The organism is Alkalihalobacillus bogoriensis ATCC BAA-922, assembly GCF_000621445.1.
Classification (GTDB): Bacteria; Bacillota; Bacilli; order Bacillales; family Bacillaceae_F; genus Bacillus_AO; species Bacillus_AO bogoriense.
In genome coordinates, this window is record NZ_JHYI01000026.1 from 1 (window position 1) to 57,671 (window position 57,671).

Genomic DNA, 57,671 nt, shown 5'->3' on the forward strand with positions numbered 1-57,671 from the left:
AGGTTTAGTGACGATAGCGATGAGGTCACACCCGTTCCCATGCCGAACACGGAAGTTAAGCTCATCAGCGCCGATGGTAGTTGGGGGCTTCCCCCTGTGAGAGTAGGACGTTGCTAAGCAAATGAAAAACACATGATGTCTATAGACGTCATGTGTTTTTTTTATCGGACACCTATTCCGCTATTTTATAAAAAACAAGCCTTTTCCCGTTCTTAACGGACATCAGTTCCGTTACATTAGGAAAATGATGACTTTTTGGTGTTGTTTTGGTGAAATAACAGAACTGATGTCCATTAGTATTTTAAAAACCCCTCTTTTTCTTAAGATAGCGGAACAGATGTCCGTTAGAACTGTTGCTCCCCTTAGAACGCACTTAATGAGTCACTTTTCCGCAAGCGTAAAAAAAGGCTCATCCTCCGTGGTCTTAATTCAATATCATTCCACATCAATTGTTCTAGGTATTTAATACCTGGGAAATAATTTTACATATATTTGTAATCGTAACGATATAAAGCATTGGCGTTTGATAAAAGTTTCGGAAGCCGTTACAATAAGTGCATACTTAGAAAAAGGTGGAGTCCAAATGTCGTTAGGATTTAATACGCGCTCGGTTCATTTTACACAAAAAGAAAACATGAAAAATATGAGTAAAACCCAACCAATCTATCAAACTTCTGCTTTTGCATTTTCTGATTTGGATGATATGGAGAAATTTTATGAAGGTGAAAAAGACTATTTATATTCTCGCTTTGGAAATCCAAATACTGATGATTTAGGGAGAGGTGTTGCCTCTTTGGAAGAAGCTGAAGCTGGAGTTGCTGCTTCATCAGGAATGGCAGCGATTTTAGCAGGAGTTTTAGCTGTTGTGAAACCGGGAGAACATATTATCGCTTCAGAAGACTTGTATGGCGGAACATATCAAATGTTTGCCGTAGAATTGGCCAACTTTGGGATTACGGTGAGTTTTGTTTCTTTTGAGAATGAATCAGAAATTTTAAATAGTATTAAAGAGAATACAGTATTACTTTATACGGAATCGGTTAGTAACCCATTACTACGAGTAGAAGATGTAAAGGGTGTTGTCTCCATTGCAAGAAAGTATAATTTGTATACAATGATTGATAATACGTTTGCTACCCCTCTTTTTATGCAACCGATTAAATTAGGTGCTGATTTAGTGATCCATAGTGCTACAAAATATATAGGGGGACATAGTGATGTTACAGCTGGCGTCCTTGTTGGATCAGAGGAGCTAATCAATAAAGCAAAGACGAAAATTGTCAGCTTAGGTTGTAACTTAAGTCCATTCGAAGCATGGTTAGCGTGTCGTGGATTAAAAACAATTAGTATACGAATGGAAAGACAAGCTCAAAATGCCAAAACACTAGCAGAGGCACTGCAATCATGTGAAGAGGTTTCTAAAGTATATTATCCAACTACCCTATCTGACAAAGGAAACGGTGCAATGGTGAGTATGGAACTTGCAGAAGGTGTAGATGTGGAAACTTATTTCAAATCGCTTTCTTGGATTCGAATTGTTCCAACATTAGCAGGAGTAGAAACAACAGTGACATACCCATTAAGAACGTCTCACCGAACAGTTCCTGATGAGTTACGACAAAAGCTTGGAATAACAAGTGGGCTTGTTCGTATATCTGTAGGGATTGAAGATGATCAGGATATTATCGATGAAATGGTTAAAGCTATAAAACAAGCAAAGAAGTAAATGTTTGTAGCTGAACGACGCCTGAATCTTTACCATTATTATACAGTGTAAAGATTCAGGCTCGTTATTTAAACGATAATCCTTTTAATAACGAAAGTAGTCTTGGAGGAAGTGAGAAATATTAATTCGTTTAATTTAAAGGTAAATGCACTTGTACAATGGTTCCTTTTGTAATTTCACTACTTACATCAATATTTCCGCCATGTGCAATAATAAGACTCTTTACTATTGACATACCAAGCCCCGAACTAAAATCAGATGAAGTAGGGGTTCCACGATAATACTTATTGAAAAGATTATTCAAAGTTTCTTGATCCATGCCTACACCGTTATCTCTTATTGTGATGGTAACAAATTGCTCTTGTTCAACTATGACAAAAACATCAATGCATGTTTCCTCTGGATTGTGAAGAATAGCATTCATAATAAGATTTTGAATCGCTCGATAAATTAAACGCTGATCGATTGAGATGTTAATGAACGGGTTAGTAGAATGAAAGCTTAGGTAAGAAAGCGCTCTAGGATCATTGCTTATATCCGCGATTAACGCTCTCAGAAATTCGACTAGATTTACCTCGCTTTTATTTAGTGGGATTGGAGCTTGGACGTTATTCATCTGAAACGATAGATTTAAATCATGGATCAGCGACTCAATATGATGAGCTTTTTGAGATATTTCCTCTATGAACGTATGTTTTTCTTCCTCGGTCCATGAGTATTCTTCATTTAACAATAACGCCGTATATCCTGTTATGTAGGTGAGGGGAGTTTTTACATCGTGAGATATTCCAGCAAGCCAATCTTTTTTCTCTTCCTCAAGCTTAAGACGTTCGCTTTCAGCCTTATTTAAATGTAAGGCTAGAGTTTGGATATTATTAATTACATTCTCATAAAGCTTATAATGTAATCGCAGTTTTCCTTTCTTGTTATAAATGTTACGTTTTGTAGAGGGAGGAGCGTATTCACCTCTAGTTAACTGTTTAATCCACGTCAGTATAAACCATAAAGGGTTTCCTAAAAACCATGCACAAAAAACACTACTTACTAAAATAATGAGTAAGAACACAAAAAAAACGATTAAATCATACCAAGTGTTCTCACTAGTTAGTCCAATGTTTGGGAAGATGAAATCGAGAGTTACCATAATGAATACGCCAAAACTAATAATCCAAATAAATAAGCCTACTATAAAGTATAAACTAAAACGAATTCTCATTTGCTCAGATTACCTTTCTTTTGGAGGTACAAACTTATATCCAATTCCTCGTAAGTTCACAATCACTTTTGGTTTTCTAGGGTCGTCTTTAAGTTTTTTTCTAATTTTAGAAATGTGAATAGTGACCGTTTTCTCTTCACCGTACCCATCTGCATTCCATACGAAGTCATATAACTGAGATGTTGTGAAAATTCTATTAGGATTTTTAAAAAAGAACGATAATAAATCTAGTTCTTTTGCTGTACATACGATTTCTTCTCCTTCAACAATAAGTATGGCTTTTTTTGGCATTAAGCAAAATGGTCCATACGTAAATTCACTTGGTTCATCCAAGTAATTATCGTTGCTGTGCCTAAGCTTAAACATAGTATTACGACGTAAAATAACGTTGATTCGAGCGACGACTTCAAGGGGATTAAAAGGCTTAGTTATATAATCATCTCCACCTATGCCTAGTCCAGTTAACTTATTATAATCACTCGAACAAGAAGTTATGAAGATAATCGGTGTATTTGTTGATTTGCGAATTTCTTTACATAATTCAAACCCATCGAAATCAGGTAGCATAACGTCTAGTAAAATTATGTCGTATGAATATTTCCTTAATAGATGTAACGTATCATTTCCAGTTGTAGCGCAGGTTATATCCTGGAATCTTTCTTTTTTCAAGGTGAGTTGGAGTATATCTAAAATGCCCTTCTCGTCGTCTATTAATAATATTTTTTCAGTTCTAAACAAAAAGGAAACCTCCCTAAAACCTTCTATTTATAGTCAATTAGTATATTAACACATAACAGTAAAATAAAGGGTGAAAAATATAAGGCGATAACAAAACTCAGTTGAAGTATAAAGGTTATTTCTACTTTTTGTAATTTTAATGAAAAAAGTTCCTAATTGTTACCTCCATTTAGTATTGAATTTACTTTGATTTTACTTTACTTGTTTAACATAAAAGTAAATAGCATTCATGGAGGTAAAACAATGGAACTATCGATTCAGCACGTTTCAAAAAAGTATGGGACGAAGAAAGCTCTGCAAGATATTAATCTAAAGCTAAAGCCGGGTGTTCTAGGTTTATTAGGTCCTAATGGTGCTGGTAAATCAACACTCATGCGCTTGTTAGCTACAATTGAAAATCCGTCAGAAGGAACGATTTTATGGAATGGAGTTCAAACGACAGAAGACCCAAATTATCTAAGAAAAGAATTGGGCTATTTACCACAAGACTTTGGTGTATACCCTAATATGAATCCTGTTGAGTTTCTTGAATATATGGCTGCTTTGAAAGGTTTAGAGAAGTCTTCAGCCAAAAAAAGAATTGATGAATTATTAGTGGCGCTAAATCTTGAGAATGAAAAAAGAAGGTTGTTAGGTAGATTCTCTGGTGGAATGAAACAACGTGTAGGTATTGCCCAAGCTCTATTGAATGACCCTTCGCTATTAATCATAGATGAGCCAACAGTGGGATTGGATCCGGAGGAAAGAATACGTTTCAGAAATTTACTTTCTACTTTATCCTCTAATCGAATCATTATCTTATCTACACATATTGTAACCGATATTGAGTCAATTGCTCCTTCCATCGCTGTTTTATCCAGAGGGCATTTAGTCATGTATACATCTCCGGAACAATTAATCAAAAGTATCGAAAATAAAGTGTGGAAATGTGTTGTTCCAACAACGAAATTCCAGGAGCTACAGGATCGATATACGATTAGTAGTGCCATACATCGAAGTGATGGGGTTCATGCAAGAGTTGTATCGGAAAGACGTCCACCTGAAAATTCAACTTTATTACCAGCCACTTTAGAAGATGCTTATCTCTACTATGTTACATCGTTAGGGGTGGAGTAAATGAATATAGCACTCAGCTACGTATATTTAATAAAAAGCCATGTAATAAAGCAAATGAGAAGTTATTCTTTCCTTATTGTTATTGGAATGAGTATTTTTATTGGTTATGCTAGTGTCCCATCAGTGAATGCAGGATATGAGGTTTTCTATATAGGTGGAATTAGAGGGATTTATAATTCGGCTTGGCTTGGTGGAATGGTAGCTATGTTTTCGACATTGTTATTATGGTTATTTGGTTTTTATTTATTAAGAAGCCAAATATCTGAAGACGACAGATTACAAGTAGGTCAGATTATTGCTGCAACCCCAATTTGTAATTTCCGTTATCTTTTTAGTAAAGGGCTGTCTAACTTTATAGTTCTACTAGTAATTGAACTAATCATGATTTTTGCTTTTATGACGATGCAATTGATTCGTGGTGAAAGCTATCAGCTACAAATAGCCGACTACTTCCTACCATTTTTGTTTATTGTTTTGCCATCTTTATTTGTACTTGCTTCGCTAACGATACTATTTGATGTCGTACCAGGTTTGAAGGGGGTTATTGGAAATATTGTATTTTTCGGTTTATGGATTTTTTTTAGCGTTATTTCAATTGCTAGTCCGAACAGTATAGTGGACTTATACGGTCTAGATGCTATTCGTTCTGATATGGTCGAAGAAGCAAAAGTGAAGTATAGCTTTCTAGAAATTAGTGAAGAGGGAGGAAGCTTTGGTTATTATCCAATTGAAGGGGAAATTTCAACCTTCATATGGGAAGGGGTTCATTGGCAACCAAACCTTCTTGGTCAACGCTTGGTATGGGTTCTTATAGCTTTGTGTATAGTGCTTATTTCGTCTATGATATTTAAGCGATTTCAGAATGATAGTGTTAAACGAAGTAGAGAAAGGGAAACGCATTTTCAAGCAGAAAGAAAGTTTAATTTTAGAACTGAGCTACAACAAGGATTTCAGTTCTCTCCAGTCGTAAATGAACCTAAGCTTAAGCTTTTTAGAGTAGTGTGGGCTGAATGTCGTCTAATGTTAAAAGGGTACTCGGTGTGGTGGTATTTGCTTTTAATCGGAAGTATATTAGTAAGTTTTTTTTGTTCATTAGAGAGTTTGCGAAAATGGCTACCATTTATTTTTGTTTTACCAATAGCAATTTGGTCGCAATTGGCAACTCGAGAAAGGCAATATTTCACAAGAGAATTGATACTCTCAAGTGGTTCGCCTGTATTAAGAGCAATTGCAGTTTGGATAGCAGGGGTTTCTATTACGTTTCTTGTATCTTCTGGAGTAATGGTTCGATTTTTGCTTGATGGTCAATTTCCGCTATTTTATTCTTGGCTCATAGGCGTGTTTTTTATTCCTACGCTAGGGTACTCGCTTGGTCTAGTAAGTGGTTCAAGAAAATTGTTTGAAGTTTTTTTTATGTTGTGGTGGTACTTAGGTCCAGTTAATGGGATTCCATATCTTGATTTTTTGGGCATTTCAAATTCATACAACAAATTATATTTATTCCTTACCGTGTCATTAATGGCAATGTCTATCCTTATTCATTTACTTCAAACTAATAAGGTTGGTTTTCGAAAAAAAATAATTAGCAAAAGAGGAATAATATGAAAAGTTTAAAATTAAATATTCTTTCCGTAATTTTTGCCATTATAATTATGCTTAATATGACAGCTTGCTCTGACTCAAGCAATATCGTTAACAGTGAAAGTATTCCTGGGGATGGAATTGAAGAATTAATCATTAAAACAATGGGGCAAAATATTCAATTGCAACCTTCCCATGATGACGACTTTAAAGTAGCGATGAAGAATGATAAGAACCTTTCTATCGAGACAAAAGGTAATGTTTTAACAATAGATGCCAGTCGCTCATCAAAGATTATTAACTTTAAGTCAGAGACTCTGATTATTGAGTTTCCTGAGCGTGTGTATAATACGATTGATGTTGTTACAGCTTCAGGAAATATTTCGGGAAAAGACATTCAAGCTGAAAACTTAATACTGACTGTCAGCTCGGGTGACATTTATCTTAATGGGTTTAAAGGCAATCGCATTCATGGAGATGTTGTCTCTGGCAATGTAACGTTAGAAAAAATAACAGGCAGCATGCAGATTGCGAATGAAACAGGAGTCACTTCGATTCAACATGATGGCAATTTTATAGATGACAGTAACATCTCAACCCTTTCAGGTAAGATTAACTTCACGTTTAAAAATGAACCTCAAAATGTTTTTATTGATGTTAGTACAGAAGCCGGAAACATACAAACGACTTTATTTTCTTCAAATATGATCCAGTCGCAAGGGGGAGGTAAAAAATTATTTGCTGAGCTAGGTTCGGGAGGGTCTACGTTAACGTTAAAATCATCATCAGGTCTTATCACCCTGAACTAATACAAGAGGAAGAAAAGAAAAATAACCTTTTGCGCTTTTCTTCCCCGCTTTTTATTAAGGTAATCATAATAAACAGATAAAAAAGACAGTGCTTGTTGAAAATTAAAGGGGGACTAGTGTATAAAACGCTAATAATCGAATATAATATAGACAACAGGTTATAAACAAAAAACTTAAGAAAAGAGTTGCATTCAAATATGTAATATGTTATTATATTTTTTGTGGCGTAAAACACATACACATCCGAAGCAAAAAGCAACATCCATTAACTTTAGAACGTCGCGGGGTGGAGCAACGAGCAAGAACATCGATGAAAAGTCATTGAGTAAACTCGACGCATCCACATCGTAGAGTAAGCGAGAAGAGGAAGAGTTCCCCTTCGAAGCAAAAAGCAACATCCATTAACTTTAGAACGTCGCGGGGTGGAGCAGTCTGGTAGCTCGTCGGGCTCATAACCCGAAGGTCATAGGTTCAAATCCTATCCCCGCAACCAAATTCCAATACATAGTATCACATATACCGTTAAAGCCTTAGGATCCCCATCCTAAGGTTTTTTTTATAAGATGAGGGAGTATAAAAATTTTGGTATAGCAGTGAAGCTTTTAAAGCTTATTCAAGGAGAGCGAAGGCTGCGCACCTGCGCGTTTCACCCCAAGAAAAGCACGTGGGCTTCACTGTCAAAAGCGGGCAAGGCTCCGCACTTCGCTTGAAAGAAAAGACGCTCCGCGTTTTTCTTTACACCAGAATGGTCTCTTGGCTTATGTGGATGTTTTCTATACAATAAGAAAATGGATGGATATTATAGAAATAGGTGTGGTTAGATGAAAGATGAATTTGAATTTATAAAGAGAATAACACCAGCAAAGAAAAATCAACAATCCATTACTGTTGGAATAGGTGATGATGCAGCAGTTTACGAAGCAAAGCAAGGTTTTGAACAAGTTGTTTGTGTAGATACGATGGTTGAAGGCATACATTTTCGCAAAGATACATTATTACCTAAGCATATTGGCTATAAAGCATTGGCGATAAATATTAGTGATTTAGCAGCAATGGGGGCAGTTCCACTTTATTATTTAGTGAGTATCGCGATTCCGCCTCATTGGTCAGATAATGAAATCGATGACATATATAGAGGTATGACCCAGTTAGCTGAAAACTATAAGATGGATTTACTTGGTGGCGATACCGTATCAACAGATGATAAACTAGTTATATCTGTCACAGCATTGGGTCACGTCGAAAAAGGATCAGCGCTTTTACGAAGCCATGCGAAGCCTGATGATATTGTTTTTGTAACAGGAGTTGTTGGGCATTCTGCTGCAGGATTAGACCTTTTATTCAAACATGGTGTTCATGCTAAGTTTACACCGAATGAAAAAGTTCTTGTAGGCAAACATCAAATGCCAATGCCGCAAATAGAAGCTGGGAGATGTTTTATTTCGAGTCAGTTAAGAATGGCACTTAATGATATTAGTGATGGTGTGGCGAGTGAAGCACATGAAATTGCAGAAGCGAGTGAGGTAACACTTCTCATAGAAGCAGATAAAATTCCAACAGGAATGGAGCTTGAATGCTATAGCAGAGAAAAGCAACTTGAATATGCTTTATTCGGAGGAGAAGATTTTCAGTTGATTGGGACTGTTCAGCAAAAAGAATGGCAACGCTTAAATGATACATGTGAAAAACATGGAATCATATTAACGGCTATTGGTTATGTCGAAGAAGGAGAAGCCGGTGTATTTTTAATGGACAACGGAAAAAAAAGAAAAGTAGATAAGAAAGGATACAATCATTTTAAAAAATGATTGTGAAAGGAAATGCAATGAATACTTTTACATATAAAAGTCATTCACCAGAAGAAACAATGGCAGTTGGACAAGCACTGGCTCATTTTTTTCACCCTGGTGATGTTATAACATTAGAAGGAGATTTAGGCGCTGGGAAAACGCATTTCACGAAAGGAATTGCGAAAGGCTTAGGCATTACCCGTGTCGTTAATAGCCCGACGTTTACGATTATTAAAGAATACAAAGGGTTGTTACCTCTGTATCATATGGATGCATACCGTTTAGAAAGTGAAGAAGAAGATTTAGGATTTGAAGAATATTTTACTGGTGAAGGAATTACTGTTGTGGAATGGCCTAGTAAAATCGAGTCGATATTACCTGATGAGAAACTAGTTGTCACGATTACGTTAGGAGAAGAAGCGGATACCCGCAGCATTCGTTTCACACCTGTGGGCAACCGTTACATCTCACTATGTAAGGAGTTTGAAAATCGATGAAAGTGCTAGCGATAGATACATCCACATATGTGATGGGTGTAGCAATTATAGAGAATAATAAAGTCCTTGGTGAATATATTACAAATATTAAAAAGAACCATTCAATCAGGTTGATGCCTGCGATTGAGCAAGTGATGCAAGAAGTGGGTGTATTACCAAAAGAATTGGATAAAATTGTTGTTGCCAAAGGTCCAGGTTCTTATACCGGAGTTAGAATTGCAGTAACGACAGCGAAAACATTAGCTTGGTCTTTATCCATCCCAGTAGTAGGTGTGTCCAGTCTCCGTGTATTAGCGCAAAATGGTCGTGGGTTTGCTGGATATATTTGTCCTTTATACGATGCAAGACGAGGGCAAATTTATACAGGGTTATATCAAACAACAGACACACTGGACGTCATCCAGGTAGAAGAAGACCGACTACTGTTAACAAGTGAATGGGCTTCGATACTAAAAGAAAAAGAGCAAGATATTTTATTTATTGGTAATGATGTATCACTACATAGAAGCACTTTAGTAGAACAACTACAACATCATGTGTTCGTAGCCCCGCCATCACTTTTTAATCCACGGCCAAGTGAATTGGCACTACTAGGAGCAAATGAAGATGGAGAATCAAATGTTCACCTGTTTTCTCCAACTTATTTGCAGTTAGCAGAAGCTGAATCAAAATGGTTACAAGCGCAACAAATGAAGGGGAATGAAAATGAGTGATCAACAACCAACCGTTCGTTTTATGACGGTTCAAGATATTGAGCAAGTGTTGATTGTTGAGCATGATGCTTTTACAGTCCCATGGAGCCAACAAGCTTTTTTTAATGAGTTAAAGAACAACCAGTTTGCTTATTATGTTGTTATGGAGTATGAAAACCAAATTATTGGTTATTGTGGTGTTTGGTTAGTACTAGACGAGGCGCATATTACGAACATTGCCATACATTCTAATTATCAAGGTAGGAAGTTTGGAGAAGCGCTTTTACTTTATATGATGGAATTAGCTAAAACTTACGGCTCAAAAAAGATGACATTGGAAGTGAGAGTTTCCAATAAGAAAGCACAAAAGCTTTATCGAAAGTTAGGATTTAAAATGGGAGGTATTCGTAAAAATTACTACACGGATAATCTCGAAGATGCCTTAATAATGTGGGTGGTATTAGATGAAGGATGAATTAATTTTAGCAATTGAAACAAGCTGTGACGAAACGGCAGTCGCTGTTATCAAAAATGGTCGAGAGATTCTAGCCAATGTTGTTTCTTCACAAATTGAAAGCCATAAACGTTTTGGCGGTGTTGTTCCAGAGATCGCATCAAGACATCATGTTGAGCAGATAACATATATCATTGAGCAAGCTATGAAAAAAGCAAATTGTCAATTTTCTGAGCTTGATGCAGTAGCCGTTACAGAAGGTCCAGGTTTAGTTGGAGCACTTCTCATTGGAGTCAATGCAGCGAAAGCCGTCGCGTTTGCCCATCAACTTCCTTTAATTGGTGTTCACCATATTGCGGGACATATTTATGCGAACCGGCTTGTAACAGAGTTGCAATTTCCACTTTTAACCCTTGTTGTGTCAGGTGGTCATACAGAACTTGTCTATATGCCTGAACATGGCGTGTTTGAAGTTATTGGGGAAACAAGAGATGATGCGGTTGGTGAAGCATATGATAAAGTGGCGCGTACATTAGGACTTCCTTATCCTGGTGGTCCTCATATTGACCGTCTTGCTCTCGAAGGTGAAGATACACTCGATTTGCCTCGCGCGTGGTTAGAGCAAGATTCTTATGATTTTAGTTTTAGCGGGTTAAAATCTGCTGTCATTAATCAACTTCACAATGCGAACCAACGTGGGATTGAATTAAAAAAAGAAAATGTAGCAGCTAGCTTCCAAGCGAGTGTGATTGATGTGCTTGTGACAAAATCAATCCGTGCTGTTGAGCAATATAATGTAAAACAATTTCTTCTAGCAGGTGGAGTAGCAGCAAACAGAGGATTACGAGAAAAGCTAGAACAATCTTTTGCTGATAAACCTGTTGAATTGGTAATTCCACCACTGTCGCTTTGTACCGATAATGCAGCAATGATCGGTGCTGCAGCAAGTATTTATGTAAAGAAAGGCAAGTTTGCCACCTATCAATTAAATGGACAACCTGGTTTAGAATTAAATCATTAGGTTTGTTTAAACCTCATCTTTTCAGTTAAAACTGAGAAGATGAGGTTTTTTTAAAGTAAGAAAAATTTTGGTGTAGTAGTGAAGCTTTGAAAGCTTATTCTAGAAGAGCGAAGGCTCCGCACTTCGCTTGAAATGAAAAGACGCTACGCGTTTTTCTTATCTAATGTGGAAAAGTTTATCCACAACGAGCGTGAATAAGTGGATAAGTGAAAAAAACCTTAATAAATCAAGGTTATTAATTGTTTATAAAAATATGTGGATAACTATGTGGATAATGTGAATAACTTTCAAAACACTAGTTGTAACAATACACAGTATGTGGACAAACTTGTGTATAATGTGGATAGTTTTAGAATAAAAACAAAAAAGGTAGGGTTATAGGTTGAAAAAAACGATAGTGACTTGTTCATTTCTTGCTTTTTTTCTTTTTTCTATAAATGTTACGGCACAATCGTCTGAGGAGGAAAGTGTTGTTCTCGTGCTTGTACCAGAGCTTTCATTTGCCGAAGCGACATGGTTATACACATGGGGACAACATCAGGACATATGGCAGCAGGCATCGTTTGCCGGGATGAATATCCGTCCAGATGGACCATACTCTTATTTAAATAATGCTGTTTCATTAAGTATGGGTGTTCGAGGAGTTGGTGTTCAAGGTTGGAATGCTTTTGAACCAAGAGAAAAAATAGAAACAGTGCTTGCAAAAGACGTGATGAAACAGTGGACAGGTGGCTATCCACAGGATAGTTTGCTCCACCCGTATTTTCATAAGCTAGTAGATAAAAATAAACAATCCACATATCAAGGTGAAGTTGCCATTCTTGGGGAAGCATTAAAACAACATGGAGTTTCAACATATGTGATGGGTCATAGTGATATTGAAGGGGAAAAGATACGATACGGCTCTCTTTTTACAATGGACCAACAAGGCGAAACAAAGGGTTCAGTAGTTAAAGGGGTCGTAAACAATCCACAGTTTCCTGCTAGTTATCAAATGGATGGGGATATCATTGTGGATAGCATTCAACAACGTGAAAAAAAACAGTCCTCATTGTTTACAGTTGTGGAATGGGGAGACTTCCAACGTTTGTTTTCGATAAAAGAGGAAATGACGGATGAACATTTTCAAAAACAGTATGAATCATCATTAAACCAATTAGAACAATTTATTGTTCAGTTAATAGGAGAGCGGACCGTCATCCTTCTTTCACCTATGATGCATCAAGAAGCATATAAAGAGAAAAAGCAACTTGCACCAATTTGGGTATGGCATAAAGAAAAGATGTTTCCGCAAGTCATGTATTCCGAAACGACCAACCAAGAAGCGATTATTTCCAATTTAGACATTGTCCCGACCATTTTGAGTTTATATAACATTGATAAACCAGCAATTTTAATGGGACAACCGTTACAACTTACGATGAGTGAAGGTTATGACCATACAACGGTTTTCGAGGAAGTTAATTTAGCGTTTACGATTTATCAATCAAGAGGCGTTATATTATCGAGCTATATCACATTATTAACTATATTGTTAGTGGCCATTAGTATATTACTATGGAGAAAAGCAGCGAACCGCTTGTGGATAAAGTTAGCGAAAGTGTTATTAGTTTCAGCTGTCAGTTCTCCTTTTTGGTTTTTAACGACACCACGATTACTAACGATTGTGGATGTGGGCTATTATTTTTGGTTACTATCGTTCTTTTCGATTGTAACAGGTTATTTGTTAACAACGTTTGTGAAAAAACCTTTACTTCTTGTTGGTGCTGCTCATGTGTTTGTATTAACTGTGGATTTATTGTTAGGAAACCCATTAATGCAACGTTCGTATTTAGGATATGACCCGATAATTGGAGCGAGATATTATGGAATCGGAAATGAATATGCTGGTGTGTATATTGTTTCCGTCCTTTTAGTGCTCACTCCATGCTTTCGAAAACAAACATGGTACACGTCAGCTTTAATCGGATTTATGTTAGCTGGACTTTTATTTATGCTAGGGGCGAGTCATCTAGGCACAAATGCAGGGGCAACATTAGCGGCAGGTGTAGCATGTGGATATTTACTTTTTCAATATGTACCAATCAAACGAAAACGAAATGTATGGGCTGGAGCAGTGATTCTAGCCATAGCGGCATTTGGTCTTTTATTTCTATTGCAATTGACCGGAAAAACAACACATATCGGTTATGCTTTTGAACGACTGTTAAGTGGGGATTTCAGCTATGCTTACGATGTTATTAAACGAAAACTAGCGATGAATTGGAAAATTTTTAAGTATTCTAATTGGACTCAATTATTCGTGACAAGTTACATATTAATCGGTTTTGTATTATGGCGCCAAAAACGAATTGTACGTGATAAAGCTGAAAAAACCGTGTTACAAACAGGGATTGTCGCTTCTGTTGCCTTACTAGTTTTAAATGACTCAGGGGTTGTTGCTGCTGCAACATCAATGTTTCTTTTAGTGGCACTCAGTTATTATTGGATGTTAGAAGAAAAAGAAAGAGTGGAACAGAAATAATTGTTCCACTCTCGTAACGGACAGCAAATCCGTTATATAGGATAATATCATGTGATTTTTCAACCGTTCGGACATTAGTTCCGTTATTGCAACAAAATTGAACAAAAAGGAGCGTACTAAGCGGGAATAACGGAACAGAAGTCCGTATCGGTTTCTAAATCGTCGTTTTTTTTTAAAATAGCGGAATAGATGTCCGAATGAGAATCTTACTCCGATTGTAGCTGTTCCCATTCTTCCATTAGTTGTTCAATTTGTGCTTGTGTTGTTTCAACCTGGTTTTGGAGGTTTTTTGCTTTTTCAACATCTTCAAATGTCTCAGGTAAACATAATAACTCCTCGGTTTCACTTACAAGCTGCTCAAGCTTATCAATTTCAGCTTCAATTTCTTCAATACGGCGTAGTCGTTGGCGTTCTTTTCGTTTTTGCTCTTTATCTTGTTGAAAAGCAGTTTTATCTGATTTTACGTTTTTTTCTGTTGCTGTTGTTGCTTTTTGTTGGTTCGCTAATTCTTTTCGTTCCGCCATCTCAGCTTTTTTTTCTACATAATAATCGTAATCTCCTAAATACGTTGTAACCTTTGTCGGAGAAAGCTCAATAATTTGTGTGGCTAATCGATTTAGGAAATATCGGTCATGAGAAACAAACAGAATTGTTCCTGGATAATCAAGCAAGGCCGATTCCAGCACTTCTTTACTATCTAAATCAAGGTGGTTTGTCGGCTCATCTAAAATCAGGAAATTTGCTTTTTGCATCATTAATTTTGCTAATGCTAGTCTTGCTTTTTCACCACCACTCAAATCGGATACGACTTTTAACACATCATCTCCACTAAAGAGGAAGTTTCCTAACACGGTTCGTATTTCTTTTTCAGGTGTGAGCGGATAGTCGTCCCATAACTCATATAGTACTTGCTTGTTTGAAGATAAGTTAGCTTGTTCTTGGTCATAATAACCGATTTTTACATTACTACCTAAGCGAAAATGCCCTTCTTTTGGTTCGAGTTGTTCCGTTAACACTTTTAATAATGTCGATTTACCGATTCCATTTGGACCGACTAAAGCAACACTTTCACCTCGAGTAATATCAAAGGTGATGTTTTGAAATAACGGTGTATCACCAAATTGCACAGAAAGGTCGGATACTTTAACAACTTCATTTCCTGTTTGTCGGTCAATTGTAAAGGAAAAGGATGTTGCCTTTTCCATTCCAGCGGGGCGATCCATGCGCTCCATACGTTCTAGCTGTTTACGGCGGCTTTGTGCTCGCTTTGTTGTTGACGCTCTAGCAATATTTCGTTGTACAAAGTCTTCGAGTTTTGCAATTTCATCTTGCTGTTTTTCATATTGCTTCACATCTTGTTCAAAGCGTCTTGCTTTTTCTTCTAAATAATCACTATAGTTTCCGCTAAACTTTGTTGCTTTTGTGCGGGAGAGCTCATACACTTGATTGACAATTTTATCTAAGAAATAGCGGTCATGCGACACGATGAAAACAGCACCATCATAATTCGATAAATATTGTTCAAGCCATGTTAAAGTTTCGATATCAAGATGGTTCGTCGGCTCGTCCAAAATAAGTAAATGGGGCTTTGTTAATAAAAGTTTACCAAGCGCTAATCTTGTTTTTTGGCCACCGCTTAAGGATGAAATTTTTGTAGAGTAGTCGAGATGATCAAAATGTAAGCCAGCTAACACAGACCTAATGTCGGCTTCGTATTGATACCCACCTTCATCTTTAAAATTGACTTGTAGTTGGTCATATTCTGCTAAGAGCTTTTCATATTTTGTCGCATTCGCTAAAACAGCAGGGTCAGCCATCGACCGTTCAAGCTGGCGAAGTTGCTTTTCCATTTTACGTAATGGTTCAAAAACAAGAAGCATTTCTTCCCAAATAGAAAGTTCAGATTCTAGTCCAGAATGTTGAGAGAGGTATCCAAATGTCACGTGTTTTGGTATGATAATTTCACCAGAGTCATAGGAGAGTTGCCCGGCTAATATTTTTAACAATGTTGATTTTCCAGCGCCGTTCCGCCCAACTAAAGCTATTCGTTCTCTTGACTGTATTTCTAGCTTTATATTCGATAAAATAGGTTCAGCACCAAACGATTTAGTTAATTGAACGCATTGTAACAAAATCATATTTCTTTCCTTCCTGACTAATAATAGTACGTGTATTTTTAAAATTAAGGATAAATTAAGTGTATCGCATTCCTAACTATTCAACAACTTCATGAACAGATGACGTAATCGATTGCAGTCGAGCAAAAATGGTGTACAATATGAGTAGGTATCTTGTACCCAAATTCACAATAGGAAGCGGAAGATGGAGGCGTCTTATATGGAGCAGACAAAAATTCCACAAGCGACAGCCAAACGGCTACCATTGTATTATCGATTTTTAGAAAATCTCCATGCTTCTGGAAAACAGCGGGTGTCCTCATCTGAGTTAAGTGAAGCGGTAAAAGTAGATTCCGCCACAATACGGAGAGATTTTTCTTATTTTGGTGCCCTTGGCAAAAAGGGTTACGGTTACAATGTCAATTATTTGCTTACGTTCTTTCGGAAAACATTAGATCAAGATGAAACGACAAAAGTATTTTTAATTGGAGTCGGAAATCTTGGCACAGCGTTTTTACATTATAATTTTTCTAAAAATAACAATACGAAAATTGTAATGGCGTTTGATGTTGATGAAGAAAAAGTTGGTTCACAAATTGGTAATGTGCCGATCTATCATTTAGATGAGTTTGAAGAGAGGATGGACCCAGAAGTGACCGTCGCTATCTTAACGGTTCCCTCACAAGTTGCACAAAAAATTGCAGACCGTCTCGTTTCGGTTGGGATAAAGGGAATCTTAAATTTTACTCCAGCTCGATTAACGGTACCTGACCATGTACGTGTTCATCATATTGATTTGTCCATTGAACTACAAGCATTAACGTATTTTTTAAAACATTATCCAACTGAATAAAAAAACTGAACTAAGAGGAGGTGTTTCGAATGGGACCACTAGGTGGAGGAAGTCTAGTATTAATCGCAATTGTTGCGTTGCTCATTTTCGGGCCGAAAAAGTTACCTGAATTAGGAAAAGCAGCAGGGAACACATTACGTGAATTTAAAAATGCAACAAAAGGGTTAGCTGATGATGAGGAAGCAAACAAGAAAAATAATGATGAGAAACAACAATAGTTAGGAATGAAGGAATCATGGAACAAAGGGAAATGTCATTATTTGACCATATTGGCGAGTTAAGAAAGCGGGTTATTATTATTCTGATTTTCTTCTTCGTCGCCATGATTGGTGGAATGTTTTTGGCCAAGCCACTTATTATGTATTTACAAAGTGCTCCTGAAGCTCAAGAACTACCAATGAATGCCTTTAAATTAACCGATCCAATTCGAATTTATATGACATTCGCCTTTGCAAGTGCTGTTCTCCTTGTTTTCCCTGTGATTTTGTATCAGCTTTGGGCATTTATTAGCCCTGGCTTACATGAAAAGGAACGAAGGGTGACATTGTCCTACATCCCGATTTCGTTCTTTTTGTTTCTGTTAGGGATTTCGTTTTCCTACTTTATCTTGTTTCCGTTTATCATTCAGTTTATGGGTCGGTTGGCGGAGCAATTAAACATTACAGAACAATATGGAATCAATGAGTACTTTTCATTTTTATTTCAAATTACATTACCTTTTGGATTTTTGTTTCAATTGCCTGTCGTTGTTATGTTTTTAACACGGTTAGGAATTGTTACACCGAAGTTTCTGTCTCAAGTTCGAAGGTATGCCTATTTTGTTTTGCTTGTCATCGCGGGTTTTATTACACCGCCAGAGTTAATCTCACATTTACTTGTAACCGTGCCGTTATTGCTGTTATATGAGTTTAGTATTTGGATTTCATACATTGCGTATCGGAAAGCGAAAAAAGCAGAAGAAGCGCTAGAAAAACAAGAAAATGATTCGTCGGTTCAATAATTAAAAAAGAAAAGGTTCAAATCCAATCGTGGGTTTGAACCTTTTCTTTTTTTAGAATATAAGGAAGCATAAAATTTGTCGGGTCAGCGATTTTGTTGTTTCTGGGAAGTAAGCGGCCATGAAAACCGTTATCTGTGAACATTGCTAGCGTTTTGAAACGTTGGTGGACACAGGAGCAGTTAATTATAATACATCGCTTGGAATAGAGTTGCTTTTGCGTGAATAAGCGCTCCTGTGGCCGCTAAAAAACGGAAAACCGTATCATGTTCACAAATAACGGCTGCTCTGACCGCAAAAATGAGACAAATTTGTGGAAGTGAAACGGAAAGCAAATAAGTACCTTTTTTTCATGAAAACATGATATGATAGTAATTATATATTTCGTGTTTCGAAGGATTGAATTTAAAAGAAAAGTAAGGTGAAAATATGAGCAAAATCCCACAAAAATGGATGGTTGTTCTTTCAGTATTAATCGGTTCGTTTACTATGATTTTAAATAACAGTATGTTAAATCCTGCTGTTCCCCAGTTAATGACCGTGTTTGAAGCAGATGCGGTGTCAACGGGATGGGTGATAACAATTTTTATGGTTACAATGGGGATGACGATGCCTCTGACAGGATTTATGGGTGATAAATGGGGGAAAAAGCGACTTTACCTCATTGGCTTATCCATTTTTGTTGTCGGTTCGATATTAGGATCGCTTTCTTGGAATTTATCTTCTCTTATCTTTTTCCGCGGCCTACAAGGAGTTGGGGGCGGAATTATGATGCCGTTATCGATGGCGCTTATTTTCGAAGTGTTCCCGAAAAAGGAACGTGGCCTAGCAACAGGGGTATGGGGAATTTCCGCCATGATGGCCCCAACGATAGGACCAACATTAGGAGGAGTATTAATCGAAACGGCCAGCTGGCATTATTTATTTCTATGTAATGTTCCCGTTGGTATTCTAGGCATTGTGTTTGCCGCTAAATATTTAAAAGAAACGAAGAAAAACGAAAAGATTGTGTTTGACCGGTTAGGATTTATTGCGGTTACGTTCGGTGTGGGCTTGATTTTACTAGCTTTAGCAAGAACATCGACATTTGAGCATTTAACAAATCCGATAAATATCGCTCTTTTTATTATTGGTTGCCTTAGTTTGTATTGGTTTGTTCGGATTGAAAATCGGACAGAGCAACCATTGCTCGATTTATCGATTTTTAAAGTTTCAACGTACACGATGAGCGTAATTATTTCAGGGATTACATCCATTGGGTTATTTGGGAGTATCTTTTTAATTCCGTTATTGCTTCAAAATGTCTATGGGTATAACGCCATTGTCACTGGTCTTGTCTTTTTACCGTCGGCGTTATTAACAGGTGTGTTTATGACAGTTGGTGGACGGATTCTTGACCGAAAAGGAGCAGCTGGTGTTGTGACAATCGGGCTTATCATTATTACGATTTCAACTTTTATGTTAGGTTTTCTAAGTCTTGAGACATCGGTTTGGTTTATTGTTCTTGTCATGCTGATTAGAGGAATTGGAATGGGACTATCGAGTATGCCTGCAACTACAGCGGGGATGAATTCGATTCCAGAAAATATTGTTTCGCGAGGATCGGCGATGAACAATGTATTACGGCAAATGAGCTCCTCCTTAGGAATTGTGTTTATTTCTATTTATTTTGAGGTGAGACGAACACAATTGTTCGCGACAACAGAAACGATGGAAGTCGCGAACTTACAAGCGATTAACGAAGGGTTTATCGTGTTAGGCGTATTAACCGCCATTACTATTCCAGCAGGGTATTTTCTTCGAACGAAAAAAATCGAAAAAAACAAAAAAACAAAACAAGTATCGTAACCGCCTTTTATGAGGCGGTTTTTTTAAAAGATAAGAAAAATTTTCGTGTAGCAGTGAAGCTTTGAAAGCTTATTCTAGAAAAGCAGGCAGGGCTCCGCACTTCGCTTGAAATAAAAAGACGCTACGCGTTTTTTTTTTCTACGACTTTAGATGGAGGAAGAAACGTCAAGAGTGAGACTAGATAAGTAGAAACGATTCAATCCAATAGCAGATGGAACGAATGCCATATTCTTCTAAGATATAGAAAAAGACAAAGAAAAAAGGAGATGGGCGAGATGCATCATTTCGGATTGGAATCAAAAATCATTGAGCATAAACGGAAAGTTGAAAAGATAAATCATGAAGCTTGGAAGTATCAAAAGGAAAGGACGAAGCGAAGAAAACAGACGGATATTGACAATAATGAAAAAAAACGAAGAGAAGTTATAAATGTCTTTTCGGCATTGCGGAACTTATGGTAAGTTCATTATAAGGCAGTGAGAGACGAGGGATAAGATGAAAGACGTATCGAGAGAAGACCGGATTGAACGGTTACGAACATTAAAAACGATTGCTGAAACGTTAAATGAATGTCAACATTTAAAACAAATGCTTCAAGCGGTTTTAGTCGCTTTACTGCAAGTCACGAAGTTTGAAGCCGGTTGGATATATTTATTCCATGAAAAAAAACAGTATGAGCTTATTGCGAGCCATAATGTTCCACCGGGATTAAGTTGGAAGGACAATAAGCCGTTATGTCATGGAGGATGTTGGTGTCATGATCAATTTCGAAATGGAAAAATTGAAAAGGCAATTAATATAATTGAATGCCAACGAATTGAAAATGCCATCATGCAAAAATGGGGCGATACAAAAGGAATAACCCATCATGCGACAGTCCCATTGCAAGCTGGTGAGGAACAGTTTGGTTTATTAAATATTTCCTCGCCTCATCAAGATTGGTTTAGTGATGAAGAACTTGCCTTGTTAGAAGCGGTTGCCTTGCAAATAGGAACAGCGATTAAACGAGTGAAATTATATGAAGCGGAACAAAAACGAGCCGAACTATATGAAAAGCTTGGCAAAGTTAGTGTTGCCATAAATTCAAGCCATGAAGAACAAATTCAATTAAAAGACTTTCTGACAAAAGAGATTCAATCAGTATTTGGTTGGAAAGAAGTTGTAATCGAATTAGGTGAAAAAAATGAGAGGGAACTTGAGAATCAGTTCAAAGCCTTGTTTTCTGTAGGAAAAACAAAAGGGGTACTCCTTGTTAAACACAATCATCTTGATGACATCGATCAGATGATTATTCAAGAGCTTGCTAATCACGCGGCCATTGCCATTGAAAATGATAGAATTGCAATGGAAACAAAGGAGATCACTGTGTTACAAGAGCGAAATCGGTTAGCCCGTGATTTGCATGATTCCGTTAACCAGCTCTTATTCTCGTTATCTTTAACTGCTAAAGGTGTAGCCAAAAAAATAGAGGACCCGAAGCTACAACCTTCGTTTCAATATATTCAAGAGCTCTCGCAAGAAGCATTAAAAGAAATGAGAGCTCTTATATGGCAACTTCGTCCTTCGGGATTAGAAAATGGTCTAGTGAGCGCTCTGCAATCCTATGCTTTTTTGCAACAGCTCACAATGGAAGTAGAAATAAAGGGTCTTGTCGATTTGCCGAGTTCAGTTGAAGAATGTTTGTGGAGGGTCGGGCAAGAGTCGATAAACAACTGCAAGAAGCATGCAAATACAAACAAATTATTTTTCACAGTGGAAATGAAAGAAAGCCAAGTGTATGTGACAATTGAAGATTACGGTAGAGGGTTTGATAGTACACTGATTCAATCGGGAAGTGCCTTTGGCTTAACAGGAATGAAAGAGCGTGTTGAAACAATTGGGGGCACGATGACAATCAAAAGTGAGCTGAATAAAGGCACAACAATCGAAATAATATTACCGATTCAATAGAGGAGAGATTTGGGTGAAAATGAAAGTATTGATTGTAGATGACCATCATGTTGTTCGGCGTGGGTTGCGTTTTTTTCTTGAAACTCAAGATGATATTGATGTTGTAGGAGAAGCAGAAAACGGGGCGATCGCAATTGAAAGGATAAAGGAATATCATCCTGATGTCGTTTTAATGGACTTAGCCATGCCGGTAATGGATGGTATAGAAGCGATGAAGCAAATTAAAGAGCTTGCGTTACCTACAAAAGTCATCATACTAACGAGTTTCTCAGACCAAGACCATGCGATCCCAGCCATTAAAGCAGGTGCTGTTGGTTACCAACTGAAAGACATTGACCCTGATGAATTAGTTCACTCGATTCGAGCTGTATTTTGCGGTGAAAGCAAAATTCATCCGAAAATTACATCCCATTTGCTCACTCATGTTACAGGAAAAACAGAAGAAAAAAATCTCTTGGCGTCGTTAACACCAAGAGAAAAAGAAGTATTAAAAGAAATTCTAAATGGAAAAAGCAATAAAGAAATTGCTGATTGTTTAGTAATTACAGAGAAAACCGTAAAAACGCATGTATCCAACGTATTAAGTAAATTAGAAGTAGCGGACCGTACACAAGCAGCTCTTTACGCGATTAAACACGAGTTAAAATGAACTAGCATTGTCTGGACTTTGTAATTGAGCTTTCGAGCGCTTTTCACCAAGATGTAAAAAGAAAAAGGCAATAAAAACAAAAAATGCAGCAGCAAAAAACAAACTACTATGACCGGCAAAGTCCATGAAGGAACCAAGAATAACCGGGGCAACAATGGCAGACGACATTGAAAATAAATAATAAAGGCCGGTTAACAGTCCAATTTGTTTCCGTCCACCTAAATCACTTACTAATGCATATGCTTGTACGTTAATACAAGCCCATGAGAATCCTGCAAATAATAAAACAATTCGTAACAAAAGCAAGTCTTCAATAAAAGGGATGAGAATGAAAAAGAAAGGAAGTAATATAACTCCAATTTTCATTAACGTTGTTTTCCCAAAACGAGTGCCTAATAAACCAGCGGGAATAGCAAAAAGTACAAACGCTAAACTGAAAAAGCCAAGGGTTGTCCCTGCTTGTCCACCCGTCATTCCAAGCTGCTCTGTTGCATAAATCGAAAATAACGCCTCGACACCGGTATATCCGATAAAGTATAGAAATATCGCAATTAAAATAAAAAAAGCACCACGATTTTTTGCTAAAAATAATTTTCCAATTCCATTTCGTAAGACTCCTTGAGCTTGCGTTTCTTCATTTTGCTCATTCGATGTTTCAACATAAGGTGGTTTTCTGTCGGCGGCCCGAAATAAAAACAAAAAGGCGAAAATTAATAAAATTCCGGCTGTTATAAACGGTAAATACGTTTCTCGGTCAAAAAGAGGACCTAATAAAAATAAGGCAATAATTGCTCCGATTCCACCCATAAAGTTAATGACACCATTTGCAGTTGACCGTTTTTCTGGTGGGGTATGATCAGGCATTAACGAAATAACTGGAGCGCGATAAATCGTCATCGCTAATAAAAAGATAATATCAATTGCTAGTAATACAAATAACCCAATGCCTGACATAAAAGGAAGTAAAGCAAATGTAATCGCTGCTAACGGCATCCCGATGACAATAAAAGGCAACCGCTGTCCAAGTGGAGATTTAATGCGATCAGACCATGCGCCAATGACAGGAATGAGCAACACCGCTAATAAATTATCTAAACCCATGATCGCACCACGAATGGCCGCACTATCAATATGTTCACCTAGTATTAAAGGCATAAACGTATTATAAATGGTCCAAACAAGCGTAATGGCAAAAAATCCACTACCAATCGCGGCGATTTTAATATAAGAAAAAGAAGATGATGTCATATACGAGCCTCCGTAATTGTAGTTACAACAATATTCGTTGTTAGAACTGGAGTTTCCTTTTTATTTACATAAAGCATACAATATCTTTATAAAAATATAAAAAAGCGTACCGCTTTTTGAAAGAACAATAACGGTACGCTTTTTTTCATTTTGATTGGTTTGTAGGTGGTCGCGTTCGAAAATAGCGAATGGCAATCATAATATCCATCGCAGCAACACCAATAAACAAATACGCTAGACCAACCCAACCATCTGTTGTTACCCGATGTACAGCTAATACAATAAACAAAAATCCAATGAAAAGATAAACAAATCCCATAAAAACAATGGAAGATCGCTTCATAATAATCCTCCTATAAATTGTTGCATTTGTTGCATTTGCTCAAGTTGTCTTTGTAGTTCTTCTATTTGTTCACCGAACACGACACGTGTGATTGATACAAAAGAATTCATCGCCACGTGCGCGACAATAGGAACGAGAATTCGTTTTGTTTTTACATATAAAAACGCAAACGTATAGCCCATTGCCATATAAATGAGCAAATGTGTAAAGTCTAAATGAACTGCTGCAAAAATTAATGAACTAACTGTTGCTGAGATAAAGAAGTTAAACCGTTTATAAAGAGAGCCAAAAATAATTAAGCGGAACACAATTTCTTCTAAAATAGGTCCAATGACGGAGATGACAATAATTAAGTAAGGAGTTGTTTTCGCTAGTTCAATAATACGTTCAGTATTTTCAGAACCAGGTTCAATTCCTAATAACGTCATTTCAATAATAACCGCAATATACTGTGCAGCAAACGCCATGAATACCCCTATGATGCTCCATACGACAGCTTCAAGTTTTGTTGAGCGATTTCTCGTGAGATGACGTTCTGTAATGTCTTTTCGTAGAAGAAAGGTCGTGATAATTAAAGCCGTTGTGAAGCTAAACATAAACCAAATTCCAGGAATCTGTTCTCTAGGAACTTCGAGTAGAATAAGTAAGGGCACACCGATAAAAGCAGAAAACTGCATTAAGACATATGTAAGTAGAACCCACCAATAACGTTTTTCCAAGACAAAAACTCCTTTAAATGAACTAGCCAACCATATGCAATACAATTATGTATTTTACCATAGTTATTTTTTTTTTACCGAAGACATGCTTGTAAATTTAAGAACATTCCTATAGTATTTGTCGATTTGTTATAAATTATCGAAAAGTTTTTTGTTTGAAATAAAGGGTTTATGGACAATCTATTGAAGGTTTTATGTATTCATTACAGGTTAGTTTTGCCCTTATATACAATTATGGAAAAAGCAGAAAAAAAATTACGAAAAGGTCTTGCAAATTAAAAGTGAAATGATTAATATAATAAATGTGTTAGCACTCAAAGTCATCGAGTGCTAACAAACAAAAATTTCGCCTCCCATCTACCTTATACATATGCGGGAGGTAGTAAAAAACACTATATTTTTAAGGAGGTTGTTTTCCTTGTTAAAGCCATTAGGTGATCGTGTCGTTATTGAGTTAGTCGAGTCAGAAGAAAAAACTGCGAGTGGGATCGTACTTCCAGATTCAGCTAAAGAAAAGCCACAAGAAGGAAAAGTTGTTGCTGTAGGTACTGGTCGAGTGTTAGATAGTGGAGAAAAAGTAGCGCTAGAAGTTAAAGAAGGCGACAGCATTATTTTCTCTAAGTATGCTGGCACAGAAGTAAAGTATGAAGGAAATGAATACTTAATTTTACGCGAAAGCGATATTTTAGCTGTTATTGGCTAATCGAACAACAAACACATAATAGGAACAAAATAGATCCGATATGAATTTATAGGAGGTTGAAACAATGGCTAAAGAAATTAAATTTAGTGAAGATGCTCGTCGTTCAATGCTACGTGGTGTTGATGCTCTTGCGAATGCGGTAAAAGTTACATTAGGACCAAAAGGTCGTAATGTTGTTCTTGAGAAAAAATTTGGTTCTCCATTAATTACTAATGATGGTGTAACGATCGCAAAAGAAATCGAACTTGAAGATGCATTCGAAAATATGGGTGCGAAGCTTGTTGCTGAAGTAGCTAGCAAAACAAATGATATTGCTGGAGACGGTACAACAACAGCAACGGTTTTAGCGCAAGCAATGATCCGTGAAGGTTTGAAAAACGTAACTTCTGGTGCGAACCCAATGGTTATCCGTAAAGGAATCGAAAAAGCAACTCAAACAGCAGTTCAAGAATTACAAAAAATCTCAAAACCAATCGAAGGAAAAGCTTCAATTGCACAAGTTGCAGCGATTTCATCTGCTGACGATGAAGTAGGTCAAATCATTGCAGAAGCAATGGATCGTGTTGGTAACGACGGTGTTATTACAATTGAAGAATCAAAAGGATTCACTACAGAGCTTGAAGTGGTTGAAGGTATGCAATTCGACCGTGGATATGCTTCTCCATACATGGTAACTGACTCTGATAAGATGGAAGCGGTTCTTGACAACCCTTATATCTTAATTACAGATAAAAAGATTTCAAATATCCAAGAAGTATTACCTGTGCTTGAGCAAGTTGTTCAACAAGGTAAGCCAATCTTAATCATTGCTGAAGATGTTGAAGGTGAAGCTCTTGCTACATTAGTGGTGAACAAACTTCGTGGAACATTTAACGCAGTAGCTGTAAAAGCTCCTGGATTTGGTGACCGTCGTAAGTCTATGCTTGAAGACGTTGCGATCTTAACTGGTGGAGAAGTCATTACAGAAGATTTAGGTCTTGACCTTAAATCTGCAAACATTACACAATTAGGCCGTGCAGCTAAAGTCGTTGTTACGAAAGAAACAACAACAATTGTTGAAGGTGCTGGCGAAACTGAAAAAATCTCTGCTCGCGTAAACCAAATCAAAGCTCAAGTGGAAGAAACAACTTCTGAGTTTGATAAAGAAAAATTACAAGAGCGTCTTGCAAAACTTGCTGGCGGTGTAGCCGTTCTTAAAGTAGGTGCTGCTACTGAAACAGAAATGAAAGAGCGTAAATTACGTATTGAAGATGCGCTTAACTCAACTCGTGCTGCAGTTGAAGAAGGTATCGTAGCAGGTGGAGGAACAGCACTTGTAAACGTAATTAAAGCTGTTCAAGCGCTAGAAGTAGATGGTGACGAAGCAACAGGTGTGAACATCGTTCTTCGCGCACTAGAAGAGCCAGTTCGTCAAATCGCACACAACGCTGGTCTTGAAGGTTCAGTTATCGTTGAACGTCTTAAAGGCGAAGCGGTTGGTGTTGGTTTCAACGCTGCAACTGGCGAATGGGTAAACATGGTTGAAACAGGAATCGTTGACCCAACGAAAGTAACTCGTTCAGCTCTACAACACGCTGCATCAGTATCTGCTATGTTCTTAACAACAGAAGCAGTTATCGCTGATAAGCCTGAGGAAAACGAAGGCGGCGGCATGCCTGATATGGGCGGCATGGGCGGCATGGGTGGAATGGGCGGAATGATGTAATCTGCCCCTTAAACCCTTGATATGACTGAGTTTGTTGGTAAGGTGAGAGTGAAATGCTAACATTTTGCTAATATTGAGGTTAATTAACGGAGGCTTCTCATGAGTTCACTGAACTTTTGGGAGGCTTCTTTTTTCTTGGGCTTAGACTTTCGGGTTTTCAGCGGGACTCCTTGATCCTCGATGGCATTTTTATTGGTATAGTAATACGTTTTCGTATTACTATCCTGTGGTTTTTAAAAGTCTACATCCTTCCATTTTAGAGCAACTAACTCCCCAACTCTGATTCCAGTATAGGCGAGTATCAAAAACACTAAGTAATCATGTTCAAGTCCATTATTTTTTAGCTATTTCTAAAACAATGCAAGTTATTCTTTTTTTAGGTAATTTGGACTTCCTCTTTTTCCAATGAATTAGAGTGGCTGCAGCCTTTAGCTTCCTGTTTAATAGCTTTCTTTTTTTAGTAATTGGGTCTAATCCAATATCGACGGTAAAAGCACATTTTGAACCACAAAATTATTTGGTAAATGATGAGGTGGTGCTTAAAGTTGAAGAACTCTAATGGTAGCTAATATATCTTCTTTTAATTCACTAGGAGCTTCTGTTGAGGTAGGGGGAACCTCTTTTATTTAAAAAATTATGATAATATTGAAGAAAATGCAGATTACATATTTTAGCCGTTATTCAACGTAGCAGTTATGTTTAAGAGGGGGAGATGGGAATTATGTGAGGTGTAAAATTCCCTTACTAAACGGGCATTTGTACTAGTTATAATATCTGATAATCAAAATATAAAGAAGTTTACATTGTAAAGGAGTAAGATAACTTTGAAAAAAACAATACTTTTTATGCTAATTTCCTTTTTTATTCTATCAGGCTGCACTAATGAAAATGTGGTAGAACCTAGTACTTAATTGACTACCAGTATGTTAACAATGCACGCATCCACAGATAATTATGAGGAGTTTCAACAATTATTCGTAAACGGTATGAATGAAAAATTAATTGAAGAGTATTTTGATACACTAAAAAATAAAGAAAAGCAATACACAGAAGCAAGCATTCCTAATATGTCCTTAATACAATATGCAGATGATAGTGCACTACTGGTACAAATTTCGCAAAATACAGATACTGGACATTACGAGGTTTTTAACGTAATAGAAGTACCGCAAGAAATTTTAAATTATTTTAATGAGTCATTAATCCATACATTAGACATTTCGAACTAAACTAACTAGTTGAAGAAAAAGGTATCATTTACAGCCATTTTTTTTTTGCGCAAAGTAAATAAAGATAGGGCCAGATGATTACGATAAATGCTAACATTTTGACATCGTAATCATGTGAAAAGTGGTAAATTACCGTTAAAGAGATTCAGTATGGATTAAAGGTTTTCAAAGTGATTTGCTAACAAAATACTAAACATATAAATTGAGGCTTTTCATTAGTTTAACAAACTTTTGGAGAGCCTTTTTTATCTCTTAAGATAAGAAAAATTTTGGTATAGCAGTGAAGCTTTGTTAGCTTATTCTAGAAGAGAGAAGGCTGCGCACCTGCTCGTTTCACCCCAAAAAGAGCACTTGGGGTTCACTGTCAAAGGCGGGCAGGACTCTGCACTTCGCTTGAAAGAAAAGACGCTCCGCGTTTTTCTTAATAAGTCCATATATTTTAATGTTTTTAACTGTGTAATTCTTAGTAAGAGTCTGTTTTGAAAATATATTCTACATAATCGACTTTAACTCCTACGAGAAGAAATGTTGTAGTTCATACGGTTGCTCTTTATTCCTTTGAATGACAAGAGTGTACCCCTGACGCGAGGAGAAGTCTTTTTACTCTAAAAATTACGTGTATTAACTAGTATTATCAATAATCAAACAAAATGTAAGCGTGTTTTTGTGAAAATTAATTGTTGCTGCAACTATTTTTATAAATGGTATTGACAATCATTATCATTGGGAGTAAGATAACACATGTGGATAACGATAATCATTATCAGTTAAATAAAAGTGATTGAAAAACACCTTTTCTTTTTCTATTTCAGAGGATAATAATACTTACTTTGATTAGTTAAGTAAAAATTATAATTACTAATCAAAATGTTTGTTTTAATTCAGGGTCAAATTGAAAATGATAACCATTATCTTTGTTTTTATTATAGCTGTGCACTATGTTAAATAAATAGTATTTAAAACGGTATAAAAATAAAACATAGGTAATTAGTTTATCAGTTCAATAGGCTCTTAATTTATAAAAATTTATAATACATAAGGAAAGAGGTAGGAGTAATGGGGAAGTTTAAATTAACTATCATAATGGCAATTTTTGTTTTAGTATTGGCGGCTTGCGGAACTTCAAATGGTGCATCAAGTGAACCTGAAGCTAATGAACCAGAAGCAGCAGAAACTGAAACAACTGAAACTAGTGGGGAAACAGAGGAATCTACTGAACCTACAACAGTCGAAGTCACTGATGCCCATGGAACGGTTACAGTTCCTGTAAATCCTAAGAATGTAGTTGCATTGGATAATCGTACGTTTGAAACATTAGCTGATTGGGGTATTGAGTTAGCTGCTGTTCCAAAGGAGATCATGTTAGCAGATTCACCATATGTAACAGATGAAAATGTCCAAGATATCGGGAATCATCGTGAACCAAACCTTGAAATATTAGCAGCTGCAGACCCTGAACTTGTCATTGTTGGTCAAAGATTTTCGGGATATTATGAAGACATCAAAAAATTAGTACCAAATGCTGCTGTTATTAATTTAGATATTGATGTATCAGAGGAAGCTAGTGAACCAGGAGAAAACTTAGTAAATGGATTTAAAGAAACTACAATTACTTTGGGACAAATTTTTGATAAAAATGAAGAAGCTGAACAATTGGTAACGGAATTAGAACAAGCGATTGAAACAGCTAAGTCTGCATATAATGGAACGGATACAATTATGAGCGTTATCGTTTCTGGTGGAGATATTGGTTTTTCAGCTCCGCAGACTGGACGTGTATGGGGACCACTGTATGACATCTTTGGATGGGCTCCGGCATTAGAAGTTGACGGTACTTCTACAGACCATCAAGGTGATGAAATTTCAGTTGAAGCTATTGCACAAAGTAACCCGGATTGGATTTTCGTTCTAGATCGTGATGCGCCAATCTCTGGTCTAGAGGAAGAGGAAAAAGTTCCTGCTCAGGATGTTATTGATAATTCACCTGCTCTTCAAAATACAACGGCTGTTTCTGAAGGGCAGATCGTTTATGCGCCAATGGACATTTACTTAAATGAATCAGTACAAACGTTTATCGAGTTATTTGAAAACATTGCTAATTCTTTAGCTGAGTAATGTAAAGGAGTTTAGCATAGTGCAGAAAAATAGTATAACCGGGGTTGAGAAAAATTCTCAACCCCGGTTTTATAACCACAATAAAATATGGACAAAACCTTTTATATTAGCGATTATAGTTGTCATTAGTTTAAGTATTCTCTCGCTATTTACTGGAGTTTACGATATACGTGGACAAGAAGACGGAATGGAAATGTTTTTTATCACTCGTGTTCCTAGAACGATTGCACTCATGCTTACTGGAGCTGCTTTGGCAATGACAGGGCTCGTCATGCAGCTTATTACACAAAATCGTTTAGTTGAACCTACCACAACAGGTACGACTGAATGGGCAGGTTTGGGTCTTCTTGTTGTTTATTTATTATTTCCTGCACCAACATTAGTGCTTAGAATGACTGGCGCAATCATTTTTTCTTTTGTAGGAACGATGATTTTCTTTTTATTTATAAGAAGGGTGAGACTCCGTTCCTCTTTAATTGTCCCGATTATTGGTTTAATGCTTGGAGCCGTCATTTCGGCAGTTTCTACCTTTACGGGCCTCTTTTTTCAAATGTCACAAGTGATTGAAGGCTGGTTTGTAGGTTCCTTTACGTCTGTTCAGGCTGGAAGGTATGAATATTTATGGCTCATTGTGATCGTTACGATTCTTATTTTTATTTATGCGAATAGATTGACGTTAGCTGGGCTAGGGGAAGAGATTTCAACAAGTCTTGGCGTAAATTATAACACGCTCATTCTTTTGGCTAATGGTCTTATTGCTGTTGCTGTTGGGGTTGTTGCTGCAGTTATTGGAAACTTGCCTTTTCTAGGATTAATTGTCCCAAATATTGTGTCAATGTTTAGAGGCGATGATCTTAGAAGTAATTTGCCTTGGGTATGTTTACTCGGAATGGGAACGATTATTCTTTGTGACCTTATTTCTCGAACCATTATTATGCCTTTTGAAGTTCCTGTCTCTTTAATACTTGGCTCAGTAGGTTCAGTCGTATTTATTATGATCTTATTGAGACAAAGAAAGCCAAGGAGGCTAGGATGAACGCTTTAGAATATAGAAAAAAAGACAATGTTAAAATTGATTTTAGCCTTCATCATGAAAAGAGATCAGCTAGTGCATTTCGCACAAAGAAAGAGGAAAGACGGTATTGGATTTTGCTCATAACATTGACCGTTTTGGGACTTCTTTTTGCATACGGCCTTTTAGTTTATAACAATCCCGTACCCGTTGATTCACCTTCTTTTATCCCAGTTGTTCAAAGAAGGATCGTAGCTGTTGTTGCGATGCTTATTGCAGCGATTTGCCACAGTTTGGCAACTGTTGCTTTTCAATCGATTACGAATAATAGGATTATCACTCCTTCTCTTTTAGGCTTCGAATCACTTTACACAACGATTCAAACGAGTACAATGTTTTTATTTGGTGCTACTGCATTGGTGAGTTTTAGTGGGATTGGACCATTCTTTCTGCAAGTTAGTCTTATGGTCTTAATGAGTTTAATCCTTTATGGATGGCTGCTTTCCGGAAAATATGGAAATATACAACTTGTGCTTTTGATTGGAATTATTATTGGTACGGGGCTAAGTACTCTATCAGCATTTATGAGAAAGCTTCTCTCGCCATCTGAATTTGACCTTTTACAGACAAGATTAATTGGTTCTGTCAATAATGCGGATGCTGAATATTTTCCAGTTGTCATTCCAATGGTTATCATTATCGCATTATTACTTTATGTTTTTTCTAAGAAATTAAATATATTGTCACTTGGAAAGGATGTCTCTACTACGTTTGGTGTTAATTACAAACGCAGTATTATTTATGTGCTTGTATTAGTGGCTATATTGATGTCAATTTCTACGGCATTAGTTGGACCTCTTACTTTTTTTGGATTTTTAGTGGCTATTTTGAGTTATCAAGCGGCGCCAACGTATGACCACAGATATATTTTTCCAATGGCTCTTGCTACAGGCTTTTTTGTACTAACAAGTGCATACTTTTTAATGTATCACGTTTTCAATGCTCAAGCTGTTTCCGTTTTTATTGAACTATTTGGCGGAATTGTATTTCTAATCGTAATTTTAAGGAAGAGGTCTCTATGATAAAAATCAGTAATACTAGAAAGATGTATACGGATAATGTAAAAATTGGACCTTTGGATATTGAAATACCCAAAGCTGGTTTTACTTCTTTAATTGGACCCAATGGAGCGGGAAAGTCTACGACACTTTTGATGATTGGAAGACTTCTAGATATGGATGAAGGGCAAATTATGGTAGCGAATATGGATGTTTCTTCTTCCAAATCAAATGACTTAGCAAAAATAGTGACCATTTTGCGTCAAGAAAATCATTTTGTCACGAGGCTTACCGTTCGACAACTAGCTGGATTTGGACGTTTTCCTTATTCAAAGGGAAGATTAACAAAAGAAGATGAGGAGATTATTTCTAAATATATCGATTTCCTAGATTTGACTGCTCTAGAGAATCGATATTTAGATGAGCTTTCAGGAGGGCAAAGACAACGAGCCTATGTTGCAATGGTTTTGTGCCAGGAGACTGAATATGTGCTGTTGGATGAGCCACTGAACAATCTTGATGTCGCTCGTTCTGTCCAAATGATGGAGTATTTGAGACATGTTGCTAATGAGTTTGGAAGAACCATTCTGACTGTTATGCATGATATAAATTTTGCAGCTAAATATTCTGATCGAATCTGTGCGATGAAAGATGGACAAATTGCTGCGTTTGGAACAGTAAAAGAGATTATGGACCCAAAACTTTTGACAGATATTTTTGAAACGAAAATAGAAATTATCAAAGGTCCTTATGGGCCAATAGCTGTTTATTAGTTACTTTTTTTAGAAAGCAGAAGTATCTCAACAATAAATCTACTTAAGTAGTCGATAATTCGTTTATATCTTGTAGCTTACACTAATCATAATAGTATTTAGCTTTTCCGTTTGAAATGATTAGTAGAAAGAATGTAGAGTCAAATATCAATAGTAGATGGTGCGGCTACAAAGAATTGAGGGGGATTATAAATGCAAGTATATTGGATTAAAATAAATAAGATTATTCAAGAATCGTCTGAGGTTAGAACGTACCTGCTCGATTGTCCGCAAGACTTTACATGGGAAGAAGGTTCCCACACCCACTTCGCACTGAAGGGTTTTAATATTGGTGATAAACCAAACCGCAGTTTGATTCGTCATATGTCAATCTCCACCTTACCTGATGAAGGTGCGATTGGAATCACAACACGTATTAGAGAGCAATGCTCTGAGTTCAAAGCAATATTAAAAAGTCTTAAAGTTGGCAATGAAGTTGCCATATTTAAAACGCATTCAAATGTACCGTTGAAAAGAGAAGGGAAAAATGTTTATCTGTTGTCATCAGGTGTTGGCTTGGCAACTTTCAGACCGCTTGTACTTGATTATCTTAAACGACCTGATAACGTGAATCGGCTTCATTCTTTAAACATCGATTCATCAAAAGAGTTCTTATTTTCCAATGTTTTTCAATCAGCACCTGATAGGGATTTCACATCTCAGTTTGTTGATAACCGTAAAGACTACTATGAACAAGTGAAAAAACTAGCTACAGACAACGACGGTCTTTACTATGTTGTCGGCAGTGACGAATTCCTCGTACAGAATATTGAAATACTGCGTGAGCAAGGCATCAAGTCGGAACAGATTGTGATCGATAAGCATGAAGAACAACGGGCTGAGTTTTTATCAGTCGATTTGTCAAATAAAGGTCTAGGATAAGAATGTATTGATTTTTAATTTCATATCTAGTGATTCTCCTTTTTTAATAAGCTGAAATTAGCAGTCCTTTACGTTGCTAGCATTGAGGGTATTAACGGAGGCTTCTCATAAGTTTTGCGTACTTATGAGAGGCTTCTTTTTTTCATTTTTTCTTGATGTGAAGATAGACCATTGTTGTTGTATTATAATACTTCATCCAATTTCTCCTTTTTTTCTATATAAAATTCCAGTTGTTGAGATTTCTCAAATTATTTAAAATTGATACTTACATACCAAATATGGAATATAGTTACTGAATAAAACATAATATGTTAGAGTTTCGCAATGTAACTCAAAGGAGGAATTAGATGCGACTCGATGTAATAGGAAGTAGTCTCTTAATAGTTTCAGCCATACTTTATTCTTCTACCTATATAGTGTCTGGTCTAGCTAACATTGTAACAAATTCACTACCAAGCGAATTTCAAAATCATACATATTCACAACCACTTTTCATCTGGAGTCTGGTTTCGTTGGTTCTAGGAATATTATTTGTGGGAGTTCATATCATGAAAAAAAAATAAAAAGAGCAGCACCCAAAATCCAGGGTGCTGCTCTTTTTATGTTGCAACATCTATGAAGTTATTATGCTACACGATGTCGCACTCTTGATGTGGAGGTCAAGATAGTTAATTAATTTTTAATAAATCGCCATATTAAGCCAAATAAAAGACATATCATTTACTTCTCCTTTTGTTGGAGGCTGTAGCACTTTTATGAATAGAGAACTACAACTTAGATGATCTTTTGAACAATTGACATTTGAGTATGGAGACGAAGACACCGCTCAATATGTGACAATGCTATGGTCAGAGAAAATCTAACGGACATCTGTTCCTTTATTTATATAATAAATCACGTTTTTCAGAGGCTATCGGACATACGTTCCGCTGATATGGAAAAAAGTAAGGATTTACATGATGATTTCGGTAAATAGGGGAATACATGTCCGATAAGAAATGAAAAGGCTTGATTTCTCATACTTTAACGGAACAGATGTCCGAACGGCATACTAGAGTCATCTTAGTTAGTCCATTATCTCTTTTACAGAATATTATTATTAGCTTTATCCCTACTTTACATTTCATTGGTATATTATAAATAGTTTAAAAATAAGAATTTTCTTCGGGTGGAGAATATACTGAGTAACCCACGGAAAGTGACGAAATACTAATTTGCATACGTCTTATCATTATATGATGAAAGTGTAGGTGAGAAGTGTTCATTTAATTGGAATGAATATTCTCTATCTTCTTTTACATATTTTGTGACGAGTTGCCGTTAGTACGTATCACTTGATGTTGAGGTTATTTTTTTATGCTTTAATTATTTGCTTTTGGTTTAGTATCAGGAGGTAACTCAGTGAAGGATTATAAGACTTACATATTTGATATTGATGGGACCATCGTAAAACAAGATGAAGAAGTTCCCGGTGCAATCGAGCTCGTAGCTTATTTAAAAAAGCAGGGGAAGGAGGTATTATATGCAACGAATAACCCAGTCACAACGAAGGAACGCATCGCAGCAAGGTTAAATCAGATTGGATTTTTAGTGAATGCGAATCAAATTATTACACCGTTAGATGCGTTAGAGCTGTATTTTCACGACCGAGCGATTGAACCGCTCTTTTATGGGCTAGTATCTCAAGAAGTAATGACAGAGTTACAGCAGCGTGGTTTTTTGTTTAGCTCATCTGATAACGAGAAAGTGACCCATGTATTGCTCGGAATGAATAATCAACTAACCTACCAGCATTTTTGTGAAGCACTTTTTTTACTAGACCAAGGAGCAGAGCTATTGTTGTTAAATGGAGATTTATATTGTCCCGTACCTAAGGGGCGAGTACCTGATAGCGGGGCACTTAGTTTTGTACTCACAGCGTATATCGATGAACGACCCGATTCAGTTGGGAAGCCTACGAAATGGATGCAACGAACTATTCTCAATCGAATTACTACAGAAAATCGGGACTGTTTATTCATTGGAGACTCTCTTCAATCAGATATTCAAATCGGTCATGCTATGGGGATGGATACTTGTTTAGTGGAGTCAGGGATTTCTGACTTTAGAAAAAAAGTCTCTCACTCTACGATTACGCCAACCTTTATTATGAAGAATTGTGAGCAATTGCAGTGTGTAATTCAAAAAACAAAGGAGAGTAGCAATGTTTAATAAACGAGAGGTTATTGCGAGTGTCCATAACGAAATAGCGTTACAAAGAGCGCTTGAATTAGATGAAGTAAAAACAATCTTTCTCATTAATGGGGACATTCTAACACTACAAGAAAATATCAAGCATATTCGTAAATACGACAAGCGGCTATTTCTTCACTTTGATACTATACAAGGTTTGTCAACGGATGTGAAAGGGGTGAATTATACTGTAGAAATTCTAAAGCCTGATGGAATTTTAAGTACAAGAGGGCAAGTTATTCAGCATGCAAAAAAGCTAGGGTTATTGACCATTCAACGATTGTTTTTAATTGATACTACAGCATTGAATTCAGGAGTGAGAAGTATTAAGCAAAGTAATCCTGATGCAGTTGAGGCCATGCCAGGTTTAATGCCACGTGTCATAAGTGAGCTTTGTTCACACATTGAGCAACCTGTTGTAGCAGGGGGGCTAATAAAGGAAAATTATGAAGTTGAACTAGCATTAGATGCTGGAGCAGTGGCTGTTTCACTAAGTGACATATCATATTGGAAGAAAAAAGGAGTGTAAGTGTAATGAAGAAAATTCTATCGTTCTTATCTATTCTCTCTCTCGTCCTTATTTTATTTGCTTGTTCACAAGGCACATCAGAAAAAACCCAAGCGGAGCCTTCAAGTGAAAACAAAGATAATGAAGCACCAACAGATGAAGTTATTGAAATCGATTGGTATTATCCAATCGCTGTAGGTGGACCTCTCACAGAAGTGGTTGAAAAAATGGCTTCTGATTTCTCTTTAGAATATCCAAATATCAAAGTGAATCCTATTTATACAGGTAGTTACGCTGATACGATGACTCGCGTACAGACTGACGTTCAAGGAAACAATGCACCTGATTTGGCAGTGTTATTATCAACTGAATTATATACATTATTAGATATGGATGCGATTGTTCCGATTGATGAATTTGCTGGTGCTAACGATGAATTCATTAACGATTTTTTCCCTGCGTTTCTAGAAAACTCACAAACCAGTGGAAAAACATGGAGTGTTCCATTCCAAAGAAGTACGATCGTTCTTTATTATAATAAAGATGCATTTGAAGAGGCTGGCCTAGATCCGGAAAAAGGTCCTGAGACATGGGAAGAACTTACGGAGTATGCGAAAGAGCTAACGAAAAAGGATGCAAGTGGAAATGTAGAGCGCTGGGGTGTTGAAATTCCTACATCCGGATTCCCTTATTGGTTATTCCAAGGTTTTGCTTTGCAAAATGGCAAGAATTTAATGAGTGATGATGGGAAAGAAGTGTACTTTGATACACCTGAAAATGTAGAAGCTCTTCAATTTTGGTTAGATTTAGCTCACGAACATCATGTTATGCCAAAGGATGTTATTGATTGGGCAACAGTTCCATCAAACTTTATTGAAGGCAAATCTGCGATGATGTATCACACGACTGGAAACTTAACAAACGTCCGCACCAATGCAAGTTTTGATTTTGGAGTTGCCTATATGCCAGCGAACAAACAATTTGGTAGTCCAACAGGAGGCGGTAACTTTTATATCTTTAAAGATACTCCCAAAGAAAAGCAAGAAGCCGCTTGGACTTTTGCTAAATGGGCAAGCCAACCTGAAAATGCAGCACAATGGAGTATCGATACAGGTTATGTAGCAACAGTACAATCTGCGTACGAAACAGAGCTTATGAAAAACTATATAGCGGAATTCCCTCAAGCCGCTGTTGCACGTGATCAGTTAGAATTTGCCTCTGCTGAATTATCGACACACCAAAATGGTCGTGTTTATAAAGCGATTAACGATAATTTACAAGCCGCTATCGTTGGAGAAAAAACACCAGAACAAGCCTTAAAGGATGCTCAAGAGGAAGCGGATCTCATTTTAGCTCCATTTAACCGTTAAAAATTTTGCGAAAAAGAAGGAATGAAACTTATGAATAATCTTTGGAGAAGCACAAAATTTCGTCATAATATCTATGCCTGGCTGCTTCTCCTTCCTTCCTTTATCTTCCTATATTTATTTACGTTTTTGCCAATAGGTCAAACGTTTGTGCTTAGTTTATTTAGAGCGGACTTAAGTACACCGGATCCTTTTTTTATTGGGTTAGAAAACTTTCGTCTCTTAGCAGAAGATAAAGTGTTTTGGAAGGTGATGCGAAATAATGCTGTATTTGCAATAGGAACAGTCCCTTTAAGCTTGGGAATCGGATTAGTGATGGCCATTTTAGTGAATCGTGCTATAAGAGGGATTAGTTGGATTCGAACGTTTTTCTTTTATCCAACCGTGATTCCAATGATAGCAATAGCTAATATTTGGTTATTTATGTATACCCCAAACTACGGCTTAATTAACCAAGTGCTTTCCATCATTAATATTCCAGGTATTAACTGGCTTGGTAGTCCATCAACCGTAATGATGGCGATGATTATTATGGTGATATGGAAGGAAGCAGGCTTTTTTATGATTTTTTATTTAGCTGGTTTGCAAAATATTTCAAAAGAATTATATGAATCAGCTAAAATTGACGGAGCCTCTACATCGACGGTGTTCTGGAAAATTACGTTCCCATTGCTAATGCCGACGACACTATTTGTTTTCATCATTGCTGTTACCAACTCTTTCAAACTCGTCGATCATCTAGTTATTATGACACAAGGCGGTCCAAATAATGCTAGCAATCTCCTTTTGTATTATATCTATGAAACAGCATTTTCCTACTGGGACCAAGGGCGAGCAGCTGCTTTGACTGTGGTGATGCTAGTGATGATGGTGGCTATAGCGGCTTGGCAATTCTTCGGAATCGACCGAAAAATTCATTATAGTTAAGGATGAATAAACATTGAAGAAATTAGTTGATGCATCTGCTTACATATTGGCACTTTTGTGGGTCATCCCCTTAGTTTGGCTAGTTGTTACAGCTTTTCAACCGAAAGAGCTAGCAACGACGTTGACACCACAGTTTGTATTTACATTTGAGAATTTCAAAGATGCATGGAATGCTGCACCCTTTGTTCAATACTATAAAAATACGTTTATTATTGTGTTTGGAATACTCACTGTCCAACTCGTGACAGCAACCTTAGCTGCCTACGCATTTGCAAGATTGAACTTTTGGGGGAAAGATATTATTTTCCTAATCTTTCTCATTCAATTGATGATTCCAGCTGATATTCTCATCTTCCCCAATTATAATGTTCTAGTTGATTTAGGACTTCTAGATAGTAAGCTCGGGATTATGATCCCCTATTTTGCAACAGCATTTGGTATTTTTCTCTTACGGCAAACGTTTAAGACTATTCCTTATGAGCTAGAAGAGGCTGCTAAACTCGATGGTTGTAATATGCTTCAAATCATATGGAATATTTATGTTCCTCTGGCAAAACCAACATTTATTGCATTTGGACTCGTATCTGTTAGTCATCATTGGAGCAACTTCTTATGGCCTTTAATCGTGACAAATTCTGTAGAAAATCGCCCGTTAACAGTTGGTTTATCGATATTTGCAAAATCATTTGAGACTGGAGCTCAATGGGGGCAAGTAACAGCCGCAACATTTATGGTTATATTCCCACTTTTACTTGCCTTTTTCATTTTTCAAAAGCAGTTTATTAGTAGTTTTATGCAATCGGGAATTAAGTAAAGATTTGAAGAAAGCCAAACGGCATTAGTAAATAATCAAAGAGAAAAGTTAACCAAAATAAACCTTCTTATCCTTAAACTATACTCAACACTAATTGCTATGTCCCATTGCCTTAAAAGTCATAAATATCCTCAAAAATAATGAAAATTGATATAATAAGTTAATAATGGTAAAATTTGAATATATACTATTTTTTTATTTCAGGATAATTTGTTAAATGTTAGTGAGGTTAATAGACAATAGGGTAGGAGAAAATACTACCGTATCACCACAAAATTTACTAGATGAATGACAATTGATAATTGGAGAACACCAGACTCGTTTGCTCCTATCGCTAGCTAGTTGAAAGCTACAATTTCACAAAACAAATTATTAAAGAGTGTTTCCGTAAAACGGAACACTCTTTTTATGGAATATATTTACAATGATCAAGTTTTTACTATAAATTAAACTCTTCGTAAATGGAGGTAACCTAATTTGGAAGCTCTAGTCAGAAAGCTTATAACCCTTCTAATCTCAATTATTGTTATTTTACTATTTACAAGCTGGGTGGTTAGGGGTATTTATTTTATTATTTTTCAATCTCACAGTTACATTACCTTTGTTTCACCTATGTTATTTTTAACGAAGTATTTTGCTTTAGCCGTATTTCTTCTGTACTTGTTTATAAAATATGTTACTCTAACTCGTGCTGGTAAAATCATTATTCCGATTTGGCTTGTTATTAGCATTATTATGGTGACCACCACCTCCTTATGGTTTCATGGAGCAAATGAGGATCATATAATGAAGCATCGTATTATTTTTCACCAAGTGAAGTCATGGGATGAAGTGGAATATGTTTCTACAGAAATCCGACAAAAGCAAAAATCCATTAATGAACGGAGAAAGGCATCAAGCCGTAACAAGGTAATCCCAATATACAAAATACACTTCACAGATAATTCTACTCTTAATATATGGAGTGATATTTCTTCTATATATGAAATTCATAGATTTGTAGTTGACAGTGGAATAGAAGTTAAATATTTACATGACCCTACATCTTTCGACCAACAATATAGTTATTATTTCAAAGATTCTCTTTCCAAAGCTCATGAGATATTTGGGATACATAAAGAGGAGTAAGAATCTTAGAAGTAGTTTACCTCTAGGGCTACGATTGTTAGGTTTAAAACTTTGTCAATTGTATAATATAATAGTGGTGAAAAGTGAAAAGATAATTCTTAGATTTAAGGCTTCTCAAAGTTTGACCAAACTTTTGAGGAGTTTCTTTTTTCATGGCAATTACACTGTTAACTATGTTCGTTCTTGGATAAACTAGAATTAAAGATTTCTATGATTGGAGTCGCATTATGGATATTCAAGAACAGCTCAATCAAGCTCTAAAAGAGATTGATAGACTAAAAAAAGAAAATAAGCAATTAAAAAAGGCTCTCTATAGTGCACAAGGTCATAATCCTACTTATAATCAAAAATCTAAATTAAAGAAAACAGTCAAAGACTTTACTCCTAAAGAAAAAGCTGCAATTTCCCTTTTTATGGACCTCTTTAAGGGAAGGTCTGATGTTTTTGCTCAAAGGTGGGAATCGAGTAAGACAGGTAAATCTGGTTACTCCCCTGTTTGTAAAAACGAGTGGGATAAAGAGCTTTGCCGAAAACCAAAAATCAAATGTCAGGATTGCGCTCATCAATTATTTTCTAGCATAACTCCCGAAGTCATATATGAACATTTAAGTGGTATAAAAACGGTAGGAATATATCCTTTAATCGAAGATAATACGTGCTATTTTCTGGCTGTGGACTTTGATAAAAAGCAATGGCGAGATGATGTACATGCATTTATTGATACTTGCAAAAACGTAGGGTTACCTTATCACATTGAGCGTTCCCGCTCTGGAGAAGGGGCTCATATTTGGTTCTTTTTTGAAAAGGCAATAAGTGCTTCGTTAGCTAGAAAGTTGGGAAAGGTTCTATTATCTAAAACAAGCGAAAGACCGCGTGGATTTGGATTGGATTCATTTGATAGAATGTTTCCTAACCAAGATGTATTACCTAAGGGTGGCTTCGGAAATTTAATAGCTCTCCCCTTGCAGAAAGAAGCAAAAGTGAATGGGAATAGTGTGTTTGTAGACGATTCGTTTCAGGAATACGAGAATCAATGGAAATATCTAGCTTCTATAGAAAAGGTTTCAGAAAAAAACATTCTACAAATAATAACAAACTTATCCTTGGATGAAGGGCCGATTAAGGTAAAAGAGAGAGGTGAGATTTTTAGCTTGCCAAAAGAAGTTACTATCGAACTAAATCGTGGGATTGAAATACCTAAGGTGTTATTACCTAGTGAGCTGCTCCTTGAATTACAAAGACTTGCGACATTTGGTAATCCAGAGTTTTTCAAAGCACAAGCAAAGCGTTTTTCCACTCATCGAATTCCTAGAATAATTGATTGTACAATTATTGATGACAATATGCTCATTTTACCAAGAGGTCTCATGGAAAAAGTGGAGGAAATTTTCTACAATAACAAAATAGATCTTATAATACAAAACAAGCAAGTGGTAGGCAAGACCATCGATGCTACATTTCATGGAGAACTTACGATTCAACAAGAGGATGCTGTTAGTTCTATGGTTAATTATGACAATGGTGTACTAGCAGCAGATACAGGTTTCGGAAAAACAGTGGCATCCGCGGCATTAATTAGTAGAAATAAAGTGAATACGCTTATCATCGTGCATCGAACACAATTAGTTGAACAGTGGAAAGAGAGACTCTCAACATTTTTAAATATTCAAGGAAATGAAATAGGTCAAATCGGTGGTGGGAAAAATAAACCGACCTTTAATATTGATATATGTACAATACAATCTCTTAATCGTAATGGACTAATTAAACCTGAGTTACATCATTACGGTCAAATTATCGTGGATGAATGTCATCACATATCTGCTGTCAGCTTTGAAAAGGTATTAAAAGCTGTTCGAGCAAAAAAAGTGTACGGGTTAACAGCAACCCCAGTTAGGAAAGACGGGTTACACCCTATCATTTTTATGCAATGTGGACCTATAAGGTATAAAACGAATAATAAACAACAAGCCAATAATCTCCCGTTTAAACAAACGCTTATTAAAAGAGAAACATTAGTGAAAACGAATGAAACTGAGATACAAGCTATCTATTCTTTGTTATCCACTAATAAAGAACGAAACGAAATGATTTTTAATGATGTGCTACAAGCGTTAGAAGAAAGACGGTCTCCTATAGTGTTGACGGAACGTCTAGATCATATAACTGAGCTGTATACTCTCTTCAAAGGATTTGCGAAAAATATCATTATATTATCAGGAGCGATGAAGAAGAAAGAACGACAACAAGCTTTGCAAAAATTAATTAAATTACCTGATAGTGAAGAGAGGTTATTAATTGCAACAGGAAAGTTTATCGGAGAAGGTTTTGATGACTCTAGATTAGATACACTATTTCTAACGATGCCAATTTCTTGGAAAGGGACGTTACAACAGTATGTAGGACGGCTTCATCGTATTCATAGTGGTAAAAACGAAGTAAAAGTGTATGATTATGTAGATTCAAACGTGGAAGTTTTACAGAAAATGTTTGAAAAGCGATTAAAGGGATATAGAAATATTGGTTATAGTCTGTATGGTGAAACTAAAGTGAAATGCCAACAAATTCAATTATTCTAGCAGTTCCGCAAAAGTGTAAAGATGGGCATGTAAATAAATGTTTCAGTGAGAGAGGTGAAGCCGATGTTTGAACAAATCAATATATACAGTAAAAAGCTTAAGAGTTACGAGATAAGTTATTACTCGATTGGAGGTACAATATGAATGCAATTTAATGCGGTCATGACTTCCGCTACTTGGTGAAAGAATCTCTACTAGTAAATCTGCAGTACCTTCAATTCGTTCGTTTTTAATGATATGAAAATTTTCATTTCGAATAAAAATAAGGTCCGGCTGGACGGTATTATTCTCGTCAAGGTGAACATCCATTGGTGCAACGATAACAATTCCTTCTGAAGGACAGTTTAGACTGAGGCTTTGATTTAACCCCGTTACAATCACTTGATGTACAACACTAGGTGAGGGTTTCAAGTCATAGCGAATATTATTAATGATTTCATATCGTTCAAACGGCTCATCATAAGATGAATGATCTTCTTCTACTTTGTGTTTATCTGGATGATTGCTTCTTGTTTTTTTCAATGGGAATCACCATCCAAAATGGGTTGTTTTTTTTATTGTATCATAGTGAAGTCGATTTGGATTTAAGTTGGGTATGTAGAAGAGACACCTAAAATTGATAATTATAGCACAACCATATTCCTTGTTTTGGATAAGTTGTATGCGTTATCCTTAAACAGAATAAACAATGAACGGGAGTATCTAATTTACATAGGTTGTTAGTTTGTTAGGAGGGGAAAAGATGGAGTGTGAGAATTCAGCAGGTTTTGGGGTTAGACTTGGAGCGGCTATAATAGATGGGGTTATCTTAGTCTTTGGGATCGGATTTATCTCATTGATTCTATACGGTCAATTTTTACCGGGAGAAAGATTTTCATCGTATTTGATTCAATTATTGTATTATATATTACTTCCTGTACTTTGGTATGGATACACGTTAGGAAAAAGAGCAGTCGGAATAAGAATTGCAAGAGTGGATGGAGAAAAAGTAGGGATTGGTACAATGTTGTTGAGGGATTTTGTTAGCGGACTGGTGTACGCACTAACTTTTGGTATCGGCTTAATCGTAAGTGCGTTTATGGTTGGTTTAAGGGAAGATAACCGGGCAATTCATGACTTTCTAGCAGGGACATACGTAACCTATGACCCTCCAGAAAAATAAAAAGACGCGTTCTATCTCAACTGAGATATAAGAGCGCGTCTTTTTTTAGCTGTGAATATTACCTGGAATTGTGCTTTGTAATAATTCTTCAAGTATTTATTATTTGTATTTCAGTAAATAACAAGATATAATAAAAAACATGTCATTTTTACTAGTTCTTTTTAACTATAAATGATTTTGTAATGATCAAAGATCAGCAATGAAAAAGACATCAAGAGGAGATGGAGTTGGAATATGAGAAAGAAAATGCTTATATCATTTTTATTAATAAGTTTACTTCCTATGTTAGTGTTAATGGGAATTAGTACCTATGAGTCGAGAAACTCATTAGATGATGCCGTGGTCAATAAATTAGTAGCCATTCGAGATATTAAAAAAGAAATCATTGAAAGCTATTTTGCTGAAAGAGAAGGCGACATCGTCGTGCTATCTCAAACTTCTGAAGTTAAAGAAGGGATACAAGAGTTTTCTCGTGCTTATTATGAAACAGGCCTGCAAGGATCTGACTATGTAAGTCATGAAGCAAGTGTGGGAGATTTCTTTAAATCTTATATTGACACATACGGATATTATGATTTGTTTTTAATTGATAACGATGGAGAAGTCGTTTATAGTGTTGAAAAAGAATCAGATTTAGGAACAAACCTAGTAAGAGGTCCTTATCAAGACACAGGATTAGCTCAGGCTTTCAGAGAAAGTTCAAGCGGGTACACGGTTGCAGATTATGCCTTTTATAGCCCATCTAATGAGCCAGCAGCGTTTATTGCAACTCCACTAGTAGATGCAAATAATAACAAAATAGGTGTGTTAGCCTTACAATTATCGGATGAACGAATCGAAGGATTAATGAATTCAACGTCTGGATTAGGGCTTACAGGAGAAACATACTTAGTTGGGGAAGACTTTTTAATGAGATCGAGTTCTAGGTTTAGTGATGAAAGTGATATTGGAGTTGTAGAAGTGAAAACAGAATCAACGGTGGATGCACTAGAAGGTCATACCGGAGTAGAGGTGATTACTGATTATCGAGGAGAAAAGGTATTAAGCGCCTATACCTCACTTGAAATCAATGGATTAAATTGGGTCGTTCTAGCTGAAATGGATAATGATGAAGCATTCGCTCCAGTTTATCAACTAATCAATAAAATAGTCGTTGTATTAATTGGAATTTCGGTGGTCGTTATTATTTTTGCTTATTATTTCGCTCGTCGTTTGATGAAACCATTAGCGCTATTAAAAAGTGAATTGAGTAGTTTAGCAGAAAATGGTGGTGATTTAACGCAGGAAATACATGTTAAAACGAATGATGAAATTGGCGAATTAGCAAAAGCAACAAATCATTTCATATCAAAAATTCGAACAATCGTATCGAATGTAAAGTTAAATGCAGAACGGGCATCGACATCTTCAGAACAATTAGCAGCAAGTGCTGAACAAACGGGAGAAGCTAGTCATGAAATTGCTCAAAGAATTAACGATGTAGCACAAGGTGCTAGTATTCAAGCAAATTATACAAATACGATTTTATCGAAAATGGAAGTTTCAGTTGAGGAAACTTCGAATGGAAGAAATGAATCGGAATCAATGGTTCATCAAGCTTTAGAAACATCTTTGGTTGCAGAAAATGGGGAAAGATCAATTTCGCAAGCAATTGAACAATTAGCTCATATTAATCGTTCTGTTAAACAGACATCTTCTTCTGTTCAAGGTTTAGGAAAAAGCTCTGAACAAATCGGAGAGATTATTACATTAATTAACGGGATTGCTGACCAAACTAACTTGCTTGCATTAAATGCAGCGATTGAAGCAGCAAGAGCGGGAGAACATGGAAAAGGATTTGCTGTTGTTGCAGATGAAATTCGAAAGTTAGCGGAACAATCAAAAACAAATTCAAATCAGATTACTACTTTAATTGAGACGATTCAAACGGAAACGAGTACAACGGTCGATCTGATGATGGCAGATTCAACTGCATTAGAAAAACAAGTAAGCTTAATTCAAGAAGGCGGAGAAGCATTAAAGAATATTGTGGAACAAGTGAGTAAATCGGAAAATGGAGCGAAGAAAGTAGAGAGCTATTTTTCTTCTGTTGAACAGAAAATTAAAGAGGTATTAGAATCAATGGAGGAAGTCTCTAGCGTAATCCAACAATCTTCTGCTTCTACACAAGAAGTATCAGCTGCGGCGGAGGAACAATCCGCAACAATTGAGGAAGTAGCTTTCACAGCTTCTGAATTAGCAGATTTAGCACAATCTTTACAAGCAGAAGTGGATCAGTTTAAGGTGTAAAAAATATGAGGTAAAGTACTAAAAAAGAGGGTCCATTTTAAATGAGATGCCTCTTTTTTTAGCCTTTTAAAATAAAATCATTGTATACCTGTTGAAAGAAGTTGAAAGTGACGTTACGTCATCCCTTATACTATATTTATAGACAATTTCTTAAGGGGGATTTCGATGGGTAATGATTTAATAGGTAAACCAATCAAATGGTGTTGGAAAGATGTTTTTAAGTTGCTGTTAATTACCTTCCTATTTGTTCCGTTTTTTTTAGAATTTTTGATGCATGATTTTTTGTATAGTCTTTTTCAGAATAGCTTATATTCAGGCACTTTAACTGGATTCGTTATGGCAATCGTATTTATGACATCTCTTTACTACATTATTCTAAAACCTTATCACCTTTCATGGAAATCAGTTGGAGTAAGGCGATTTTCAAATCAGTATTGGAAGTGGATTATTGTATGGCTGTGTCTCTTAATTATTATGAGTGTTGTCATTTTAATAATAATGGAGCTATTACACATTAGTTGGGAAAATGGAAAAACTGAATCATTACAAAAAAATATAACTTGGTTTACTCTTCTGATTGGATTTGTGTCTGCTGTAATCATTTCACCTATTTATGAAGAGATTTTTTATCGAGGTTTTTTATACAAATGGTTTCGTGGAAAATGGGGAATAGCTGCAGGTATGGTAATAAGTTCTTTTATTTTTATGCTCGTTCATATCCCGACTTACAATACTTTACCTGTAAACTTTATTTCTGGCCTAGTGTTTGCATGGACATATGAAAAAACAGGATCAATTCTCCCTGCTATCATTATCCATAGCACATTTAATGGGTTGGCTCTTATTTTAACAGTAACAGCTTAACAATGGAGGGAAATGTTCTGTTCAATGGTTTAAACCTAGTATCCTAGTTGTGTAAGATGAATATTATCTAATTATTCTTCAGTCAATTTGCAGTAACGTCTTTGGACGATTACACTAGTATTGATAACTATATCTTTTAAGCTGAACATTAGTTTATCGAACTTTTGTGCGGCTTTTTTGAAGTGGATAATCCACATCGTTTAAAAATGATTATAGCCTTAAATTTGATTACTCCGGTATGGGACAATAGTGGTATAATGTACGAATCAAACTGTGAATAGATTGTTAGAGGTGGTCGACATTGAAGGTAACGATTAAAGATATTGCTACTATTTGTGGAGTTTCAGCTGGAACTGTGGACAGGGCACTCAATAACAGAAAAGGCATTAGTGAGAAAACGAAAAAAAAGATTTTAAAAGTAGCTAAAGAGATGCAATATCAACCCGATTATACAGCCAGAAGTTTAGTCATGGGAAAAACTATGACGATTGGAGTTGTCTTATTCGATTTATATAACCGCTCCTTTGCACAATTACTAAATGCGATTGAGTTAAAAGCGAGAGAGTTAGGTTATTTTGTTTATATTACATTGTCGGATAAGAAACCAGAAAGTGAAATGAATTGTATTGATTACTTAGCTAATCGAAAAGTGGATGGAATTATTTTGTTTACAGTAAATAAGGGTGAGCAATTTGAATCATATTTAAGTAAGTTGGATATTCCTATCATTACAATTTTTAATTATATTTCAAAAGAATGGGAATACATAGGGATTCGAGAGCGACAGGCAATGACGGAAGCCGTAGACTATATCGTAGAAAAGGGCTATAAAAAATTTATTTATATTAGTCCACCTCTTGCTTTCTTAGGAAAAACGAATATTTATACGCAAGAAGAACGACTTAATGGGTTTTATGAAGGATTAAAAAGGAACGACATTATTTCTAAACCGCTCATTGTAAAAAATAATGATTATATTCAGGAGTTAGAGAATATAACTTTTAGTAACGAGGAGAAAACGGCCATTGTCTGTTCGACTGATCTTTATGCTTTAGAAGTAATGAATTATCTAAAAAAAGAAGGTATCAATATACCAGAACAGGTAGGAATTATGGGTTTTGATGATATTGATATGTTAAAATACATTACACCAAGACTAACGACAGTTAAATACCCAATTGATGACATAGGTAAAAGTGCTGTAGAAAGTATAATTAACAAAATAAATCATGGGGAATATGTCTCAACTCCTTTGCTTGATTATGAAATTATTAAAGGGGAGTCCATTTAGGATTTCTCTGAAAATTTTAAAAAATAAGTTGACGGTCCTTGACAACGGTGATAATATGGGTTTGTATTCAGGACACAAAATATAAAAATTTGTTTATTTGGAAGTTAAATGAAATTGCGTTGGTTTATCTTAATTGGTTGTAAACATATATTAAAATTCACAAGAGATATGTAAGCGTTTTCTTTTGTGTTGATGTTCCTCATGGATAACTTGGAAGTGTACAAATAAAGGGGTGAGATGCAACGATTGAATTGAAAAATTAGATGGACATTTATTTTTTACATTCTTATCGTGTACGTACACGAAAATCGGTTTTAATCAAAAACTAATAGGAACAAGTTGTATTCCTTTTGTTGTTTTCGTGTACGTACACGGTTTTTATCGGAGGTAAAGTTTGTTTCCCTGTTATAAGTAAAAACATAGTTTTTCCAAAAGATAATTTATGGAGGGGGTTCCTATGATTGAAACTAGAAAGAATTCCAAGCAAGAAGTCGTTCAAGTGAGTAACAAGAAATTTCAAGGTGTTTTTAATCTCTTAAACTCCCAAAAAGTAGTGCCATATGTCTTTATCTCACCGTTTGTTCTGTCTTTTCTACTGTTGTCCCTATACCCAGCAATCCAAGCCATCATTATGAGTTTTCAAAGAGTGTTACCTGGTGAAATCACTTTCATTGGGTTGCGAAATTACCAAAGAATATTAAATCCAACGTTTTATACAGCATTACAAAATACTACAGTTTATATGGTTTTAACCGTTGTGATTTTAGTTTCAATACCAATGTTGTTAGCTGTCTTATTAAATTCCAAGGTTGTAAAATTTAGAATTCTATTTAGAACATCCTTATTTCTACCAGCATTGACCTCAGTTATTGTAGCGGGAATGGTTTTCCGTTTAATGTTCGCTGAAAGTGATACGGCTGTAGCAAACCAAATCATTAATTGGGTTGGCCTTGATTCGGTTGATTGGAGATACAATGCTTGGTCAGGGATGTTCTTAATGGTTGTTCTCGCGTCTTGGCGATGGATGGGTATTAACATTTTGTACTTCCTAGCCGCGTTACAAAATGTACCGAAAGAATTGTATGAAGCTGCAGAGATTGATGGGGCAAATACATTACAAAAATTCTTTTATGTCACGTTGCCATTCTTAAAGCCGGTCACGATTTTCGTGGCTACCATCTCCATTATCGGTGGTTTTAGAATGTTTGAAGAAAGCTTTGTATTCTGGACTTCCGGTTCACCAGGTAATATTGGTTTAACAATCGTTGGCTATTTATATCAAGAAGGTATTCAACAAAACGATATGGGATTTGGTGCAGCGATAGGTGTTGTATTAATGGCGATAATCTTTGTAATCAGCTTGACTCAACTGTATCTAACTGGAGCATTTAAAAGGGGGGATGAGTAATGAAGCAAAAGAATAACCCTTTACTTACTTGGTTTCTCACAATTGGGTTTGTAGTTATAGCGTTTGTAGCCTTATTTCCACTATTCACTTTAATCCTTTCTTCATTTCGACCAGCTACTGATTTGATGAGAAACGGGATAAGTTTAGTATTTGACCCTAACACATTAACGTTAAATAATTACATCTATATTTTTAATGAGGCCGGAGTTTATTGGAAGTGGTTCGGAAATAGCGTTTGGATTTCTATGGTCATCGTAGTCTTATCTTTACTATTTTCCTCTATGGTAGGTTATGCGTTAGCGGTATATGATTTCAAAGGAAAGAACTTTTTCTTTTTACTAGTTTTAGTTATTTTAATGATTCCGTTTGAAATATTAATGCTACCTCTTTTTCAGTTGATGATTAAGCTCAAATTGGTAGATACGTATTCAGCGGTTATCCTACCCGCAATTGTTGCACCTATTGCTGTTTTCTTCTTTAGGCAGTATGCATTAGGGCTTCCTAAAGAATTAATGGATGCGGCAAGAATCGATGGTTGTACTGAATATGGGATATTTTTTAGGATTATGCTCCCGCTAATGGGGCCTTCATTAGCTGCAATGGCGATTTTACAAGGGTTAAACAGTTGGAATAACTTCTTGTGGCCATTAGTTGTATTACGGTCAAATGATATGTTTACACTCCCAATCGGGTTGGCGACATTGTTAACTCCATATGGAAATAATTATGATATTTTACTTGCTGGTTCCGTAATGACGATTGTTCCGATTGTTATTTTGTTTATTTTCTTCCAGCGCTATTTTGTTGCCGGGCTAACAGTTGGCGGAGTAAAAGGGTAATAGATGACGAACCTAAAGGAAAAATCTAATTGTAAAGAGGTGGATAGGGAATGGACGGATCCCAAATCGTATTATCGCTCGATCGCATTCTCCGCTGGATTGTACAACTAGTTGCAATAAATTTATTGTGGATTTACTACACAATGTTGGGTGTATTTTTTGGAGGAGTATTTCCAGCAACAGTAGCAGCATTGGGGTTGTCCAGGAAAATAATAATGGGGGAAGCCGATGTAGAAAAAAAGAAATTATTTAAGCGGATTTACAAAGAAGAGTTCGTGCGAGCGAATTTGATGGGATGGCTCCTAACAATAATAGCAGGAATACTCTACATAAATTACTATGCAATAGCCAATTCGAGTGAAGAATTACTATTTGTTTTTCCGTTTACCTTTTATTTTATCTTGTTTTTCTACCTCATTGTAGTTATATGGGTGTTTCCACTATTGGCTCACTATCAAACAACTTTCTTCGGGTATATTCGTAATGCAGTCATAATTGGATTGACCAAAATACACTATACTCTAGCTAGTGGGGGCGTTATCTTTCTAGTTGTTTATTTTTCGTTAGATTTTCCAGGAATCATCCCTTTTTTTTCAATCAGTGTAATGGCAATCAGTTGTATGTGGATTGCTATGCTAATTTTTGAAAATTTAGATCAAACAACTTCTTATACTAGCAAATGACAAGTGGAAATGATTGTGGGAGGTGGTGGTAGAACTGAATTTATATTGCTAGCAAATTTTTAATTTTAATAAAAAATGGGGGGATTGTAATGGTAAGGAAAAGTATATTTTGTGTCATGATTGCTATTTTGTCAGTTTTATTAGTAGCTTGTGGTGGTAGTTCTTCCTCTTCAAGTGATGCAGAAGAAACAACTGTCGTCGGTGATGATATTGAAGGGGCTACAGAATTAACGTTTTGGACATTTGCTGGTCAACATGTTGATTTATTTGAGGATGCAGCGATTGCGTGGAATGAGGAATTCCCTGATCGACCAATTAAACTCGTTGCAGAAACTTATCCGTTTGATCAAATGCACAACAACTTATTACTTGCGTTGCAATCAGGTTCAGGAGCACCAGATTTAGCTGATATTGAAGTATCACGATTTCCTAATTACTTACAGGGGGTACCACAACTATTACCTATGAATGAACATGTGGAACCCGTTATTGATAAATTTGTTGAAGCCCGTTTTACTCTTTATTCTAAAGATGGTTCGTATTACGGGATGCCTACTCACGTAGGGGCATCTGTGATGTACTACAACACTGAAATTTTAGCTGAGGCAGGGGTCGATGTAGAATCGATAAAAACGTGGGATGACTTTGTAGAAGCTGGCAAACAAGTAGTTGAAAACACTGGGAAAAAAATGATCACAGTCGATACAGATGATCACCTCCCTCTACAACAATTGATAAGTCAAAATGGTTCAGATTTCTTTGACAGTAATGGTAATTTAATTTTGGACGCTGAAAAAAATATTGAAGTATTACAATTTCTTCATGATTTAGTTCATGTCCATGAAATTGCTGAACTGACACCAGGTGGGCATCCACATGCAGAGGAATACTATGCTTATATGAATGATGGAAATGTAGCTGCTCTTGCCATGCCAATCTGGTATATGGGGCGCTTTATCGATAATATGCCTGACTTGGATGGGAAAATCACGATTCAACCACTTCCAGCATGGGAAGAAGGTGGATTCCGCTCAGCGGGAATGGGAGGTACAGGTACAGTTGTTACAAACCAAACAGAGCATGAAGAACTTGCTAAAGATTTCTTAGCCTATGCAAAACTAACGGAAAGAGCAAATGAGAAGCTTTGGACTATACTTGGGTTCGACCCTCCACGTTGGGACGTATGGGATAATGACATATTCCAAGAAGACAATCCATTCTATCAATACTTTGGTGATAATATCTTTGAAGTATTATTAGATGTTCGAGATGAGATTAATTCCATTAATATTACTCCAAACACACCTACTGTAGCTAATGAAATAACAACAAATGTGTTGAATGAAGTACTACGACAAAAATCTGATACTGCAGAAGAAGCGTTAAAGAAGGCACAGGAGGCCGTGGAATCTAACATGCAAGAATAAATATTAAGATTACTGTAAGTTCACTACTCCTCGTAAATCAACGATTACATGAGGAGTAGTGAAACACGTTTAACTAAAAATACATAATTATGATAAAAATGCTCTCTATGGTCCCGGTACATATACTCTATGTGTGGGGAGGATAATTCAAAAAATGAGGTGGATAGGCATGAAACAACAGGCAATTTTGAATGTAGATATCGAACAAGGAATAATAAATAAAAATATATATGGCCATTTTACAGAGCATTTAGGTAGGTGTATTTATGAAGGGATATGGGTAGGGGAAGATTCACCAATCCCAAATACTAAGGGAATTCGTAATGATGTGATTGAAGCTTTAAAAAAACTTAATATCCCTGTTCTTCGTTGGCCGGGTGGTTGTTTTGCTGATGAATATCACTGGAAGGATGGAGTTGGACCAAGAGAAAAGCGAAAACGCATGGTAAACACTCACTGGGGTGGAGTGATTGAAAACAACCATTTTGGTACCCATGAATTCATGTTGCTTTGTGAAATCCTTGAATGTGAGCCTTATATTTGTGGAAACGTTGGAAGTGGAACTGTTCAAGAGATGGCAGAATGGGTAGAGTATATGACATTTGATGGTGAATCACCAATGGCAAATTGGCGAAAAGAGAATGGTCAAGAAAAGCCATGGAAATTACCGTATTTTGGTGTTGGGAATGAGAATTGGGGCTGTGGGGGGAATATGCGTCCAGAATACTATTCAGATCTCTATCGCAACTATCAAACTTATGTTCGTAACTATAATGGGAACAAGATTTATAAGATTGCAGGTGGCGCTAGTGGTGATGATTATAATTGGACAGAAGTGTTAATGCGAGAGTCTGCTCATCATATGGATGGTTTAAGTCTACACCATTATACAATACCAGGTGAATGGAATGAAAAAGGTGCTGCTACAGGCTTTCCAGAACATGAGTGGTTTGTAACGATGAAAAAAGCGTTATTTATGGAAACGTTAATACGAAATCACGGAACAATTATGGATAAATATGACCCAAAAAAGCGAGTTGGAATGATTATCGATGAGTGGGGAACGTGGTTAGACCCTGAGCCAGGTACGAATCCAGGTTTCTTGTATCAGCAAAATAGCATTAGAGATGCTGTTGTTGCCGCTCTTCATTTTCATATATTCCATGAACATTGTGACCGTGTTCAAATGGCAAATATAGCTCAAACGGTGAATGTTCTTCAAGCCATGATATTAACTGAGGGTGCAAATATGGTTATGACTCCTACGTACCACATATTTGAAATGTACAAGGTTCACCAAGGTGCACAAAAGATTGCGAGTGTGATTAATTCAAACAATTATGAATTTAAAGGAGAAAGTTTGCCTCAAATTAGCCTCACCGCATCAAAAAATGAAGATGGAACTGTGCATGTAGGCATTTGTAATATCGACCACAATAATGAAGCAGAACTGAAGATGGATATACGAGGTTTGGCAGTAGAGAATGCAAAGATTGAAGGTAGAATTTTAACTGCAACTACGATCGATGCTCATAATTCATTTGAAGAGAGTCATAAGGTGAGCCCTAAAGAATTTACTGAATTTTGTATTGGGGAAAAAGGGTTAGACGTAATATTACCTCCAATGTCAGTAGTCGTTTTGTCAATTATATAATTAGATCAATTGAAGAACAGTGTTTAATCTAAGCATTATCAATGGAGACCTAGAGTAGTATGAACGTACGCGATTAAATAATATTGAGGGTGAACAGTAAAATGAAAAAACAAGGCCTAAATCCTTACCTTCCATCTTGGGAGTATATACCAGATGGTGAGCCGTATGTGTTCAATAATAGAGTCTACGTTTATGGTTCTCATGATCGTTTTAATGGTCATGCATATTGCTTAAATGATTATGTGTGTTGGTCTGCTCCAGAAGATGATTTGGCTGACTGGAAATATGAAGGTGTAATTTATAGAAAAACAGATGACCCAATAAACAAAAACGGAACTATGTGTTTGTATGCTCCTGATGTCACCGTTGGACCAGATGGTAGATATTATTTGTATTATGTTCTAGACAAAGTTCCGATTGTATCGTTAGCTGTCTGTGACACACCAGCAGGAAAGTATGAATTCTATGGCTATGTAATATATCCCGACGGTACTCGACTAGGAGAAAGAGAAGGAGACCAACCACAGTTTGATCCTGGTGTCTTGACTGAAGGAGAAAAAACTTATCTTTATACTGGTTTCTGTCCTAAAGGTGACAAGTCGAGAAAAGGGGCTATGGCAACGATTCTTGGACCCGATATGCTTACGGTTTTAGAAGAACCAGTATTCATTGCTCCTAGTGAACCGTATAGTGAGGGGAGCAGTTTCAAAAACCATGAATTTTTTGAAGCCCCTTCTATGAGGAAGGTAGGGGATACCTATTATTTTATTTATTCGTCTATCGTATTCCATGAATTATGTTATGCTACCAGTACAAATCCGACAAAAGGTTTTGAATATAAGGGTGTGATTGTAAGCAATAATGACCTCCATATTGATTCTTATAAACCCGCAGATAAACCTATGTTTTATGGTGGGAACAACCATGGTAGTATCGTCGAAGTGAATAAAAAGTGGTTTGTATTTTACCATAGACACACTAATGGATCTAATTTCAGCCGACAAGGGTGTATGGAAGAAATTGAAATCGATAACGATGGAACTATTCCGCAAGTAGAGATGACTTCATGTGGTCCAAATAGAGGAGCGTTAGTTGGTCGTGGAGAGTATCCAGCCTATTTGGCTTGTAATCTGTTTTACCGTGAAGAGGAAAAATATACAGGTGATTTATGGATGGATAGCCAATTTCCGAAGATAACGCAGGATGGCAAAGATGGAGATATGGAAGTTGGTTATATTACAAACATGCTAGATTCCGCTACTGCTGGATTTAAGTATTTTGACTGTACAGGTGTAAAAAGTATAAATATTAAAGTTAGAGGGTATTGTAGGGGAGCATTTGAAGTGAAAACATCGTGGGATGGTGTAGCGCTTGCTACAATACCGGTTGATTTTACTAATGTATGGACAGAATATGTAGCAGACATAAGTATACCAGATGGGGTTCAGTCATTGTACTTTACTTACACAGGAAGTGGTAGAGCTAGTCTAGCTTCCTTTACTCTCAATTGAGAATTCTTACTACTTCAATAGTAGATTTCCGCCTTGGTCGATAATAAGGTTAGTGATATTTACGTAAAAAAGCAATTCGATCTTTGCCTCACTAGGGCTAAAAAGGACTTGCCAGTTCTAAGGAACATGTGCAAGCCCTTTTTTGTTTAATGGTTTTCTAAATACTGACAGAGTACATACAATGGCTGTTGATTTTGGTGCGGACTTTGGTCCGTTAGTTGCTTTTTATTTGATAGACAATTCTTCTTTAACTGTTGTTTAAAATCTCGCTGCTAGTTTACTTTTTTTGCTAGGAGTGATTTGTTGTTTGAGCATTTGAAAGAACTTATGAAAGTTTACAAGAGAAATGGTGTTGAGAATTAGAAGTGCAGAAGGATTGACTTTTGATGGTTCAAGTCATAATTGTAAGAGAAAAAGCAATCCATGAAGCATTACAGGGAATTTTGTAAAAAACGAACTCAGTTGATTAAGATCTCTTCTTAATCAACTGAGTTTGTTTTCACAAAAATGACATAAAAAAAGAACAAATGCACATATTGTAGTAAAATCTACCATCTGTTAAAATGAAAGTGTAACAATGAAAT

Annotated in this window: 50 protein-coding genes, 1 tRNA gene and 1 rRNA gene; 44 read left to right on the top strand and 8 right to left on the bottom strand. The window is 36.3% G+C overall.

Annotated elements, in window-relative coordinates:
• Positions 1–3 precede the first annotated feature (3 nt).
• Positions 4–119, top strand: a 5S ribosomal RNA gene (rrf, locus tag T323_RS0110945).
• A 464-nt stretch (positions 120–583) separates the two neighbouring features.
• Positions 584–1,726, top strand: coding sequence for a trans-sulfuration enzyme family protein (locus T323_RS0110950; RefSeq protein ID WP_026673320.1), 1,143 nt, complete (start codon positions 584–586; stop codon positions 1,724–1,726).
• 130 nt (positions 1,727–1,856) lie between these two features.
• Here T323_RS0110950 and T323_RS0110955 read toward each other — a convergent pair whose 3' ends face one another.
• Both T323_RS0110955 and T323_RS0110960 read right to left on the bottom strand, forming a co-directional pair.
• Positions 1,857–2,942: a sensor histidine kinase gene (locus T323_RS0110955; protein ID WP_026673321.1), complete on the bottom strand. Its 1,086-nt coding sequence runs from the start codon at positions 2,940–2,942 to the stop codon at positions 1,857–1,859.
• Between the two features lie 9 nt (positions 2,943–2,951).
• The gene (locus T323_RS0110960; protein ID WP_026673322.1) at positions 2,952–3,680 is read right to left on the bottom strand and encodes a response regulator transcription factor; all 729 of its coding nucleotides are present in this window, start codon (positions 3,678–3,680) and stop codon (positions 2,952–2,954) included.
• A gap of 243 nt (positions 3,681–3,923) precedes the next feature.
• Here T323_RS0110960 and T323_RS0110965 point away from each other — a divergent pair, with 243 nt between their 5' ends.
• From T323_RS0110965 to T323_RS0111010, 10 genes are all read left to right on the top strand, one after another.
• A complete protein-coding gene (locus T323_RS0110965) occupies positions 3,924–4,796 on the top strand; it encodes an ABC transporter ATP-binding protein (protein ID WP_026673323.1) in 873 nt (290 codons plus the stop codon).
• Positions 4,797–6,401 (top strand): hypothetical protein, encoded by a 1,605-nt coding sequence (locus tag T323_RS26555; RefSeq protein WP_035178466.1) that lies wholly within the window; start codon positions 4,797–4,799, stop codon positions 6,399–6,401.
• Positions 6,398–7,186, top strand: coding sequence for a DUF4097 family beta strand repeat-containing protein (locus T323_RS0110975; RefSeq protein ID WP_026673324.1), 789 nt, complete (start codon positions 6,398–6,400; stop codon positions 7,184–7,186). The genes T323_RS26555 and T323_RS0110975 overlap by 4 nt, the downstream gene beginning before the upstream one ends.
• Before the next feature lie 416 nt (positions 7,187–7,602).
• A tRNA-Met gene (locus T323_RS0110980) sits at positions 7,603–7,679 on the top strand.
• A gap of 328 nt (positions 7,680–8,007) precedes the next feature.
• A complete protein-coding gene (thiL, locus tag T323_RS0110985; RefSeq protein ID WP_026673325.1) occupies positions 8,008–8,994 on the top strand; it encodes a thiamine-phosphate kinase in 987 nt (328 codons plus the stop codon).
• A gap of 17 nt (positions 8,995–9,011) precedes the next feature.
• The gene (gene tsaE / locus T323_RS0110990) at positions 9,012–9,473 is read left to right on the top strand and encodes a tRNA (adenosine(37)-N6)-threonylcarbamoyltransferase complex ATPase subunit type 1 TsaE (RefSeq protein ID WP_026673326.1); all 462 of its coding nucleotides are present in this window, start codon (positions 9,012–9,014) and stop codon (positions 9,471–9,473) included.
• On the top strand, positions 9,470–10,186 hold the full coding sequence (gene tsaB, locus T323_RS0110995; protein WP_026673327.1) for a tRNA (adenosine(37)-N6)-threonylcarbamoyltransferase complex dimerization subunit type 1 TsaB: 717 nt from the start codon (positions 9,470–9,472) through the stop codon (positions 10,184–10,186). Before tsaE ends, tsaB begins: the two co-directional genes overlap by 4 nt.
• Positions 10,179–10,640, top strand: a complete 462-nt coding sequence (rimI, locus tag T323_RS0111000) for a ribosomal protein S18-alanine N-acetyltransferase (protein ID WP_026673328.1) — start codon at positions 10,179–10,181, stop codon at positions 10,638–10,640. Before tsaB ends, rimI begins: the two co-directional genes overlap by 8 nt.
• Positions 10,630–11,640, top strand: coding sequence for a tRNA (adenosine(37)-N6)-threonylcarbamoyltransferase complex transferase subunit TsaD (tsaD, locus tag T323_RS0111005; protein WP_026673329.1), 1,011 nt, complete (start codon positions 10,630–10,632; stop codon positions 11,638–11,640). The genes rimI and tsaD overlap by 11 nt, the downstream gene beginning before the upstream one ends.
• Before the next feature lie 382 nt (positions 11,641–12,022).
• Positions 12,023–14,164 (top strand): hypothetical protein, encoded by a 2,142-nt coding sequence (locus T323_RS0111010; protein WP_026673330.1) that lies wholly within the window; start codon positions 12,023–12,025, stop codon positions 14,162–14,164.
• Positions 14,165–14,370: 206 nt separating this feature from the next.
• Here the strand turns inward: T323_RS0111010 and T323_RS0111015 are convergent, their stop codons facing one another.
• On the bottom strand, positions 14,371–16,302 hold the full coding sequence (locus T323_RS0111015) for an ABC-F family ATP-binding cassette domain-containing protein (protein WP_026673331.1): 1,932 nt from the start codon (positions 16,300–16,302) through the stop codon (positions 14,371–14,373).
• 199 nt (positions 16,303–16,501) lie between these two features.
• Here T323_RS0111015 and T323_RS0111020 point away from each other — a divergent pair, with 199 nt between their 5' ends.
• The 7 genes from T323_RS0111020 to T323_RS0111050 all read left to right on the top strand — a co-directional run bounded on the left by T323_RS0111020 (position 16,502) and on the right by T323_RS0111050 (position 22,578).
• The gene (locus tag T323_RS0111020) at positions 16,502–17,134 is read left to right on the top strand and encodes a redox-sensing transcriptional repressor Rex (RefSeq protein WP_035178468.1); all 633 of its coding nucleotides are present in this window, start codon (positions 16,502–16,504) and stop codon (positions 17,132–17,134) included.
• A gap of 29 nt (positions 17,135–17,163) precedes the next feature.
• A complete protein-coding gene (locus tag T323_RS0111025; RefSeq protein ID WP_026673333.1) occupies positions 17,164–17,352 on the top strand; it encodes a twin-arginine translocase TatA/TatE family subunit in 189 nt (62 codons plus the stop codon).
• Positions 17,353–17,369: 17 nt separating this feature from the next.
• On the top strand, positions 17,370–18,134 hold the full coding sequence (tatC, locus tag T323_RS0111030; protein WP_026673334.1) for a twin-arginine translocase subunit TatC: 765 nt from the start codon (positions 17,370–17,372) through the stop codon (positions 18,132–18,134).
• 426 nt (positions 18,135–18,560) lie between these two features.
• Positions 18,561–19,979, top strand: coding sequence for an MDR family MFS transporter (locus T323_RS0111035; RefSeq protein WP_026673335.1), 1,419 nt, complete (start codon positions 18,561–18,563; stop codon positions 19,977–19,979).
• 275 nt (positions 19,980–20,254) lie between these two features.
• Positions 20,255–20,440, top strand: coding sequence for a hypothetical protein (locus tag T323_RS0111040; protein ID WP_026673336.1), 186 nt, complete (start codon positions 20,255–20,257; stop codon positions 20,438–20,440).
• 34 nt (positions 20,441–20,474) lie between these two features.
• Entirely contained in the window at positions 20,475–21,929 is a 1,455-nt protein-coding gene (locus tag T323_RS0111045; RefSeq protein WP_026673337.1) for a GAF domain-containing sensor histidine kinase, read from the top strand.
• Positions 21,930–21,942: 13 nt separating this feature from the next.
• Positions 21,943–22,578, top strand: coding sequence for a response regulator (locus T323_RS0111050; protein WP_026673338.1), 636 nt, complete (start codon positions 21,943–21,945; stop codon positions 22,576–22,578).
• Here the strand turns inward: T323_RS0111050 and T323_RS0111055 are convergent.
• The 3 genes from T323_RS0111055 to T323_RS0111065 all read right to left on the bottom strand — a co-directional run bounded on the left by T323_RS0111055 (position 22,570) and on the right by T323_RS0111065 (position 24,888).
• Positions 22,570–23,826, bottom strand: a complete 1,257-nt coding sequence (locus tag T323_RS0111055) for an MFS transporter (RefSeq protein WP_051556495.1) — start codon at positions 23,824–23,826, stop codon at positions 22,570–22,572. The two genes, T323_RS0111050 and T323_RS0111055, sit on opposite strands and share 9 nt — an antisense overlap.
• Before the next feature lie 145 nt (positions 23,827–23,971).
• Positions 23,972–24,169, bottom strand: coding sequence for a YdiK family protein (locus T323_RS0111060; protein ID WP_026673340.1), 198 nt, complete (start codon positions 24,167–24,169; stop codon positions 23,972–23,974).
• A complete protein-coding gene (locus tag T323_RS0111065) occupies positions 24,166–24,888 on the bottom strand; it encodes a CPBP family intramembrane glutamic endopeptidase (protein ID WP_026673341.1) in 723 nt (240 codons plus the stop codon). The genes T323_RS0111060 and T323_RS0111065 overlap by 4 nt, the downstream gene beginning before the upstream one ends.
• Before the next feature lie 418 nt (positions 24,889–25,306).
• Between T323_RS0111065 and groES the strand changes: the two genes are divergently transcribed.
• Together groES and groL are read left to right on the top strand one after the other, a co-directional pair.
• Positions 25,307–25,591 carry a co-chaperone GroES gene (gene groES, locus T323_RS0111070; protein WP_026673342.1) on the top strand — a complete coding sequence of 95 codons (285 nt, stop codon included), beginning with the start codon at positions 25,307–25,309 and terminating at the stop codon, positions 25,589–25,591.
• A 64-nt stretch (positions 25,592–25,655) separates the two neighbouring features.
• Positions 25,656–27,296 (top strand): chaperonin GroEL, encoded by a 1,641-nt coding sequence (groL, locus tag T323_RS0111075; RefSeq protein WP_026673343.1) that lies wholly within the window; start codon positions 25,656–25,658, stop codon positions 27,294–27,296.
• Positions 27,297–27,529: 233 nt separating this feature from the next.
• Here groL and T323_RS29560 read toward each other — a convergent pair whose 3' ends face one another.
• On the bottom strand, positions 27,530–27,607 hold the full coding sequence (locus T323_RS29560) for a tyrosine-type recombinase/integrase (protein WP_084309251.1): 78 nt from the start codon (positions 27,605–27,607) through the stop codon (positions 27,530–27,532).
• A gap of 621 nt (positions 27,608–28,228) precedes the next feature.
• On the opposite strand from T323_RS29560, the gene T323_RS0111080 reads away from it, so the two are divergent.
• The 13 genes from T323_RS0111080 to T323_RS0111145 all read left to right on the top strand — a co-directional run bounded on the left by T323_RS0111080 (position 28,229) and on the right by T323_RS0111145 (position 43,959).
• A complete protein-coding gene (locus tag T323_RS0111080) occupies positions 28,229–28,525 on the top strand; it encodes a hypothetical protein (RefSeq protein WP_156942431.1) in 297 nt (98 codons plus the stop codon).
• A 1,056-nt stretch (positions 28,526–29,581) separates the two neighbouring features.
• Positions 29,582–30,640 (top strand): siderophore ABC transporter substrate-binding protein, encoded by a 1,059-nt coding sequence (locus T323_RS0111085; protein ID WP_026673345.1) that lies wholly within the window; start codon positions 29,582–29,584, stop codon positions 30,638–30,640.
• 19 nt (positions 30,641–30,659) lie between these two features.
• Positions 30,660–31,676, top strand: a complete 1,017-nt coding sequence (locus tag T323_RS0111090; protein ID WP_026673346.1) for an ABC transporter permease — start codon at positions 30,660–30,662, stop codon at positions 31,674–31,676.
• On the top strand, positions 31,673–32,734 hold the full coding sequence (locus T323_RS0111095; protein ID WP_026673347.1) for an iron chelate uptake ABC transporter family permease subunit: 1,062 nt from the start codon (positions 31,673–31,675) through the stop codon (positions 32,732–32,734). Before T323_RS0111090 ends, T323_RS0111095 begins: the two co-directional genes overlap by 4 nt.
• Positions 32,731–33,483: an iron ABC transporter ATP-binding protein gene (locus tag T323_RS0111100; RefSeq protein WP_026673348.1), complete on the top strand. Its 753-nt coding sequence runs from the start codon at positions 32,731–32,733 to the stop codon at positions 33,481–33,483. Before T323_RS0111095 ends, T323_RS0111100 begins: the two co-directional genes overlap by 4 nt.
• 192 nt (positions 33,484–33,675) lie before the next feature.
• Complete coding sequence (locus tag T323_RS0111105; protein ID WP_026673349.1) at positions 33,676–34,404, top strand: ferredoxin reductase domain-containing protein; 729 nt, start codon at positions 33,676–33,678, stop codon at positions 34,402–34,404.
• A 1,401-nt stretch (positions 34,405–35,805) separates the two neighbouring features.
• Positions 35,806–36,615, top strand: a complete 810-nt coding sequence (locus tag T323_RS0111115; RefSeq protein WP_026673351.1) for an HAD-IIA family hydrolase — start codon at positions 35,806–35,808, stop codon at positions 36,613–36,615.
• Positions 36,608–37,165 (top strand): glycerol-3-phosphate responsive antiterminator, encoded by a 558-nt coding sequence (locus tag T323_RS0111120; RefSeq protein ID WP_026673352.1) that lies wholly within the window; start codon positions 36,608–36,610, stop codon positions 37,163–37,165. The genes T323_RS0111115 and T323_RS0111120 overlap by 8 nt, the downstream gene beginning before the upstream one ends.
• A gap of 5 nt (positions 37,166–37,170) precedes the next feature.
• Positions 37,171–38,514, top strand: coding sequence for an ABC transporter substrate-binding protein (locus T323_RS0111125; protein WP_026673353.1), 1,344 nt, complete (start codon positions 37,171–37,173; stop codon positions 38,512–38,514).
• A 30-nt stretch (positions 38,515–38,544) separates the two neighbouring features.
• Positions 38,545–39,438, top strand: coding sequence for a carbohydrate ABC transporter permease (locus T323_RS0111130; protein ID WP_026673354.1), 894 nt, complete (start codon positions 38,545–38,547; stop codon positions 39,436–39,438).
• A gap of 13 nt (positions 39,439–39,451) precedes the next feature.
• Positions 39,452–40,252 carry a carbohydrate ABC transporter permease gene (locus tag T323_RS0111135; RefSeq protein WP_026673355.1) on the top strand — a complete coding sequence of 267 codons (801 nt, stop codon included), beginning with the start codon at positions 39,452–39,454 and terminating at the stop codon, positions 40,250–40,252.
• 477 nt (positions 40,253–40,729) lie between these two features.
• Complete coding sequence (locus tag T323_RS0111140) at positions 40,730–41,380, top strand: hypothetical protein (RefSeq protein ID WP_026673356.1); 651 nt, start codon at positions 40,730–40,732, stop codon at positions 41,378–41,380.
• 227 nt (positions 41,381–41,607) lie between these two features.
• Positions 41,608–43,959, top strand: coding sequence for a TOTE conflict system archaeo-eukaryotic primase domain-containing protein (locus T323_RS0111145; protein WP_026673357.1), 2,352 nt, complete (start codon positions 41,608–41,610; stop codon positions 43,957–43,959).
• A 42-nt stretch (positions 43,960–44,001) separates the two neighbouring features.
• Here T323_RS0111145 and T323_RS27955 read toward each other — a convergent pair whose 3' ends face one another.
• Complete coding sequence (locus T323_RS27955; protein WP_051556496.1) at positions 44,002–44,481, bottom strand: Uma2 family endonuclease; 480 nt, start codon at positions 44,479–44,481, stop codon at positions 44,002–44,004.
• A 220-nt stretch (positions 44,482–44,701) separates the two neighbouring features.
• On the opposite strand from T323_RS27955, the gene T323_RS0111155 reads away from it, so the two are divergent.
• The 10 genes from T323_RS0111155 to T323_RS0111200 all read left to right on the top strand — a co-directional run bounded on the left by T323_RS0111155 (position 44,702) and on the right by T323_RS0111200 (position 57,087).
• The gene (locus T323_RS0111155; protein WP_026673358.1) at positions 44,702–45,121 is read left to right on the top strand and encodes an RDD family protein; all 420 of its coding nucleotides are present in this window, start codon (positions 44,702–44,704) and stop codon (positions 45,119–45,121) included.
• Positions 45,122–45,355: 234 nt separating this feature from the next.
• Positions 45,356–47,410, top strand: coding sequence for a methyl-accepting chemotaxis protein (locus T323_RS26565; RefSeq protein ID WP_051556497.1), 2,055 nt, complete (start codon positions 45,356–45,358; stop codon positions 47,408–47,410).
• A 165-nt stretch (positions 47,411–47,575) separates the two neighbouring features.
• Positions 47,576–48,274, top strand: a complete 699-nt coding sequence (locus T323_RS0111165) for a CPBP family intramembrane glutamic endopeptidase (RefSeq protein WP_051556498.1) — start codon at positions 47,576–47,578, stop codon at positions 48,272–48,274.
• Between the two features lie 301 nt (positions 48,275–48,575).
• Positions 48,576–49,565 carry a LacI family DNA-binding transcriptional regulator gene (locus T323_RS0111170; protein WP_026673360.1) on the top strand — a complete coding sequence of 330 codons (990 nt, stop codon included), beginning with the start codon at positions 48,576–48,578 and terminating at the stop codon, positions 49,563–49,565.
• A 457-nt stretch (positions 49,566–50,022) separates the two neighbouring features.
• Positions 50,023–50,973, top strand: coding sequence for a carbohydrate ABC transporter permease (locus T323_RS0111175; protein WP_026673361.1), 951 nt, complete (start codon positions 50,023–50,025; stop codon positions 50,971–50,973).
• Entirely contained in the window at positions 50,973–51,812 is an 840-nt protein-coding gene (locus tag T323_RS0111180) for a carbohydrate ABC transporter permease (protein WP_026673362.1), read from the top strand. Before T323_RS0111175 ends, T323_RS0111180 begins: the two co-directional genes overlap by 1 nt.
• Before the next feature lie 50 nt (positions 51,813–51,862).
• A complete protein-coding gene (locus T323_RS0111185; RefSeq protein ID WP_026673363.1) occupies positions 51,863–52,495 on the top strand; it encodes a YesL family protein in 633 nt (210 codons plus the stop codon).
• 89 nt (positions 52,496–52,584) lie between these two features.
• Complete coding sequence (locus tag T323_RS0111190; protein ID WP_026673364.1) at positions 52,585–53,922, top strand: ABC transporter substrate-binding protein; 1,338 nt, start codon at positions 52,585–52,587, stop codon at positions 53,920–53,922.
• Between the two features lie 169 nt (positions 53,923–54,091).
• On the top strand, positions 54,092–55,576 hold the full coding sequence (locus T323_RS0111195) for an alpha-N-arabinofuranosidase (RefSeq protein WP_026673365.1): 1,485 nt from the start codon (positions 54,092–54,094) through the stop codon (positions 55,574–55,576).
• 101 nt (positions 55,577–55,677) lie between these two features.
• A complete protein-coding gene (locus T323_RS0111200) occupies positions 55,678–57,087 on the top strand; it encodes a family 43 glycosylhydrolase (protein ID WP_026673366.1) in 1,410 nt (469 codons plus the stop codon).
• Positions 57,088–57,671 lie beyond the last annotated feature (584 nt).

Bases quoted from the DNA above. Each gene is read 5' to 3' on its own strand.
- T323_RS0110950 (WP_026673320.1), top strand. From the start codon at position 584: ATGTCGTTAGGATTTAATACGCGCTCGGTTCATTTTACACAAAAAGAA.
- T323_RS0110955 (WP_026673321.1), bottom strand. From the start codon at position 2,942: ATGAGAATTCGTTTTAGTTTATACTTTATAGTAGGCTTATTTATTTGG.
- T323_RS0110965 (WP_026673323.1), top strand. From the start codon at position 3,924: ATGGAACTATCGATTCAGCACGTTTCAAAAAAGTATGGGACGAAGAAA.
- T323_RS26555 (WP_035178466.1), top strand. From the start codon at position 4,797: ATGAATATAGCACTCAGCTACGTATATTTAATAAAAAGCCATGTAATA.
- T323_RS0110975 (WP_026673324.1), top strand. From the start codon at position 6,398: ATGAAAAGTTTAAAATTAAATATTCTTTCCGTAATTTTTGCCATTATA.
- thiL (WP_026673325.1), top strand. From the start codon at position 8,008: ATGAAAGATGAATTTGAATTTATAAAGAGAATAACACCAGCAAAGAAA.
- tsaE (WP_026673326.1), top strand. From the start codon at position 9,012: ATGAATACTTTTACATATAAAAGTCATTCACCAGAAGAAACAATGGCA.
- tsaB (WP_026673327.1), top strand. From the start codon at position 9,470: ATGAAAGTGCTAGCGATAGATACATCCACATATGTGATGGGTGTAGCA.
- rimI (WP_026673328.1), top strand. From the start codon at position 10,179: ATGAGTGATCAACAACCAACCGTTCGTTTTATGACGGTTCAAGATATT.
- tsaD (WP_026673329.1), top strand. From the start codon at position 10,630: ATGAAGGATGAATTAATTTTAGCAATTGAAACAAGCTGTGACGAAACG.
- T323_RS0111015 (WP_026673331.1), bottom strand. From the start codon at position 16,302: ATGATTTTGTTACAATGCGTTCAATTAACTAAATCGTTTGGTGCTGAA.
- T323_RS0111020 (WP_035178468.1), top strand. From the start codon at position 16,502: ATGGAGCAGACAAAAATTCCACAAGCGACAGCCAAACGGCTACCATTG.
- T323_RS0111025 (WP_026673333.1), top strand. From the start codon at position 17,164: ATGGGACCACTAGGTGGAGGAAGTCTAGTATTAATCGCAATTGTTGCG.
- tatC (WP_026673334.1), top strand. From the start codon at position 17,370: ATGGAACAAAGGGAAATGTCATTATTTGACCATATTGGCGAGTTAAGA.
- T323_RS0111035 (WP_026673335.1), top strand. From the start codon at position 18,561: ATGAGCAAAATCCCACAAAAATGGATGGTTGTTCTTTCAGTATTAATC.
- T323_RS0111040 (WP_026673336.1), top strand. From the start codon at position 20,255: ATGCATCATTTCGGATTGGAATCAAAAATCATTGAGCATAAACGGAAA.
- T323_RS0111045 (WP_026673337.1), top strand. From the start codon at position 20,475: ATGAAAGACGTATCGAGAGAAGACCGGATTGAACGGTTACGAACATTA.
- T323_RS0111055 (WP_051556495.1), bottom strand. From the start codon at position 23,826: ATGACATCATCTTCTTTTTCTTATATTAAAATCGCCGCGATTGGTAGT.
- T323_RS0111060 (WP_026673340.1), bottom strand. From the start codon at position 24,169: ATGAAGCGATCTTCCATTGTTTTTATGGGATTTGTTTATCTTTTCATT.
- groL (WP_026673343.1), top strand. From the start codon at position 25,656: ATGGCTAAAGAAATTAAATTTAGTGAAGATGCTCGTCGTTCAATGCTA.
- T323_RS0111080 (WP_156942431.1), top strand. From the start codon at position 28,229: ATGCACGCATCCACAGATAATTATGAGGAGTTTCAACAATTATTCGTA.
- T323_RS0111085 (WP_026673345.1), top strand. From the start codon at position 29,582: ATGGGGAAGTTTAAATTAACTATCATAATGGCAATTTTTGTTTTAGTA.
- T323_RS0111095 (WP_026673347.1), top strand. From the start codon at position 31,673: ATGAACGCTTTAGAATATAGAAAAAAAGACAATGTTAAAATTGATTTT.
- T323_RS0111100 (WP_026673348.1), top strand. From the start codon at position 32,731: ATGATAAAAATCAGTAATACTAGAAAGATGTATACGGATAATGTAAAA.
- T323_RS0111105 (WP_026673349.1), top strand. From the start codon at position 33,676: ATGCAAGTATATTGGATTAAAATAAATAAGATTATTCAAGAATCGTCT.
- T323_RS0111120 (WP_026673352.1), top strand. From the start codon at position 36,608: ATGTTTAATAAACGAGAGGTTATTGCGAGTGTCCATAACGAAATAGCG.
- T323_RS0111125 (WP_026673353.1), top strand. From the start codon at position 37,171: ATGAAGAAAATTCTATCGTTCTTATCTATTCTCTCTCTCGTCCTTATT.
- T323_RS0111130 (WP_026673354.1), top strand. From the start codon at position 38,545: ATGAATAATCTTTGGAGAAGCACAAAATTTCGTCATAATATCTATGCC.
- T323_RS0111145 (WP_026673357.1), top strand. From the start codon at position 41,608: ATGGATATTCAAGAACAGCTCAATCAAGCTCTAAAAGAGATTGATAGA.
- T323_RS0111155 (WP_026673358.1), top strand. From the start codon at position 44,702: ATGGAGTGTGAGAATTCAGCAGGTTTTGGGGTTAGACTTGGAGCGGCT.
- T323_RS26565 (WP_051556497.1), top strand. From the start codon at position 45,356: ATGAGAAAGAAAATGCTTATATCATTTTTATTAATAAGTTTACTTCCT.
- T323_RS0111165 (WP_051556498.1), top strand. From the start codon at position 47,576: ATGGGTAATGATTTAATAGGTAAACCAATCAAATGGTGTTGGAAAGAT.
- T323_RS0111175 (WP_026673361.1), top strand. From the start codon at position 50,023: ATGATTGAAACTAGAAAGAATTCCAAGCAAGAAGTCGTTCAAGTGAGT.
- T323_RS0111180 (WP_026673362.1), top strand. From the start codon at position 50,973: ATGAAGCAAAAGAATAACCCTTTACTTACTTGGTTTCTCACAATTGGG.
- T323_RS0111185 (WP_026673363.1), top strand. From the start codon at position 51,863: ATGGACGGATCCCAAATCGTATTATCGCTCGATCGCATTCTCCGCTGG.
- T323_RS0111190 (WP_026673364.1), top strand. From the start codon at position 52,585: ATGGTAAGGAAAAGTATATTTTGTGTCATGATTGCTATTTTGTCAGTT.
- T323_RS0111195 (WP_026673365.1), top strand. From the start codon at position 54,092: ATGAAACAACAGGCAATTTTGAATGTAGATATCGAACAAGGAATAATA.
- T323_RS0111200 (WP_026673366.1), top strand. From the start codon at position 55,678: ATGAAAAAACAAGGCCTAAATCCTTACCTTCCATCTTGGGAGTATATA.